This is a genomic window from Rhodoferax sp. GW821-FHT07F03 (genome assembly GCF_059418745.1).
In genome coordinates this window covers 1-52086 of record NZ_JBWKQM010000023.1, presented here as the reverse complement: position 1 = coordinate 52086, position 52086 = coordinate 1, and the positions used below count along the sequence as shown (strand labels likewise).

The 52086-nt window shown below is 62.6% G+C and carries 52 protein-coding genes and 1 pseudogene; 35 read left to right on the top strand and 18 right to left on the bottom strand.

What is annotated here, in order from left to right; all coding sequences use genetic code 11:
- A partial coding sequence (locus tag AC07R0_RS25335) for a transposase (RefSeq protein ID WP_495106971.1) occupies positions 1-771 on the bottom strand: 771 nt, incomplete at its 3' end.
- Between the two features lie 277 nt (positions 772-1048).
- Here AC07R0_RS25335 and AC07R0_RS25330 point away from each other — a divergent pair.
- Entirely contained in the window at positions 1049-1807 is a 759-nt protein-coding gene (locus AC07R0_RS25330) for a PEP-CTERM sorting domain-containing protein (protein WP_495106970.1), read from the top strand.
- Positions 1808-1887: 80 nt separating this feature from the next.
- Here AC07R0_RS25330 and AC07R0_RS25325 read toward each other — a convergent pair whose 3' ends face one another.
- Together AC07R0_RS25325 and AC07R0_RS25320 are read right to left on the bottom strand one after the other, a co-directional pair.
- Positions 1888-2124 carry a hypothetical protein gene (locus tag AC07R0_RS25325; RefSeq protein ID WP_495106969.1) on the bottom strand — a complete coding sequence of 79 codons (237 nt, stop codon included), beginning with the start codon at positions 2122-2124 and terminating at the stop codon, positions 1888-1890.
- A gap of 6 nt (positions 2125-2130) precedes the next feature.
- Entirely contained in the window at positions 2131-2283 is a 153-nt protein-coding gene (locus tag AC07R0_RS25320) for a hypothetical protein (RefSeq protein ID WP_495106968.1), read from the bottom strand.
- Between the two features lie 327 nt (positions 2284-2610).
- Here AC07R0_RS25320 and AC07R0_RS25315 point away from each other — a divergent pair, with 327 nt between their 5' ends.
- Both AC07R0_RS25315 and AC07R0_RS25310 read left to right on the top strand, forming a co-directional pair.
- Complete coding sequence (locus tag AC07R0_RS25315; RefSeq protein ID WP_495098869.1) at positions 2611-2763, top strand: hypothetical protein; 153 nt, start codon at positions 2611-2613, stop codon at positions 2761-2763.
- A complete protein-coding gene (locus AC07R0_RS25310; protein ID WP_495106967.1) occupies positions 2760-2897 on the top strand; it encodes a hypothetical protein in 138 nt (45 codons plus the stop codon). The genes AC07R0_RS25315 and AC07R0_RS25310 overlap by 4 nt, the downstream gene beginning before the upstream one ends.
- Positions 2898-2976: 79 nt before the next feature.
- On the opposite strand, the gene AC07R0_RS25305 is transcribed toward AC07R0_RS25310, so the two are convergent.
- Entirely contained in the window at positions 2977-3129 is a 153-nt protein-coding gene (locus AC07R0_RS25305; RefSeq protein WP_495106966.1) for a hypothetical protein, read from the bottom strand.
- Between the two features lie 248 nt (positions 3130-3377).
- Between AC07R0_RS25305 and AC07R0_RS25300 the strand changes: the two genes are divergently transcribed.
- Genes AC07R0_RS25300 through AC07R0_RS25290 form a run of 3 tightly spaced genes read left to right on the top strand, consistent with a single transcriptional unit; the run spans position 3378 to position 6341 of the window.
- Positions 3378-3959 carry a GbsR/MarR family transcriptional regulator gene (locus AC07R0_RS25300; protein ID WP_495106965.1) on the top strand — a complete coding sequence of 194 codons (582 nt, stop codon included), beginning with the start codon at positions 3378-3380 and terminating at the stop codon, positions 3957-3959.
- Complete coding sequence (locus AC07R0_RS25295) at positions 3959-5317, top strand: cytochrome ubiquinol oxidase subunit I (RefSeq protein WP_495106964.1); 1359 nt, start codon at positions 3959-3961, stop codon at positions 5315-5317. Before AC07R0_RS25300 ends, AC07R0_RS25295 begins: the two co-directional genes overlap by 1 nt.
- Positions 5310-6341 carry a cytochrome d ubiquinol oxidase subunit II gene (locus AC07R0_RS25290; RefSeq protein ID WP_495106963.1) on the top strand — a complete coding sequence of 344 codons (1032 nt, stop codon included), beginning with the start codon at positions 5310-5312 and terminating at the stop codon, positions 6339-6341. The genes AC07R0_RS25295 and AC07R0_RS25290 overlap by 8 nt, the downstream gene beginning before the upstream one ends.
- A gap of 86 nt (positions 6342-6427) precedes the next feature.
- Here the strand turns inward: AC07R0_RS25290 and AC07R0_RS25285 are convergent, their stop codons facing one another.
- Positions 6428-7609: an MFS transporter gene (locus AC07R0_RS25285; RefSeq protein WP_495106962.1), complete on the bottom strand. Its 1182-nt coding sequence runs from the start codon at positions 7607-7609 to the stop codon at positions 6428-6430.
- A gap of 102 nt (positions 7610-7711) precedes the next feature.
- Between AC07R0_RS25285 and AC07R0_RS25280 the strand changes: the two genes are divergently transcribed.
- Complete coding sequence (locus AC07R0_RS25280; RefSeq protein WP_495106961.1) at positions 7712-8635, top strand: LysR family transcriptional regulator; 924 nt, start codon at positions 7712-7714, stop codon at positions 8633-8635.
- 41 nt (positions 8636-8676) lie between these two features.
- Here the strand turns inward: AC07R0_RS25280 and AC07R0_RS25275 are convergent, their stop codons facing one another.
- Positions 8677-9600 carry an SDR family oxidoreductase gene (locus AC07R0_RS25275; RefSeq protein WP_495106960.1) on the bottom strand — a complete coding sequence of 308 codons (924 nt, stop codon included), beginning with the start codon at positions 9598-9600 and terminating at the stop codon, positions 8677-8679.
- Between the two features lie 42 nt (positions 9601-9642).
- Between AC07R0_RS25275 and AC07R0_RS25270 the strand changes: the two genes are divergently transcribed.
- The 12 genes from AC07R0_RS25270 to AC07R0_RS25215 all read left to right on the top strand — a co-directional run bounded on the left by AC07R0_RS25270 (position 9643) and on the right by AC07R0_RS25215 (position 21318).
- Positions 9643-10695 (top strand): CDP-6-deoxy-delta-3,4-glucoseen reductase, encoded by a 1053-nt coding sequence (locus AC07R0_RS25270; RefSeq protein WP_495106959.1) that lies wholly within the window; start codon positions 9643-9645, stop codon positions 10693-10695.
- A gap of 2 nt (positions 10696-10697) precedes the next feature.
- On the top strand, positions 10698-11612 hold the full coding sequence (locus AC07R0_RS25265; RefSeq protein WP_495106958.1) for a LysR family transcriptional regulator: 915 nt from the start codon (positions 10698-10700) through the stop codon (positions 11610-11612).
- A gap of 182 nt (positions 11613-11794) precedes the next feature.
- Positions 11795-12217, top strand: coding sequence for a malonate transporter subunit MadL (gene madL / locus AC07R0_RS25260; RefSeq protein ID WP_495106973.1), 423 nt, complete (start codon positions 11795-11797; stop codon positions 12215-12217).
- Positions 12218-12222: 5 nt separating this feature from the next.
- Entirely contained in the window at positions 12223-12987 is a 765-nt protein-coding gene (gene madM / locus AC07R0_RS25255) for a malonate transporter subunit MadM (protein ID WP_495106957.1), read from the top strand.
- 33 nt (positions 12988-13020) lie between these two features.
- On the top strand, positions 13021-14700 hold the full coding sequence (mdcA, locus tag AC07R0_RS25250) for a malonate decarboxylase subunit alpha (protein ID WP_495106956.1): 1680 nt from the start codon (positions 13021-13023) through the stop codon (positions 14698-14700).
- Positions 14701-14713: 13 nt separating this feature from the next.
- Positions 14714-15055 (top strand): malonate decarboxylase acyl carrier protein, encoded by a 342-nt coding sequence (gene mdcC, locus AC07R0_RS25245; RefSeq protein WP_495106955.1) that lies wholly within the window; start codon positions 14714-14716, stop codon positions 15053-15055.
- Positions 15052-15924: a biotin-independent malonate decarboxylase subunit beta gene (locus AC07R0_RS25240; RefSeq protein WP_495106954.1), complete on the top strand. Its 873-nt coding sequence runs from the start codon at positions 15052-15054 to the stop codon at positions 15922-15924. The genes mdcC and AC07R0_RS25240 overlap by 4 nt, the downstream gene beginning before the upstream one ends.
- Entirely contained in the window at positions 15921-16622 is a 702-nt protein-coding gene (locus tag AC07R0_RS25235; RefSeq protein WP_495106953.1) for a biotin-independent malonate decarboxylase subunit gamma, read from the top strand. The genes AC07R0_RS25240 and AC07R0_RS25235 overlap by 4 nt, the downstream gene beginning before the upstream one ends.
- Entirely contained in the window at positions 16619-17293 is a 675-nt protein-coding gene (gene mdcG / locus AC07R0_RS25230; protein ID WP_495106952.1) for a malonate decarboxylase holo-[acyl-carrier-protein] synthase, read from the top strand. Before AC07R0_RS25235 ends, mdcG begins: the two co-directional genes overlap by 4 nt.
- Positions 17293-18162 carry a triphosphoribosyl-dephospho-CoA synthase MdcB gene (gene mdcB / locus AC07R0_RS25225; RefSeq protein ID WP_495106951.1) on the top strand — a complete coding sequence of 290 codons (870 nt, stop codon included), beginning with the start codon at positions 17293-17295 and terminating at the stop codon, positions 18160-18162. Before mdcG ends, mdcB begins: the two co-directional genes overlap by 1 nt.
- Positions 18159-19067 (top strand): malonate decarboxylase subunit epsilon, encoded by a 909-nt coding sequence (locus AC07R0_RS25220; protein WP_495106950.1) that lies wholly within the window; start codon positions 18159-18161, stop codon positions 19065-19067. The genes mdcB and AC07R0_RS25220 overlap by 4 nt, the downstream gene beginning before the upstream one ends.
- Positions 19068-19464: 397 nt before the next feature.
- A complete protein-coding gene (locus AC07R0_RS25215; RefSeq protein WP_495106949.1) occupies positions 19465-21318 on the top strand; it encodes a diguanylate cyclase domain-containing protein in 1854 nt (617 codons plus the stop codon).
- Positions 21319-21352: 34 nt separating this feature from the next.
- Here the strand turns inward: AC07R0_RS25215 and AC07R0_RS25210 are convergent, their stop codons facing one another.
- Both AC07R0_RS25210 and clpB read right to left on the bottom strand, forming a co-directional pair.
- Entirely contained in the window at positions 21353-21634 is a 282-nt protein-coding gene (locus AC07R0_RS25210) for a hypothetical protein (protein WP_495106948.1), read from the bottom strand.
- Complete coding sequence (clpB, locus tag AC07R0_RS25205; protein WP_495106947.1) at positions 21634-24234, bottom strand: ATP-dependent chaperone ClpB; 2601 nt, start codon at positions 24232-24234, stop codon at positions 21634-21636. The genes AC07R0_RS25210 and clpB overlap by 1 nt, the downstream gene beginning before the upstream one ends.
- A 197-nt stretch (positions 24235-24431) precedes the next feature.
- Here clpB and AC07R0_RS25200 point away from each other — a divergent pair, with 197 nt between their 5' ends.
- Entirely contained in the window at positions 24432-25007 is a 576-nt protein-coding gene (locus AC07R0_RS25200; protein WP_495098847.1) for a hypothetical protein, read from the top strand.
- 224 nt (positions 25008-25231) lie between these two features.
- Positions 25232-26131, top strand: coding sequence for a 4-hydroxy-tetrahydrodipicolinate synthase (dapA, locus tag AC07R0_RS25195; RefSeq protein ID WP_495106946.1), 900 nt, complete (start codon positions 25232-25234; stop codon positions 26129-26131).
- Positions 26132-26135: 4 nt separating this feature from the next.
- Here the strand turns inward: dapA and AC07R0_RS25190 are convergent, their stop codons facing one another.
- Positions 26136-26618: a molybdenum cofactor biosynthesis protein MoaE gene (locus AC07R0_RS25190; RefSeq protein ID WP_495098845.1), complete on the bottom strand. Its 483-nt coding sequence runs from the start codon at positions 26616-26618 to the stop codon at positions 26136-26138.
- Positions 26619-26675: 57 nt separating this feature from the next.
- On the opposite strand from AC07R0_RS25190, the gene AC07R0_RS25185 reads away from it, so the two are divergent.
- Positions 26676-27626, top strand: a complete 951-nt coding sequence (locus tag AC07R0_RS25185) for an isoaspartyl peptidase/L-asparaginase family protein (RefSeq protein WP_495106972.1) — start codon at positions 26676-26678, stop codon at positions 27624-27626.
- 71 nt (positions 27627-27697) lie between these two features.
- On the opposite strand, the gene AC07R0_RS25180 is transcribed toward AC07R0_RS25185, so the two are convergent.
- The 4 genes from AC07R0_RS25180 to AC07R0_RS25165 form a co-directional block, all read right to left on the bottom strand.
- A complete protein-coding gene (locus tag AC07R0_RS25180; RefSeq protein ID WP_495106945.1) occupies positions 27698-28474 on the bottom strand; it encodes a ferredoxin--NADP reductase in 777 nt (258 codons plus the stop codon).
- 173 nt (positions 28475-28647) lie between these two features.
- Entirely contained in the window at positions 28648-30588 is a 1941-nt protein-coding gene (locus tag AC07R0_RS25175; protein ID WP_495106944.1) for an O-antigen ligase family protein, read from the bottom strand.
- Between the two features lie 17 nt (positions 30589-30605).
- A complete protein-coding gene (locus AC07R0_RS25170; protein ID WP_495106943.1) occupies positions 30606-31850 on the bottom strand; it encodes a pyridoxal-dependent decarboxylase, exosortase A system-associated in 1245 nt (414 codons plus the stop codon).
- A 5-nt stretch (positions 31851-31855) separates the two neighbouring features.
- Complete coding sequence (locus AC07R0_RS25165) at positions 31856-33451, bottom strand: acyl-CoA ligase (AMP-forming), exosortase A system-associated (RefSeq protein WP_495106942.1); 1596 nt, start codon at positions 33449-33451, stop codon at positions 31856-31858.
- 134 nt (positions 33452-33585) lie between these two features.
- Between AC07R0_RS25165 and AC07R0_RS25160 the strand changes: the two genes are divergently transcribed.
- Genes AC07R0_RS25160 through AC07R0_RS25130 form a run of 7 tightly spaced genes read left to right on the top strand, consistent with a single transcriptional unit; the run spans position 33586 to position 39588 of the window.
- Positions 33586-33837, top strand: coding sequence for an acyl carrier protein (locus AC07R0_RS25160; protein ID WP_495098839.1), 252 nt, complete (start codon positions 33586-33588; stop codon positions 33835-33837).
- A gap of 15 nt (positions 33838-33852) precedes the next feature.
- A complete protein-coding gene (locus AC07R0_RS25155; RefSeq protein ID WP_495106941.1) occupies positions 33853-34662 on the top strand; it encodes a hydrolase 2, exosortase A system-associated in 810 nt (269 codons plus the stop codon).
- On the top strand, positions 34659-35546 hold the full coding sequence (locus tag AC07R0_RS25150) for a hydrolase 1, exosortase A system-associated (RefSeq protein ID WP_495106940.1): 888 nt from the start codon (positions 34659-34661) through the stop codon (positions 35544-35546). The genes AC07R0_RS25155 and AC07R0_RS25150 overlap by 4 nt, the downstream gene beginning before the upstream one ends.
- Positions 35543-36265 carry an ABC transporter permease gene (locus AC07R0_RS25145; RefSeq protein WP_495106939.1) on the top strand — a complete coding sequence of 241 codons (723 nt, stop codon included), beginning with the start codon at positions 35543-35545 and terminating at the stop codon, positions 36263-36265. The genes AC07R0_RS25150 and AC07R0_RS25145 overlap by 4 nt, the downstream gene beginning before the upstream one ends.
- A 12-nt stretch (positions 36266-36277) precedes the next feature.
- Entirely contained in the window at positions 36278-37480 is a 1203-nt protein-coding gene (locus tag AC07R0_RS25140) for a DegT/DnrJ/EryC1/StrS family aminotransferase (protein WP_495106938.1), read from the top strand.
- 31 nt (positions 37481-37511) lie between these two features.
- Positions 37512-38612: a GNAT family N-acetyltransferase gene (locus tag AC07R0_RS25135; RefSeq protein WP_495106937.1), complete on the top strand. Its 1101-nt coding sequence runs from the start codon at positions 37512-37514 to the stop codon at positions 38610-38612.
- A 7-nt stretch (positions 38613-38619) separates the two neighbouring features.
- Entirely contained in the window at positions 38620-39588 is a 969-nt protein-coding gene (locus AC07R0_RS25130) for a glycosyltransferase family 2 protein (protein ID WP_495106936.1), read from the top strand.
- Here AC07R0_RS25130 and AC07R0_RS25125 read toward each other — a convergent pair.
- Together AC07R0_RS25125 and aroC are read right to left on the bottom strand one after the other, a co-directional pair.
- Positions 39553-40764: an MFS transporter gene (locus AC07R0_RS25125; RefSeq protein ID WP_495106935.1), complete on the bottom strand. Its 1212-nt coding sequence runs from the start codon at positions 40762-40764 to the stop codon at positions 39553-39555. The two genes, AC07R0_RS25130 and AC07R0_RS25125, sit on opposite strands and share 36 nt — an antisense overlap.
- Positions 40764-41861 carry a chorismate synthase gene (aroC, locus tag AC07R0_RS25120; protein ID WP_495106934.1) on the bottom strand — a complete coding sequence of 366 codons (1098 nt, stop codon included), beginning with the start codon at positions 41859-41861 and terminating at the stop codon, positions 40764-40766. The genes AC07R0_RS25125 and aroC overlap by 1 nt, the downstream gene beginning before the upstream one ends.
- Positions 41862-41959: 98 nt before the next feature.
- Between aroC and AC07R0_RS25115 the strand changes: the two genes are divergently transcribed.
- Positions 41960-42382, top strand: a complete 423-nt coding sequence (locus tag AC07R0_RS25115) for a cupin domain-containing protein (RefSeq protein WP_495106933.1) — start codon at positions 41960-41962, stop codon at positions 42380-42382.
- On the opposite strand, the gene AC07R0_RS25110 is transcribed toward AC07R0_RS25115, so the two are convergent.
- Positions 42379-43035 (bottom strand): glutathione S-transferase, encoded by a 657-nt coding sequence (locus AC07R0_RS25110; RefSeq protein ID WP_495098829.1) that lies wholly within the window; start codon positions 43033-43035, stop codon positions 42379-42381. The genes AC07R0_RS25115 and AC07R0_RS25110 overlap by 4 nt on opposite strands.
- 147 nt (positions 43036-43182) lie before the next feature.
- On the opposite strand from AC07R0_RS25110, the gene AC07R0_RS25105 reads away from it, so the two are divergent.
- On the top strand, positions 43183-44403 hold the full coding sequence (locus AC07R0_RS25105; protein WP_495106932.1) for a polyhydroxyalkanoate depolymerase: 1221 nt from the start codon (positions 43183-43185) through the stop codon (positions 44401-44403).
- Between the two features lie 47 nt (positions 44404-44450).
- Here the strand turns inward: AC07R0_RS25105 and AC07R0_RS25100 are convergent, their stop codons facing one another.
- The gene (locus tag AC07R0_RS25100; RefSeq protein ID WP_495098827.1) at positions 44451-44912 is read right to left on the bottom strand and encodes a CBS domain-containing protein; all 462 of its coding nucleotides are present in this window, start codon (positions 44910-44912) and stop codon (positions 44451-44453) included.
- A gap of 269 nt (positions 44913-45181) precedes the next feature.
- Between AC07R0_RS25100 and AC07R0_RS25095 the strand changes: the two genes are divergently transcribed.
- From AC07R0_RS25095 to AC07R0_RS25085, 3 genes are all read left to right on the top strand, one after another.
- Positions 45182-45832: a phosphatase PAP2 family protein gene (locus AC07R0_RS25095; protein WP_495106931.1), complete on the top strand. Its 651-nt coding sequence runs from the start codon at positions 45182-45184 to the stop codon at positions 45830-45832.
- A 63-nt stretch (positions 45833-45895) separates the two neighbouring features.
- The gene (locus tag AC07R0_RS25090) at positions 45896-50950 is read left to right on the top strand and encodes an alpha-2-macroglobulin family protein (RefSeq protein ID WP_495106930.1); all 5055 of its coding nucleotides are present in this window, start codon (positions 45896-45898) and stop codon (positions 50948-50950) included.
- Between the two features lie 92 nt (positions 50951-51042).
- A complete protein-coding gene (locus AC07R0_RS25085; protein ID WP_495106929.1) occupies positions 51043-51231 on the top strand; it encodes a DinB family protein in 189 nt (62 codons plus the stop codon).
- Here the strand turns inward: AC07R0_RS25085 and AC07R0_RS25080 are convergent.
- A pseudogene (locus AC07R0_RS25080) lies at positions 51223-51396 on the bottom strand (IS110 family transposase); the annotation flags it as partial. The gene AC07R0_RS25085 and the pseudogene AC07R0_RS25080 overlap by 9 nt on opposite strands.
- Positions 51397-51536: 140 nt before the next feature.
- Between AC07R0_RS25080 and AC07R0_RS25075 the strand changes: the two are divergent.
- Positions 51537-51944, top strand: coding sequence for a DUF2251 domain-containing protein (locus AC07R0_RS25075; protein ID WP_495106928.1), 408 nt, complete (start codon positions 51537-51539; stop codon positions 51942-51944).
- The last annotated feature ends 142 nt before the right edge of the window (positions 51945-52086 follow it).

Here is a 52086-nt window from a genome sequence, read left to right as displayed (position 1 = left end):
TGCATCCACTGCCGTCTGTATGTTGTAGCCCACCAGGCCTGAGCCTTGAGCGTGGGTGGCCATGGAGCGGGCGTCGGGGTCGGTGAGGGAGATTTGTCCGTCAGGCACATCCTTCAGCTGTCGCTTTACTTCATCGAGTTGCTGCATCTGGGTACGCAACTTCCTGATCTTCTCCTGTAACCGTTCCGTCTTGGCCTCGACTTCGGCGGGCTGGGTGCGGTCGGCCGTTTCCAAGGCATCAAGGTAGCGCTGGATGCTGTGTTCGATCTGTTCCTGGCGCTTAGCAACCTTGCCCACGGTGAAGTTGCGGTCCCGGCTGTTCACGGCCTTGAACTTGCTGCCGTCGATGGCAACGATAGCATGGGTGAACAGCTTCAACTGTCGGCACAGAGCGATGAAGCGTTGGCAGACGTTACGGATACCGGTGCCGTTGTCATGGCGGAAGTCAGCGATGGTTTTGAAGTCGGGCGCCAACCGGCCGGTGAGCCACATCAGTTCCACATTGCGCTGGGCTTCGCGCTCCAGGCGCCGGCTGGACTGGATGCGGTTCAGGTAGCCGTAGATGTACAGCTTGAGCAGGACTGACGGATGGTAAGAGGGGCGTCCCGTGAGAGCAGGTTCGGTGCCCGCAAACCCGAGGGAGGCCAAGTCCAGTGCTTCAACGAAAGCATCGACGATCCGCACCGGATTGTCTTCAGCAACATAATCGTCGAGGCACTCGGGTAGCAAGGTGACTTGCTGGCGGTCTTGGCCTTCGATGAATCGCTTCATGGGCTACCTCGCTGGAAACGGGTTGCCTTATTTTATTTTTGAAGCGGCTAAGCGTGAAGCGTTTTCACACAGCCTCGGCCCAATGCAATCTTACGTTTTGCTAGGAAGCGGGCATACACCCCACCTTCACCGGCGGGGGGATGGGAACCACCTATCGCAGACGAAATGTGCATTAGTAGCGAATATTTCATAAATCTACGGGCGTCCTCGATATTCCGCCCGCTGTACCAGGTGAAAATCTGCGGCGTTACATTCGGCTTACAAATAAGGAATTTCAGTGAGGTCTTTTTTAGCTTGTGCGTCTGTTACCGCTGCCGCGCTGTTGTCGCTTAGCAGCGCTCATGCAGGATATGTGACCTATTTTGGAAAAGATTTAAATGGCAGCTCGACGGTACCGTTGACCTCCATACCGAAATCCTCTGCGGCACAGGCACAGTTTTTGTCCGACTTGATCAACCCTCAATTTGAAACATTTGAAGGAATTGCGGCTGGAACTAAGAATCCGACTCTGAATTTCGGTTCCAGAGTGGCTCAGCTTAGCGGGGGAAACTCGTCGGTGGTAGCGGTAAAGCCTGGCAGTACGGATAACACTGGGCGCTACAGCGTCCCGGCTGGGTCGTCGAAGTTTTATAACGTAGACGCAAGTTCGCGCAATCGGGATTTTTCCGTGACGTTTGGTGACGAGGTTGCGGCCTTTGGTTTTTTTGGGGTTGATATCGGGGATGTTGGTGGATCACTGCTTCTTGATTTTTACAATGATCTAAATCAACTCATTCAGACGATCGTGGTACCGAACAATCCAACCGAAGCAAATGACGGATCGGTTCTTTATTTCGGGGTAATCGCGAGTTCTGCAGACGAGTATTTCAAAACCGTTACGTTCCACAATCTGAACGGAGCTGGTGACGGATTCGGTTTTGATAATTTCACTGTGGCTGATCCGTCGCAAGTTTCCACTGTCCCGGAGCCGGGCACCGTGGCATTGTTTGGGCTCGGACTCGCTGGCCTCATGGCGGTCCGCAAGCGGAAAGCGTGAATCGACAACCCGGCTAATGCAGACCCACTTTGATGTCGGCTGCTGGCCGCCGTATCCTGCCGTAGGAAGGCGCAGTGGACTCAGCCAAAGGACTGCTCGATTGAATCCGGGTGTTTGGGTGCCGTCAGTTCAACCCAGTTCATGGGAATGCCATCCACCACAGTCGGCCGGTGCACCGTAACGGCCACCAGGGGCATGCGTTCCAGCAGCAACCGCAAATGCAGGTCGGTGACGGCGGCATACACATGAGTAATGTCCATGTCCTGGAAGGGCTTGATGCCCACCTGCTCCATCAACCTATAGAAACCTGGCCCCATTAGTATTCAGCCAAAGAAAACGCGGCCAATGCCTCGCGCGAGTTGGTACGCGAACATGGCCATGAAGGTGCCAACCAAAGCCACACTGGTTACGCTTCCGATTGCCAGGCCCAGAAAGCTCAAACCCTCGTAGTGCTCGTCTACATCTTGTTGAACCATACAAATTGCTCCATTTGTGGGTTGAAGAAATCAACGCCACCAATGTAGAGCGGGGCCTGCAGCTCGTCGCGTGACAAACGCACATAAATCAATATTTGATGCGGCTACTAGCCAGAGAGTGCATTCAGGTCGCCCCATCCGAACGGCAAATATTGCAATGGACCGTCTCGCTTTGCCAGGCGAAACTTTCCTGCCCTGACGGAAGCCAGGGTGTATGGCAGTAACATGCATAGCACATAGCGCAAAACTGTCGAATAGTTCCGCAAATTGCATTTTGGAAATTCAACTGTCATTCACATGACGCGGGATGCGATTTAAATTTGAGGCATGAACACACCAAACCATCCCCAATCCACTGCAGCCAAAGAGGTTCCAGCTGAACCAATGAATGGTGCTGCATTTGTTCACACACTGCTGATCCTGGGCGCCCTGGGTATGGCGGTTTACAAGGTGCTCGACGCGGCCCTTCATCTACTTTGACCCTCGCCCCACACAAATCCAATAACTGGAAAAAACTGAAGCTGGTGCTGGCCATCGTCACCTTGGGCGCCGTGGCCATCACGTTTATCAGCGGCACAGCCATCTTCGTATACCAGATGCTGCGCGCCGGATAGCCTCGCACAACTTGAATCAAGCCCGCTAATGCGGGCTTTTTCACGTCTGCGTGGCAGGAATCCACGCCAACGCGGCAGCTCAATGCACGGTGGCGCTACTGGGGGCTGTGAGTTTGAAGTGCTGGACGGCCTGCTGGGGGCTGCACTGCAATTGGCGCTGGAACAGGCGCTGTTCCAGGCACAGCCTCGGGACACGGCGCGGGGTGGTCTTGCTTGGCTGGCGTCTCGGCATTCAATGCTCCTTGTAAGGTTCAGTTGCTGCGGTATCGATAGCGTCTTGCGCAACCAGTGTAGGGCCTGAAATCGACGGTCCCCATTCTTTTTACACCTGTGTTGCGCGCACAACAACACAGTCAAGCGGGCAGCCAGCACGCGACTTACCCCCAACGAGTGGGCCCTGGCTGCTGAAGGTCTTTGTGGCTACAGTTTGTCTGAATTCCTGAATTTTCAGAAAATACTGAAAATTCAGGAATTTAAAACATGAACCTCGCCCCTCTCACCCAGCGTTTTGTTTTGCACTTTGGCGAAATGGGCAGCCGCTGGGGCATCAACCGTACTGCGGGACAAATCTACGCCCTGCTGTTTGTCTCTGCCAAACCACTGAACGCCGATGAAATCGCCGAAGGCCTGGGCTTCTCGCGCTCCAACGTCAGCATGGGGCTGAAAGAACTCTCGTCCTGGAACCTGGTGCGGCTGCACCATTTGCCGAACGACCGGCGCGAATACTTCGAAACGCCCGAAGACGTATGGGCCATCTTCCGTACCCTGGCCGCCGAGCGGCGCAAGCGCGAGATCGATCCCACCTTGTCCATGCTGCGCGACGCGCTGATGGAGCGCCCGGCCCTGGCCGAAGACATCCACGCCCAGTCGCGCATGAAAGAAATGCACGACCTGATCGAGCTGGGCACCTCCTGGCTGGATGAGGTGCAAAGCATGGATTCGGCCTCGCTGGCCAGCATGATGAAGATGGGTACGCAGATGAAAAAGCTGCTGCAGGCGAAAGACCGGGTGAAGCAGGCCCTCAAGCCCAGCAAGGCCGCTGCAAACAAGGGAGATGCGTGATGGACGCAATGGACCCGGTCGCACTGGCCCGCATCCAGTTTGCGGCCAATATGACGTTCCACATTCTGTTCCCCACCATCAGCATCGCCACGGGCTGGGTGTTGTTTTATTTCAAGACCCGCTACACCGCCACGCGGGCCGAACACTGGATGGATGCCTACCAGTTCTGGGTGAAGATATTCGCGCTGACCTTTGCGCTCGGCGTGGTCAGCGGCATCACCATGAGCTTCCAATTCGGCACCAACTGGCCAGGCTTCATGATGAAGGTCGGCAATATCGCCGGGCCACTGCTGGCCTACGAAGTACTGACCGCCTTTTTCCTGGAGGCCACCATGCTGGGCATCATGCTGTTTGGCCGGCATCGGGTGAGCGAGCGCCTGCACACTGTCGCCACGTTCCTGGTGGCGGCCGGCACCACGCTGTCGGCCTTGTGGATACTGGCGCTGAACTCGTGGATGCACACGCCGGCCGGCTTTGTAATGGTCAACGGCCAGGCCCATGTGACCAGCTGGCTGGAAGTGATCTTCAACCCCTCCTTTCCCTACCGGCTGGCCCATATGCTGCTGGCCTCGGGTCTGACGGTGGCCTTTCTGCTTGCCGGCATCAGCGCCTTCCGCTGGCTGAAGAATGACCGCGGGCTCGAAGTGATGGCCAGCCTGCGCACCGGACTGACCGTAGCCGCCCTACTGATCCCTGTGCAGATCGTGGTCGGCGACATGCACGGAATGAACACGCTGGAGCACCAGCCGGCCAAGATCGCCGCCATGGAAGGCATCTGGAAGACCGAACGCGGCGCCTCTGCCGTGCTGTTCGGCCTGCCCGACTCGGCCACGCAAAGCAACAGGTTTGAAGTGGCCATTCCCCAGTTGGCATCGCTATATCTCACGCACAGCTGGGACGGCGAGGTCCAGGGCATAGACGCTTTTGGCGACAAGCACCCGCCCGTGGCGCCGGTGTTCTTCGCCTTCCGCATCATGGTTGGCGTGGGGCTGCTGATGCTGGCGGCCAGCTGGGTTGGCGTGTGGCAGTTGCGCCGCCAAGGTGCGCCACGGCCCTGGCTCGCGCGTCTGCTGGTAGCCATGACTTTCATCGGCTGGGTGGGCCTGATTGCAGGCTGGTATGTGACGGAAATCGGTCGCCAGCCCTGGCTGGTGTACGGCGTGATGACAACCGCCGAAGCCGCGTCCAGCGTACCGCCCACAGCGATTGCGGCCACGCTGCTGATGTACCTGCTGCTGTACGCGGTGTTGATCACCGCCTATGTGTCCGTGGTGTTCTATATGGCCCGCAAAGCCAGTGCATTGGCCAAACCCATCTTCCCCACCATAGACCGCCGCCGGGAGACCCAGCATGCCTGATCTGATCAACAACCTGGGCCAACCGCAAGTCTGGTTGCCCATCGTCTTCGCACTGGTGATGGCATTGGCCATGCTGGCCTACGTGATTCTGGACGGCTACGACCTGGGCGTGGGCATTCTGATGCGCAAGCCCGACAACGCACAGCAAGACGCGATGATTGCCAGCATAGGTCCGTTCTGGGATGCCAACGAAACCTGGCTGGTGCTGGGCGTGGGTGTGCTGCTGGTTGGGTTCCCGATGGCGCATGGCGTGATCCTGGGCGCGCTCTATCTGCCCGTGGCCTTGATGCTGATGGGGCTGATGCTGCGCGGCGTGGCCTTCGACTTCCGGGTCAAGGCCAAAGACGACCACAAGCAGCTGTGGAACATGGCCTTTCACATCGGCTCGCTGCTGGCAGGCTGGGCCCAGGGCTTCATGCTGGGTTCAATGATCACCGGCTTCCGGCACGACCTGGCGGGCATCTTGTTCAGCAGCCTGATCGGCCTGTGCCTGCTGGCAGCCTATGCGCTGCTGGGCGCGGGCTGGCTGATCATCAAGACCGAGGGCGCACTGCAGCTAATGGCGGTAGCCTGGGCGCGCCGCAGCCTGTGGCTGACCGGGCTGGGCGTGCTGGCCATCTCTGTCGCCACGCCCATGGTCAGCCATAGCATCTTTGTGAAATGGTTCAGCTTCCCGAACCTCATCTTGCTGCTGCCGATACCGATAGGCACGCTGGTGCTGTTCGGCGCCATCTGGCGCAGCCTGGGCCGATTACCGGTACGGCTGGAGCAAGGCAACGAATACGGCATAGGCGTGCCCTTCGGCGCCACGGTGGGCATCTTCCTGCTGGCGTTTTACGGCCTGGGCTACAGCATCTTCCCCTGGCTAGTGATCGACAAGATCACCATCTGGGACGCAGCCAGTGCTCCCGAAGCACTGATGGTGATCTTCTACGGCGTGGCCGTGGTGCTGCCGGTGATCATTGGCTACACGGTATTTGCCTACCGGGTGTTCTGGGGCAAATCCACCGCGCTGAAGTACTGAGCAATATTTACAGAAAATAGGCCTCTGGCGCAGATAGTGCCTGCGCCAACAGCTATTTATTCAATAGCAAAACCCATGGCATGCGCTCAGGCCGGAAGCGCTGTCCACCGCGGCAAGCGCCTGGCCAGCAGCAGAACCAACAGCAGGTTCAGTACCGCCAGCCCGCACAGCAGCAGCCATGTGGCCCCCGCTCCCCAAGCATCGATCAGATAGCCGCCCACCAGCGGCGTGGCCGCCTGCCCCAACAGTGCCGGCCTGGCCATGCGCCCCATCAGCACCGGGTAGTCGGCGGCAGCCACCAGGGACAGCGGCAGCGTGCCACGCACAACCGCACGCAAGCCATTGCCCGCACCGTACAACATGACGCCCACCGCCGCTGCGCCGGGCAGCAGCGCGATCAGCAACAGCCCTGCCAGCACCAGTGACACCGAGATACACGTAGTCCACACAGGGTGCCTTTTACGCGCCAGCATGTCCACCACGCGCGATCCCACCTGGCTGGGGCCCAGCAGCGCGCCCACGCTGACAGCCCCCGCCAGCGAATAGCCACGCCCCTCCAGCAAGGCGATCAGGTGCACCGACATGGCCGTCATGACGACGGCGGCCAGGGTAAAGATCGCGGCCAGCAAGGCATACAGCCTGGCGTCCACCTGCCGGCTACCGCTTGCCTGCACGCCAGAACCCGCGCTGGCCAGTCCGGGCGCAGGCAAAGCCTTCGCGTACATAGGCCACACCAGTAGCAACAGCAACACGGCGTAGACGCAGCAGGCCTGGCGCCAACCGCAGTAGGCAATCAGCATGGCCACCGCCGGCCACACCACCGTCGTGGCAAAACCCGAGATGAGCGTGACCCCGGTGATCGCGGAACGGGCGTTCGGCCCATACACATGACCCAGCGTGGCAAACAAGGCGTCGTACAGCCCGGCCGCCATGCCCACGCCCAGAATGGCCCAGCCCAGCAAAAACACCGGCAGACTGCCCGCCATAGCCAGCACCAGCAGGCCCGCTGCGGTGATGATGCCGCTGCTGCACAACAGGACGCGGCCGCCGTAGCGCAGGATCAGCCGCCCGCTGCAGGGCGCCAGCAGACCGGACACCAGGATACCCAGCGACAGCGCGCCATAGACCCATTGGCGTGCCCAGCCGGTCTCGGCAATCACCGGACTGACCAGCACCGCCATCAGAAAAAAAGAGCCGCCCCATACCAGTATCTGCACCAGGCCCAATAAGGCAATGCTGATGATTGGGGGGCGATGGGCTTGGGTCATGGAATCGGCTGCTGTGGTCAAGCTGCTACTTTCGCTTTTCAGCCACTATCTGTAAATTCCGAATCCAGGAACCCATCAATACGATAAACCTATGGATACCACATGATCAACTTCCGGCTTATCCGCCATCTGTGGCTATTCCTGGCAGTAGCCGAAGAGGAGAACTTCAGTCGCGCCGCCAAACGGCTGGGCATGTCGCAGCCGCCGCTCACCGAGCAAATTCAGGTGCTGGAGCAAGCACTGAAGCTGCAGCTGTTCGAACGTTCCCGCAAGGGGGCGCAGCTTACGCCCGTGGGGGCGGCCATCCTACCGGCGGTACGCAAGTTTGCGGAGCAGCTGCAGCGGCTGGAGCTGGCCGTGCAGGAAGCGATCGCCGGGCAAACCGGGCTGCTGACCATTGGCGCCATCAGCTCCGCGCTGCTGGACGTGCTGCCGCCTCTGCTGGAGCGGCTGAAGGCCGAACACCCCCTGCTGACGGTATCGGTACGGGAGATCGACAGCTTTGAGGCCATTCCCCTGCTGAAAAGCGGCGATATCGACCTGGCATTCGCGCGGCTGGAGGGCGCGCTGGGGGACGGCATCGCCTCCACCCCGCTGGCGCAGGATCGTCTGGCGGTCGCCTTGCCCCGGTCACACCCGCTGGCGCTGCAGTCGAAGGTGGCGCTGGCATCGCTGGCACACGAGGAATTCGTGATGTTTGCGCGCCAGATCAGCCCGGTATCTTTCGACGGCCTGGTGGCGTCCTGCCAAGCCTGCGGCTTCTCGCCGCGCGTGCTGCACGAGGTGCGCTCCGCCGCGTCGCAGATCGCCTTCGTAGGCTGCGGCCAGGGCATTGCGCTGGTACCAACCTCGTTGAAAAAACTGGCACCTGCGAATGTGGTGGTAGTCCCGCTGAAAGAAAAGCTGAACGTGGTCACCACCGCGATGGCGTGGAGCACCACGCGCAACAACCCGCTGCTGGCCACCCTGATTCCCAGCTTGCAAAAGCAGCCTGCGACCACACGCGGCCGCCGCCAGAAAACTTAAGAAAAATCAGCCTCTAACGCAGACATTACCTGCGCAAGCAGCTATTTATTCGATAGCAGACCAGCTGCTACCGTGGGGTAGTGCAGCCGCAGCCGCAGCTCGGTCTTCATGCGCGTGTTGTCCAGCCGGCGCGACTCAGACATGAAGCTCAGCAACATCAGCGACAACTGCCCCTGCGCTGCGCTGCGCGGCACGCGGGGCGGACGCGGCAGGCCGTACAGATCGGCGGCCAGGTCGAAGTAGTCGCCCATGCGCATGTCCGTGTCGTCATTCACGTTATAGATGCGCTGCGGGCGGCCACGCCACAGAGCCTGGACACAGGCACGGGCCAGGTCGTTGGCGTGGATATGGTTGGTGTACACATCGTCGGCCGCGTCCAGCACCGGCGTACCTTTGCGCAAGCGCGTCTCGGGTGTGCCCCCCTCGCGGTCGGGCGCATAGATGCCCGGAATGCGCAGAATGCTGCTGCGCACCCGGCTGGCACGGCGGCCCAGCAGGCGTACTGCGGCTTCGGCATCGACCCGGCGCTGGGCCCGGGGCGTGGTCGCGGCCAAGGCACGGGTCTCCCGCACCAGCTCGCCCTGGCAGTCGCCATACACGCCACTGGTCGAGCCGTACACCAGCGCACGGGGTGCGCCGCGCAGCTGCAGCACGCGCAGCAGATTGCGGGTGCGCGGATCGTCGCGGCCCTCGCCGGGCGGCGGCGCCAAATGCAGCACCCGGGTCGCCAGCCCGGCCAGCCGGTACAGCGACGCACGCGCGTCCAGATTACCGCACAGCGCAGTGATGCCCTGGGCTCGCAAAGCCGGCACGCGTTCGGGGCTGGAGGTCAACGCCAGCACCCGTACCGAGCGCGGCAAGCAGGCGGCAGCGCGCAGGCCGACATCGCCACAGCCGACGACCAGTACGCGCTCGCGGCGAAAGCGCGCAGGCAGCGCGCCAAGAGGAAATTGGTTTGAGGGCAAAATCGGTGGCCAAAGATAGAACTGACCGAGCATAACGAAACCATGACCCATCCCGTCCCCACTCCGCAAGCTTTCAGTATCACCGTACAGCCCAGCGGCCGCAGTTTTGCCGCCACGGCCGACGAATCCATCCTGGCGGCCGGCATCCGCCAGGGCATCGGACTGCCCTACGGTTGCAAGGACGGCGCCTGCGGCTCCTGCAAGTGCAAGAAACTCGAAGGCATGGTGTTCCACGGCCCGCACCAGAGCAAGGCGCTGAGCGACGAGGAAGAAGCCGCCGGCCTGGTACTGACCTGCTGCGCCATGCCGCTGACCGACGTGGTGCTGGAGTCGCGCCAGGTGACGGACGAGAGCGCCTTCCCGATCAAGAAGATGCCTTCGCGCGTGACCACGCTGGAGAAGGTCTCTAGCGACGTCATGGTCATCAAACTACAGCTGCCGGCCAACGACACCCTGCGCTACCACCCCGGCCAGTACATCGAATTCATCCTGCGTGATGGCGCGCGACGCAGCTACAGCATGGCGAATGCGCCGCACACCGGCCCTGCGATGGAACTGCACATCCGCCACATGCCCGGAGGCAAGTTCACCGACCATGTGTTCGGCGCGATGAAAGAGAAAGAAATCCAGCGCATTGAAGGCCCGTACGGCAGCTTCTACCTGCGCGAAGACTCCGACAAACCCATCGTGCTGCTGGCCTCGGGCACCGGCTTTGCGCCCATCAAGGCCATCCTGGAACACATGCAGCACAAGGCCATCACCCGCCCGGCCACGCTGTACTGGGGTGGCCGCCGCCCTGGCGATCTGTACCTGAACGATTGGGTGCAGGCCCAGTTGGCAAATATGCCGAACCTGACTTACGTGCCCGTGATCTCCAACGCGCTACCCGAAGACAACTGGACCGGCCGCACCGGCTTCGTGCACCAAGCGGTGCTGCAAGACCTGCCGGATTTGTCCGGCCACGAGGTCTATGCATGCGGTGCGCCCATCGTGGTGGACTCAGCCCAGGCTGACTACATCGCCAAAGCCGGCCTGCCGAGCGACGCCTTCTTCGCCGACTCGTTCACCAGCGAAGCCGATAAAGCCAAGGTCTGAGCATGACATCCCGCGTCGGAGACGAAATCACCTTTCGTCGGCTGGAAATCTTTCTGGCCTTCATGCAGGAAGGCAATCTGACGCGTACTGCCGAGGTGCTGGACACCAGCACGGTCAGCGTGCACCGGGCCTTGCATGCGCTGGAAGAAGGTCTGCGCTGCGCGCTGTTCCGCCACGAAGGCCGCAACCTGATACCCACGCATGCGGCCCAGGTACTGGCCGAGGCCGCAAAAGACGTGCTGCATCTGATGGCCGAGGGTGTGCGCGCTACCCGCCAGGCAGCCGGCTATGCATCCCACCAGATCCGCATCGGCTCGCTGTATTCGCTGACCATCAAGACCGTGCCGACCCTGCTAGTCGACCTGAAGGTGCGCAAGCCCGAGCTGCAACCCGAGCTGGTGCTGGGCTCGAACGCCGTGCTGCTGCAGAAACTGGCCCAGGGCGCCATCGATGCCGCGCTGATGGCCGTGCCCGATGACGCGCCGGATGTCGAATCGCTGCCGCTGTTCGAAGATGACATCTACTTTGCCGCGCCGGTGGGCTCGCGCTACGCCGACATGGCGGCGGTGGACCTGAGCAGTTGCGCCGACGAACGCTTCGTCAGCCTGAGCGAAGGCTTTGCCACCTACAAGGGCTTCCAGGAGGCCTTTCGCATTGCCGAATTCACGCCGAACGTGGTGATGCAGACCGGCGACATCTTTTCGCTGATGAACCTGGTCAGCGGCGGCCTAGGCTGCACGCTGCTGCCGGGCCGGGTGCGCGATGTGTTTCCGCACAAAGTGCAGCTGATTCCGCTGCAGCCCAAATACCTGATGCGCCAGACCATAGGTCTGAGCTTTTTACGCAGCCGCGAACGCGACCCGAATCTGCTGACGCTGCTGTCGGTCTGCCGCATGTCGCAGACCCGCCTGGCCTGAGATACAGCATTGCCCGGGTAAACCCCCGATCGTTTCACCTGCCGTAAACATCCCCTCTTCTGCTTAATTGTTCTGTCGCGGCTGGCTCGGTACATTCCACTCCGAGAAGCCCCGCCGTGCCCCGCCGCTTGGCAAGGCTTCCAAAAAATAGCGCTGACATGCGCCATAACCAGGAGACAGACATGATTATTTACGGCACCGCGCTACTGGCAGCATGCCATTTGCTGGGGATTTTTTTAGGTGACTTGCTCGGGCAGGCCATGGGCGTCAAAACCAATGTTGGCGGCGTCGGCATCGCTATGCTGCTGCTGATTTTTGCGCGCCTAAGTATGCAAAAACGCAACATCCTGCCCAAACTCACCGAGGCGGGTGTGGAGTACTGGGGTGCCATGTACATCCCGGTGGTGGTCGCCATGGCGGCACAACAGGACGTGGTATCGGCACTGCGCGGCGGCCATCTGGCACTGCTGTCGGCAATCGGCGCGGTCGGCCTCTGTGCCGTGGTCATATCCCTGATCAACCGCATGGAACGCATTGAAGAGCCGGCTGCAGCCGTTGATGCCGCAACGCTTCCCAATGCCCAGCCCGCAACCCACCTGAAATGACCACCATGCTAGAAATTCTGCAAAAAGCCGCGGCCGCCAACGGCCTGGTCACCGCCTTCGCCGTGGTGGGCCTGATTGTGATGCTGTCTGGCGTGATCTCACGCAAGCTGACTTTTGGCCGGGTGCACGGCTCGGCCATCGCCATCGTCATCGGCCTGGTGCTGGCCTACTGGGGCGGCACACAAACCGGCGGGCACAAGGGCCTGGCCGATATGTCGCTGTTCGGCGGCATCGGACTGATGGGGGGTGCCATGCTGCGCGACTTCGCCATCGTCGCCACCGCCTTCGAAGTGCAGGCCACCGAAGCCCGCAAGGCCGGTTTGATCGGCGTAGTCGCTCTGCTGCTGGGCACCTTGCTGCCATTCATCGTGGGTGCCAGCGTGGCCTGGAGCTTTGGCTACCGGGATGCAGTGAGCATGACCACCATCGGCGCAGGTGCCGTCACCTATATCGTCGGCCCGGTCACAGGTGCTGCGATTGGCGCCAGCTCAGACGTGATGGCGCTGAGCATTGCCACCGGCCTGATCAAGGCGATCCTGGTGATGGTCGGCACGCCGGTGGCGGCGCGGTTCCTGCGCCTGAAGACGCCGCGCTCGGCGATGGTGTTTGGCGGGCTGGCCGGCACGGTCAGCGGCGTCTCCGCCGGCCTGGCCGCGACCGACCGCAAACTGGTGCCCTATGGCGCGCTGGTGGCGACTTTTCACACCGGCCTGGGCTGCCTGATGGGCCCATCGGTACTGTTTTTTGCCACCAAAGCCCTGGTGGCTTGAGGATCTGAAGATGTGGTTATTGAGGATATGACTATGGACCGTGTGAACTGGAACACCAAGGCAGACAACCGCACCGCCCGGCTGGCACGTGCTGCCCAGGCCCTGGGGCTGCAGCTACGCGGCAAGCATGTGGCAACCGAAGCCATCGCCGCACTGCTGGAAGCGGTGATCGAACCTGGCGACCGGGTCTGCCTGGAGGGCAACAACCAGAAGCAAGCCGACTTCCTGGCGCAGGCGCTGGTACAGGTCGATCCGCACAAAGTCCATGGCCTGCACATGGTGCAATCCGTGCTGGCGCTGCCAGAGCACCTGGACATTTTTGAGAACGGCGTAGCCAGCAAGCTGGACTTCAGCTTCTCCGGCCCGCAGGGCGCACGGCTGGCACGGTTGGTGTCCAGCGGCCGCATCCAGATCGGCGCCATCCATACCTATCTGGAGCTGTTTGCCCGCTACTTTGTCGACCTGACGCCCAAGGTGGCACTGGTGGCGGCGCATGCGGCCGATGCCGAGGGCAATCTCTACACCGGGCCGAACACCGAGGACACGCCGGCCATCGTCGAGGCCACGGCCTTCTCGGGCGGCATCGTCATCGCCCAGGTCAATGAGCTGGTAGACGGCAGCACCAGCCTGCCGCGCATCGACATCCCGGCGGGCTGGATCAGTTTTGTGGTGAAAGCGCCGCGTCCGAACCTGATCGAACCGCTATTCACCCGCGATCCGGCGCAGATCAGCGAAATCCAGGTGCTGATGGCCATGATGGCGATCAAGGGCATCTACGCCGAATACGGCGTCGAGCGTCTGAACCACGGCATCGGTTTCGACACCGCCGCCATCGAGCTGCTGCTGCCCACCTACGCGGAGTCGCTGGGGCTGAAGGGCAAGATCGCCAAGCATTGGGCACTGAACCCGCATCCGGCGCTGATCCCGGCCATCGAAGCGGGCTGGGTCGAATCCATCCACTCCTTCGGCTCCGAGCTGGGCATGGAGGACTACATCCGAGCCCGCTCCGACGTGTTCTTCACCGGCCCGGACGGCAGCCTGCGCAGCAACCGCGCCTTCAGCCAGGCGGCCGGCCACTACGCCTGCGACTTGTTCATAGGCTCGACCCTGCAGATGGATCTGGATGGCAATAGCTCCACCGCCACGCTGGGCCGCATCGCCGGCTTTGGCGGCGCACCCAATATGGGCGCCGATGCGCGCGGCCGCCGCCACGCCAGCCCAGCCTGGCTGAAAGCCGGGCGCGAGGCCCGCGACGGCCGCAGCGGCGCCGCCGGAACACCACGTGGGCAAAAGCTGGTGGTGCAGATGGTGGAGACCTTCCGTGAGCACATGCAGCCCGCCTTTGTGGAGCGGCTGGACGCCTGGACGCTGCAGGAGCAAGCAAATATGGCCTTGCCACCGATCATGGTCTACGGCGACGATGTGACCCACATCCTGACCGAAGAAGGCATTGCCAATCTGCTGCTGTGCCGCAGCGACACCGAGCGCGAGCAGGCGATACGCGGCGTCGCCGGTTACACGGCGGTGGGCCTGGCGCGCGACAAGCGTGCGGTAGAAAACCTGCGCGACCGCGGCATCATCCGGCGCCCGCAAGACCTGGGGATTGACCCGCGCGATGCCACGCGCAACCTGCTGGCTGCACGCAGCATGCGCGACTTGGTGCGCGCCTCCGGCGGGCTGTACCAGCCACCCAAACGTTTCAGAAACTGGTAGGAGTACAAGCAGCATGAGCGACATTCCCGCAGGGCTGGAAACCCTGGATTTTTCTTACAGCGCAGGCCGGCCCGCCGGCAGCTTCGCCCCCATCCTGGTCGGCGTGGTCGGCTCGGGCAACCTGGAAGTGATGCTGGAAGCCGCAGCCGGCACCTGCTGCGCGGTGCGCGTAGAAACCTCGGCACGCGGCTTCGGCCCGATCTGGCAGGCGGTGGTGGACGATTTCCATGCCCGCCACCCGCTTGCCGGCGTACGTATTTCCATCAACGACATGGGCGCGACGCCCGCCGTAGTCAGCCTGCGCCTGGACCAGGCCGTGGCCGAATTGCCCAAAACTCCAGAGGCCTCCACATGATCAGCTATGTCGAATGCACAGCACGCGAACGCCTAGCCCAGGTGCTGGACCCTGGCAGCTTCCATGAATGGCTGCCGCCATCGGCACGCGTCACCAGCCCGCACCTGGCGCAGCTCGGCGTGCCGTCGGCCTTTGACGACGGCGTAGCGATTGGCCGCGCCACCCTGGACGGTCACCCCATTTTTGTGGCGGCCCAAGAAGGCGAATTCATGGGCGGAGGCGTGGGCGAGGTACATGGTGCCAAGCTGGTCGGCCTGCTGCAGCGCGCGCTGCGGGATCGGCCGAAAGCCGTGCTGCTGCTAGCCGAATCTGGCGGGGTCCGGCTGCACGAAGCCAATGCCGGGCTGATTGCGGTGTCCGAAGTGATGCGCGCCGTGTTGGATGCGCGCGCCGCAGGTATTCCGGTGATCGTGCTGATAGGCGGCGCCAATGGCTGCTTTGGCGGCATGGGCATCGTGGCGCGCTGCGCCGACCATATCGTGATGAGCGACGTCGGTCGCCTGGCCATGTCCGGCCCAGAGGTGATCGAAGCTAGCCACGGCGTGGACGAATTTGACTCGCGTGACCGGGCGCTGGTCTGGCGCACCACCGGTGGCAAACACCGCTGGCTCACCGGCGACTGCGATGCGCTGGTGGAAGACGATGTGGCCGCATTCCGCAACGCCGCCATCGCAGCATTACACGCCGCCCGAGCTGTGACCTTGCAGACACTAGAAGCCGAACACGCCCTGCTTACCGCACGCCTACGCCCACTGGACGACAGCGGCGACCAGGCCACGGCCCTCTGGCGGCGCCTGGGCGTTACCGATGCCGCCCGCGTGCCGGACATGGATGTGGCGGAAACACGCACCCTGGGAGTCAACGCATGAACTGGAACAGCCTCGCCACCCAACTCTTCGGCCCCGACCATGGCATCAGCGCCGACGGTGACTTTTTGCAGGGCACAGTCACGTTTGACGGCCAGCCGCTGGCGGTGCTGGGCACCACCCACCACGCCCCCATTGGCATCCAGCTGGCATTGGCCCAGGCTCGGGTGGTGCTGGACACCATCGCCCGCCACCCCGGCCGGCCCATCCTGTTGCTGATCGACACCCAGGGCCAGCAACTGCGCCGGCGTGACGAGCTGCTGGGCATCAACCGCGCGATGACGCATCTGGGCATGGCCATCGACCTGGCGCGGCGCCAGGAACACAGGGTCATCGGCCTGGTGTACGACCAGGCACTGTCGGGCGGCTTCATCACCTCGGGTTTGATTGCCGACGCCTGCTACGCGCTGCCCGAAGCCGAGATCCGCGTGATGCGCATCCCCGCCATGGCCCGCGTCACCAAACTGCCTGAAGAGATGCTGACCGCACTATCGCAGTCCAACCCCGTATTCGCCCCCGGCGTGGGCAACTATGTGGCCATGGGCGGTGTGCAGGCCCTGTGGCAGGGCGATTTGCCAGCGGCTTTGCGTGACGCATTGGCGCACGCGCCAACACAAGACCTGCGCGCCATCATTGGTACCGAACGCGGCGGCCGCAAGATGTCGGCCGCCGTGGTGCAACAGGTACTGGATGCGGCATGACACCGCTGCACCGCCACCAGATCGCCTGGCTGACAGACGCCGGCTGGCAGCAGGTTTTGGAACGGCCATGGGATGCTCTAACAGAGGACTGCATCCGCTACTGGGCCGCCCAGCGCTTGCCGCTGGTGGTCACCCGCCAGACCGCCAGCGAGCTGCCACACACGGTAGCCCTGGGTCTGCCAGCGCCGGCCCGCTGGGACAAGCGGCGCATCACGCTGGCCGTACCGCGCAGCGCCATCCTCTACTTCGACGCATTTCCACGCGCCACCGAGGTGCTGGGCTTGCTGGCCGTCCCCGCACGCGCGCCATGGCGGCAGCTGTGCGAGCAGCTCAACAGCTGCCAGGCCAACGCCCGGGTGTATGGCAGCTATGGTTGGCAGCGGCTCACCGGGCTGGACCACATACACGCCGAATCCGATATCGATCTATGCATCACCGTATCGGATGGACGCCAGGCCGACGCCGTGGTCACGTTGTTGCAAAGCTTTGCGGCTCCACGGCTGCGCCTCGATGGCGAGCTCGTGTTTGACGCCGGTGCGGCTGTCGCCTGGCGCGAATGGGCCGCCTGGCGATCCGGCAAGAGCACAGCCGTGCTGGTTAAGCGCCTGCACGGCGCCACGCTGGAATATGCGCCGTTCTGGCGCACAGCAAGCACAGCGGAGTTGGTGTAATGACCCGTGCGCAGCCACTGCATTGGACGGCACCCACGCCATACTCCACACCGTCCACCATTGGCCGGGCAGCGACACGGGCGCTGTACCACGAGCTGGCCTTGTGCCCCAAGCCCGGCCTGGTCACCCTGTGCGATAGCGGCAGCCACCGCGACATGGACGCGCACACCTTTATGCGCAGCCTGTTTGCGCTACGCAGCTACTTTGTGGCGATTGCTGAGCTGGGGCAGCTGGGCGCAGATTTCCCCGCTCTGGAGCGCTGCGGCATCCAGGCCGAAGCCCGCATGCTGGCAGCCACCGGCGGCATCAACACCCACCGCGGCGCCATTTTCATGCTGGGCTTGTTGTGCGCCGCAGCGGGGGCACTCACACGAACGAATGCCTCCCCCAGCCCGGAGCAGCTGCGTGAGGCCTTGCGCCATGGCTGGGGGCAGGCGCTGGACGCGCGCGCCCTACGCCTGCCCAGCTTGCCGGGGGGCATCGCAGCCCGCAAACATGGCCTGCGCAGCGCCTCGTCAGAAGCGGCACTGGCGTTCCCTGTGTTGTTTGAAACGGCAGTGCCGGCCCTGACGGCCGGCCTGGCACGGGGTTTGACCGTCCAGCAAGCACGGCTGGACACCCTATTCCATGTGATGGCCGTGCTGGACGACAGCAACCTCGCCCACCGCGGCGGCCTGCAAGGCTTGCGCCATGCCCAGCAGTCGGCCCGCCGCTTCCTGGCCGCGGGTGGTGCAAGCAGCCCCGGTGGACCGGAAGCCGCGCACGCTATAGGGCGCGACTTCGTCGCCAGCAATCTCTCCCCCGGCGGGGCGGCCGACACATTGGCTGCCGCCTGCTGGGTGGTCCAGCTCTGCATGCCCAGTCCATGAGTTTTGCGCTGGTGTTTTCGGGTCAGGGCATGCAGCATCCAGCGATGCTGCCCTGGCTGGCCACAGATACATTGGTACAGCGCACTTGTACACAGCTAGGGGTGCTCGACTGGCGCCACCACCTGCAAGACCTAGATTGGGCTGCGCAAAACACAGTAGTCCAATGCCTACTCACAGGCCTGGGCTTGGCTGCCTGGCAACAGCTTGCGCCGGAACTCCCCCCTCCCGCAGCGGTCGCAGGCTATAGCGTGGGTGAATTGGCAGCGTTCAGCGCGGCCGGGGTTTTCAGTGCCGAGACGGCGCTGGACCTTGCTAGCGACAGGGCCGCAGCGATGGACCGCTGCGCCCTGCAAATGCCGGGTGGCCTGCTGGCAGTCAGCGGTCTGGCATCAGCCCCCCTGGACCAGCTGTGCAAGGACACCGGTGTTGCCATCGCCATCCGCAATGGTCACGACAGCGTGGTGCTCGGCGGCCCGCTTACCGCACTGGCGCGGGCAGAAGAAGCCGCAATTCAGCAGGGTGCACACTGCACCCACCTACGCGTCAGCATCGCATCCCACACCCCCTGGATGCGTGCGGCAGCCGACAGCTTTGCCCACACCCTGGCCAAGCTGCCACTGCAACGGCCACGCCACGTGCTGTTCAGCAATGCCAAAGACCGTGTGCTGGATGCCATACAGGCAGGGCAGGCGCTGTCCACGCAAATCGCTCAAACCGTGCGCTGGGATGAATGCATGGACAACCTGCATGCACGGGGCGTGCGCTGTGTGCTGGAGATAGGCCCGGGACAGGCATTGGCACGCATCTGGAACCAACGCTACCCTGACGTGCCGGCACGCGCCTGTGATGACTTCCGTACGGCGCGCGCGATCATTCAGTGGGTGCAAAAACACAGCAACGCTTAAAACATTTTTACGATTTATTTGGAATCAAAAACAGATCGTATACACCTGCTTGGCAAGCCGTTCTCCACATACTTTTCAGCAGAAGAAATCCCTGCAAAACCTGCAGGCGCAAGCTTCAAATTCGGCGAATATGTCCACGAATACGCCACTTTTGCACTTTTTTCACTCGAAATGTATACAAAATAAAAGCTGAAGTGCAATTTTGAAGTAACAGAGTTTTTCAGCCCCTTGTCGCAGGCAGAATCGCAGCACTCCGGTATTTCACATACCTATATTTGTGCAAACTTTTACCCGCCCAGCACTTCTGCCAAGCCACAATAGATGGAGGCATTTGAGCCCTGTTTCCGCAAACCCAACGTTCTTCTATCGCAGGCTGCCCATTCGGATGTTTCCAACCATGCGATTTCCATCCCCCTTTGCGCTGTTGCTCGCGTTGCTAGCATGCTGCGCACTCAGCTTCGGGTATGCCGCCACGCCGCCCATCGCAGAGCAGGACTTCACCGACGCCTACTCCAACCTAACGCCCATGACCTCCGTGCTGGTCGATCCCAGCCGCGAGCTCACGCTGGCGCAGATCCAGCAGCAAGATAACCAGCAACGCTTCAGCCCTCTGGCCAACCAGGGGCGCACCAGCAATTTTGGGCTGACCCGTTCCGCCATCTGGCTACGCATTCAGCTGCCGCTGCAAGACAACGCTCCCAGCCAGTGGATGCTGGAAATCGCGGCACCGATGCTGGACCAGATAGACCTGTTCTATACCAGCCGCGAGAAGGGCACCGAGCACCTCCGATCCGGCGACCAGATGCCGTTTTCACAACGGCCGCTGCCGCACCACAACCATGTGTTTCCGCTGCAACTGACCCCAGGCCAAAGCCAAACCCTGTACCTGCGGGTGACATCTGAGGGTAGCCTGTCCATACCATTGCAGCTTTGGCGCCCTGCAGCCCTGGCCCAGGCTGACCATGCAAGCTATGGCGCGTTCAGCCTGTATTTCGGTCTGCTGCTGGGCTTGGTGATGTACAACTTGCTGCTGTACGTCTCGCTACGCGACAACATTTATCTGAGCTATGTAGGCTTTGCCACCGGCATGGTCTTCGGCCAACTGGGGCTGACCGGCTTTGGTGAAGAATTTATCTGGCCCAACACACCATGGTGGGGCAATATTGCAGCCCAGTTCAGCATGTCGGTAGCTGGTTTTTTTGCTGCCCTGTTTGCGCGCCAGTTTCTGGGCACGGCCATGCGGGCACCGGTGGCGGACAAAATACTGCAAGGCTTGGCCGGATTGATGGCCCTAACCGCCGTCTGCGTACTGACCCTGCCCTACCATCTGTGTGCCTGGCTGATCAATATCGACGGAATCCTGTTTACCTGTGTGCTGGTCGGTGTCAGCATCCACTGCCTGCTGCAAAAACACTTGGGGGCACGCCACTTCAGTTTTGCCTGGGGCACCCTGCTGCTGGGTGTGCTGGTCACCGCCCTGCACAACCTGGGCTTGCTGCCCTCCCACCCCTTCATCACCCATGCCATGCTGATCGGTTCGGCGGTGGAAATGCTGGCGCTGTCCTTCTCGCTGGCCGATCGCATCCACACCAGCCGCCGCGAGGCCTCTGAAGCCCAGGCGCGCGCCTACCAGAGCGAGCTGGCTGTACTGAACAGCCTGCGCGAAAGCGAGCGCAAGATCGAAGGCCGGGTACAGGAACGCACCCGTGAGCTGGAGAAAGCCAACCACGAGTTACGCCTGAACGAAGAGCAACTGGCCTTGCAGGCCCACCACGACCCGTTGACAGGCCTGGCCAACCGCAAGCTGCTAGGCGACCGGCTGAACGTCGCCATGGAGCATGCCAAACGCAACCAGCAAGGCTTCGCCGTGCTGATGCTGGACCTGGATGGATTCAAACCTGTGAACGACCGTTACGGCCATGCAGCCGGCGATACCGTGCTGCAGTCCGTGGCCCTGCGGCTAACCTCCACCGTGCGCGGCGTAGACACGGTGGCACGCGTGGGCGGCGATGAATTTGTGCTGATACTCGATGCCGTGAGCGATGGCAACACCATGATGTCTATCGCCCGCAAGGTCCGCGACGTCTTGAACACCCCCATCACACTGGACACAGGTGAAATGGTGCAGATCGGCACCAGCATAGGCCTGGCGATTTACCCGGTGGACGGCAGCAACGTGGAAGAGCTGCTGACCGCCGCCGACAACGCCATGTACGCCACCAAAAACTCGCGCTACGCCAGCCTGCAGTAAACACAGGTATTTGGCGCGGCTGCGGCCACGCCACTCAGGGTGGCGAAACCTTTTTCACTTCCACGTCCGTAACGTCAGCGACCTCGGGCGTGCCGCTGCTTGCACGCGGACGCTGCGAGAATCGGTCCACCGTGCGCGCCACATCTTTCCAGCCGGCCGAGTACATGCGCATGGGCGCCACGGGCTGCCCCGTCAGACGAGCCCAAAGGCTACGCAGCAACCACAGCAAGGCAATGCCTGACAGCACCAGCAAGGCGCTGGCGATGAAAACCAAGGCCAGCATCCATACAAAAAGCCGCCAGACAAACTGCCCCATCAAGCGGCCACCTTGCCGAAGCTGAATTGACCCGGCGCCTGGATCGGGTCCACGTCCACCGGAATCACATCCTTGGGCGCAAAGCGGCCCTCCAGCAGCAGCTTGGACAGCGGGTTCTCAATGCGCTGCTGGATCGCACGCTTCAGCGGTCGGGCGCCAAACACCGGGTCGAAGCCGACCTTGGCCAGCTCGGCCAGCGCCGCAGGCGAAACCTGCAGTTCCAGGTCCATCTTCGCCAGCCGGGCCTGCAACACCTTGATCTGGATCGCGGCAATGGCTTCGATATTCTTCGCGTCCAGCGCATGGAACACCACGGTCTCGTCGATACGGTTCAGGAATTCGGGGCGGAAGTAGTTCTTCAGCTCGTCCTGCACCGCGTCCTTGATGTCCTCGTAATCCTGACCCACCATGTTCTGGATGATGGGCGAGCCGATATTGCTGGTCATCACGATCACCGTGTTCTTGAAGTCCACGGTACGGCCCTGTCCATCCGTCAGGCGGCCATCGTCCAGCACCTGTAGCAGCACGTTGAACACGTCGGGGTGGGCTTTTTCCACTTCATCCAGCAGCAGCACGCTGTAGGGCTTGCGGCGCACGGCTTCGGTCAGATAGCCGCCCTCCTCGTAGCCCACGTAGCCGGGCGGCGCACCGATCAGCCGGGCGACGGAATGCTTCTCCATGAACTCGCTCATGTCGATGCGCACCAGGTGGTCTTCGGAGTCGAACATGAAGCCGGCCAGCGCCTTGCACAGCTCAGTCTTGCCCACGCCCGTGGGGCCGAGGAACAGGAAGGAGCCGGTAGGCCGGTTCGGGTCAGACAGGCCGGCGCGCGAGCGGCGGATGGCATTCGCCACGGCGGTGATGGCCTCGTCCTGGCCGACCACGCGGTCGTGCAGCTTGACCTCCATCTGCAACAGCTTGTCGCGCTCACCTTGCATCAATTTGCTGACCGGAATACCGGTGGCGCGCGCCACCACTTCGGCAATTTCCTCGGCGCCGACCTGGGTACGCAGCAGGCGCGGCGCGCTGGTCACGCCCTTGCTGGACTCCTTGTCCTGCGCTTCCTTGAGTTGCTTTTCCAGCTCGGGTAGCTTGCCGTATTGCAGCTCGGCCACCTTGTTGAAATCGCCCTTGCGGGTCAGCTCTTCGATCTGGAACTTCAGCTTGTCGATGGCTTCGCGCACATGCGCGCTGCCCTGGGCCTGGGCTTTTTCCGACTGCCAGATTTCATCGTAATCGGCGATTTCCTTTTGCAGCTTGACGATCTCTTCCTCGATCAGGCTAAAGCGCTTGATCGACGAGTCGTCCTTCTCGCGGCGCACGGCTTCGCGCTCGATCTGCAGCTGGATCAGCCGGCGGTCCAGCTTGTCCATGACCTCGGGCTTGGAATCCATTTCGATCTTGATCTTGGCCGCAGCCTCGTCGATCAAATCGATGGCCTTATCGGGCAAGAAGCGGTCGGTGATGTAGCGGTGGCTCAACTCGGCCGCGGCCACAATGGCCGGGTCGGTGATGTCCACGCCATGGTGCACTTCGTACTTTTCTTGCAGGCCGCGCAGGATGGCGATGGTGGCTTCCACCGTCGGTTCGCCGACCAGGATTTTCTGGAAACGGCGTTCCAAGGCCGCGTCTTTTTCGATGTATTTGCGGTACTCGTCCAGGGTGGTTGCACCCACGCAGTGCAGCTCGCCACGCGCCAGCGCGGGCTTGAGCATATTGCCGGCGTCCATCGCGCCCTCGGCCTTGCCGGCGCCGACCATGGTGTGCAGCTCGTCGATGAAAACGATGGTCTGGCCTTCGTCCTTGGCCAGCTCTTTCAGCACGGACTTCAGCCGTTCTTCGAATTCACCGCGGAACTTGGCTCCGGCCAGCAGGGCCGCCATGTCGAGCGACAGCACGCGCTTGCCTTTGAGCGACTCGGGTACCTCGCCGGCCACGATGCGCTGGGCCAGGCCTTCGACGATGGCCGTCTTGCCCACGCCGGGTTCGCCGATCAGCACCGGGTTGTTCTTGGTACGGCGCTGCAGTACCTGGATGGCACGGCGGATTTCGTCGTCGCGGCCAATTACCGGGTCCAGCTTGCCCATGCGGGCGCGCTCGGTCAGGTCCAGGCAGTATTTCTTCAAGGATTCACGCTGGCCTTCGGCGTCGGCGCTGTCTACCTTGTCGCCGCCACGCACCGCGTCCACCGCGGCTTCCAGCGATTTGCGGGTCAGGCCGTTGGCGCGCACCAGCAGGCCAAAGTCGGACTTGCTGTCGGTCAGCGCCAGCAGGAACAATTCGCTGGATACGAACTGGTCGCCGCGTTTGATGGCTTCCTTCTCAGCGCCCTGCAGCAGGCTGATGAAATCGCGGCTGGGTTGCACCTGGTCTTGCCCGTGCACCGTGGGCAGCTTCTTCAACGCACCCTCGGCGGCGGCCAGCAGGTTGGGCACATTCACGCCCGCACGCTGCAGCAGCGCCTGCGGGCCGTCGTCCTGGCGCAGCATGGCGGCCAGCACATGGGCCGGTTCGATATAGCCGTGGTCGGCACCCAGCGCCAGGCTTTGTGCGTCGCCCAGGGCTTCCTGGAATTTGGTGGTGAGTTTGTCTTGTCGCATCGTGATCTCCAATACCGAGCTACGTGAGGAGAATATGGCCGATTTCAAGACCAAACGGCTGCTCCGCGCTGCCGCAACCTCGCCGGTATTTGATAAAAATCAAGCTCTGGCGCAGTAGTTATCTGCGCCAGCAGCTATCAAAAAAATAGCATCACTGTAAAACCAAGGCCCGCGGCCTGCGATTTAAAATTCGCGCCATGAACATCCACCAGCTCTCGGTCCGCTACCTGGAAGCGCAGGACCGGATACTGGTGCGCGTCAATACCCGCGAAGGCACAGAAATGCGCCTGTGGCTGACGCGCCGCCTGACCCTGGTGCTCTGGCCTACATTGAACCGCGCGGTGGTCGAGCACGCAGCCCGCCAGGAGGACCTGGGCAGCATGCAGCGTGACGAGGTCAGCAAAAAGATTCTGGCCGACTTCCGGCGCGAAGCCGTGCTGCAAGAGACCGACTTCGCCACCCCGTACCAGGATGCCGCCCTGCCCACCAGCTGGCCACTGGGCACCGAGCCCTTGCTGGTCACCGAAGTACGCATCACCCCCGAAGCGAATGGCCCGCTGAAAATCGCCTTCAACGAGCAGCTGCCCGAGCAGGACAATCCACGTGGCTTCCAGGTCGAGCTGGCGCCGCCGCTGGTGCACGGCCTGGTGCAATTGCTGGAACGCGCGCTGCACCTGTCCGCCTGGGGCCAGGGCCATGAGCTGGCCGGCAGCGCACAGGCCCAGGCGAGCGACATGCCGGACCCGGAAGAGCGGCCCAAGTACCTGAACTGAATACAATAACGGCATGCCTACCCGCGCACCACTCCGTTCCACACCGCTGCCCTGCAGCCGTGGCGGCGTGTCTGCCGGTGCCGCTAAAAAACCCCAGCTCATCTGACCGGAGCTGCGGTTCCGTCCTCAGATGAGCGATGGAACCGATACCTCCCCTCCCCCTTCGGCCCGCGCTCCTTTGACGATGGTTACCCCATCGGTCTGTTATCAACAAAGGATGCAGTGTGAGCGCTTCGAACGATTTCTCTGGCGATTTTTCTGGTTTATGGATTCCCCTGGTCACCCCGTTCCACCACGGGGCGGTAGACCACCCTGCGCTGGCCCGGCTGGTGAAAAACCTGCGAGGCAGCGGCATTGCAGGCTTCGTCGCCTGCGGCTCTACCGGTGAGGCAGCGGCCCTGGATGCCGATGAACAACAAGCTGTACTGGACACGGTACTGGAGGCAGCCCAAGGCCTGCCCGTAGTGATGGGCCTATCGGGCTACCACCTGCCCAAGATGCGGGGCAGCGTGGCCGCCACCAGCCGACAGGGTGTTGCCGGCCTGCTGCTGGCCGCACCTTGCTATATCCGCCCCTCGCAAGCCGGGCTGCTGCAGTGGTTCACAGCCTTGGCCGAGGCATCCGAAGTGCCGGTAATCATCTACGACATTCCCTACCGCACCGGCGCCACGCTGGAGCTGACCACCCTGCTGCAGCTGGCCCAGCACCCGCGCATCCAGGCCGTCAAGGACTGCGGCGGCGATGCAGCCAAGACGGCGGCCCTGATCGCCAGCGGTGCGCTGCAGGTGCTGGCCGGTGAAGACGCGCAAATCTTCAGCACCCTGGCCCAGGGCGGAGCGGGCGCCATTGCCGCCAGCGCCCATGGGCATACGCAGCGTTTTGTACAAGTCATGCAAGCCATTGCAGCAGGTGATCTGGCGCAGGCCCGCGCGCTGTGGCAGCCGCTGTTGCCCTGGATCAGCGGTCAGTTCGCCGAGCCCAACCCCGGCCCCATCAAGGGCTGGCTGGCCCGCCACGGCCAGATGCAAGCCGAGCTGCGCGCGCCGATGACGCCGGCATCCAGCGCCCTGGTGGACCGGTTGATTGCGCTGGAACAAGGTTTCCCCGCGCTGAGTCCGCTCTAACCGCTCAGGCGTTCTGCGCCTGTATGCCCCAGCGGGCCAGTGCTGCGTCGTCGCTGACCCGCGCATCCACCCAGCGCGCGCCGCTGGGGGTTTGTTCCTTCTTCCAGAACGGTGCCTGGGTTTTCAGATAGTCCATCAGGAACTCGCAGGCCTGGAAGGCCTCACCCCGGTGGGCCGAACTGACGGCCACCCAGACGATCTGGTCCAACGGCTGCAAAAGTCCCACGCGATGGATCACCTGGGCGGCGTAGATGTTGAAGCGGGCCAGGGCCTGGTCCACCATGGCCTCGATAGCACGCTCGGTCATGCCGGGGTAGTGCTCCAGCTCCAGGCTCAGCACCTCGCCAGCGCTGTCCGGGTGGAAGTCGCGCACTACGCCGACAAAGCTGCACACCGCACCCACGCGCCGGTCGTGCTGGCGCAAGGCGGCGATTTCGCTGCTGGGGTCGAAGTCCTGGGTCTGTATGCGTACACGGGGCGGGTTCATCGGGGCATTTTGCCAGCCACCATGGGATACAGTTTCTACCCTACCGACATTGAGGAGATGCGTTTGACCACACCCCGCTACACCCTGGCAGTCCACGGCGGCGCCGGCACCATGGCCCGCGGCGCTACCGACGAAGCGCCTTACCATGCCGGCCTGCATGCCGCGCTGGCGGCCGGCGAGGCCATCCTGGCCCAAGGCGGCAGCGCGCTGGATGCCGTGGTGGCAGCCGTCACCGCGCTGGAAGACGAACCCCTGTTCAACGCCGGGCGCGGCTCGGTCTATACCTCCACCGCCGAACATGAAATGGACGCCGCCGTGATGGATGGGCGCAACCTGGCTGCTGGCGCCGTGGCCACGGTACGCACGCCGCGCAACCCGGTGCAGCTGGCGCGGGCGGTGATGGATTCGCGCTTTGTGCTGCTCAGCGGCGACGGTGCCGAAGCCTTCGCCCGCGAACACGGCTTTGAGGCCATGCCGCCAGAGTACTTCCATACCGCCCACCGCCTGGAGCAATTGCAACGCCTGCAGGCCCAGGACGGCGGCCAGCGCATGCAGATGGACCACACACCTACAGCACCGCTGGACGAAACCCGCAAGTTCGGCACCGTGGGCGCCGTGGCGCTGGACAGTGCGGGCCACCTGGCCAGCGCCGTATCCACCGGCGGCATGACCAACAAGCACCCAGGCCGCATTGGCGATTCGCCCCTGGTGGGCGCTGGCATTTACGCCAATGACCAAAGCTGCGCCGTTTGCGCCACCGGCTCAGGCGAATACTTTATCCGCGCCTGCGTGGGCCACGACATCCACGCGCGCATGGCCTATGCCGGTGCCACGCTCAGCGAGGCCAGCCAGGCAGCGCTGGCACAAGTAGGTCAGTTGGGGGGAGAAGGCGGCGTGATCGCAGTGGACCGCCAGGGCAACATTGCCCTGCCCTTCATCAGCGCCGGCATGTACCGGGGCTGGGTGCGCGCCGGAGAAGCCCCGCAGACGCGCATTTTTGAGGACTGAAACGCCGTAAAAAAAGCAGCTACGCTATTGAAAACGTAGCTGCTTGCGCAGGTAGAACCTACGCCAGAGGCTTATTTTTCAGCGAACGCGCGTTCGACCACGAAATGGCCGGGCGTCGAGGTATTGCCCTCCACAAAGCCACGCTCTTCCAGCATGTGCTTCAGGTCTACCAGCATGCCGGGGCTGCCGCAGAGCATCACACGGTCGATGGCGGGGTCGAACTCTGGCAGCTCCAGGTCTTTGAACAACTTGCCGTTTTGCAGCAACTCGGTGATGCGGCCCATATTGCGGTAGGACTCGCGGGTCACTGTGGGGTAGTAGCGCAGCTTGTCGGTCACCATCTCGCCCAGGAATTCGTGGGCAGGCAAATGTTCGGTCAGCATATCGTGGTAGGCCAGCTCTTCCACCTGGCGCACGCCGTGCACCACGATCACCTGGTCGAAACGTTCATAGGTTTCGGGGTCGCGCACGATGCTCAGGAACGGCGCCAGGCCGGTACCGGTGGACAGCAGATACAGGTGCTTGCCGGGCAGCAGGTAATCGGTCACCAGGGTGCCAGTGGGTTTCTTGCCGACGATGATGGTGTCACCAACCTTGATGTTCTGCAGGCGCGAGGTCAGTGGGCCGTCCGGCACCTTGATGCTCAGAAACTCCAGGTGCTCTTCGTAGTTGGCGCTGGCGATGCTGTAGGCACGCAGCAGCGGCTTGCCGTCTTCCTTGCGCAACCCGATCATGGTGAAGTGGCCGTTGCTGAAGCGCAGCGAGGGATCGCGGGTAGTGGTGAAGGAGAACAGGCGGTCGGTCCAGTGGTGCACGCTCAGGACAGTTTCTTCGTTAAAAGCACTCATAAGGGGTAGCTTGGCTAGGTGGTGAAATTAGCCCCTATTTTCCTACACTGCAGCGGCGTCCCAAGTCCAGAGCGATTCCCCCCGCGGCACCCAAGGTAAAACCAAAAGAAATATACATATGGCGTAGGTAGAATCTGCGCAAGCAGCTATGTTTTCAATAGCAAAATAATTTTTCAAGCCTTGGGCGGGTCGGTACTCCTGGCCATGCACAGTGCAAAAAACGCCAGCAGGTAGGGCAGAAAAGCCACGCGCGGCACGTCCATCACGCTGCTGACCAGCCCCACCAGCGACACACCGATCAAGGACGCTGCCAGATAAGGCGCCAGCGGCTGCTGCCGCGCCCGCCCCAGCAACAAATGCCACAGGGCCCAGCCCACCAACAGCAACCACAGCACCAAGCCCAGTGCCCCGCGCTCGATCAATAGCTCCAGGTACAGGTTATCGATATGCCAGGGCAGAAAGTAAATGCGTTCAGCCGGAAACCAGCGTGCCAGGCCCTGGGCAAAGTCGCCGTTGGCCAGCAGTTCCTTGCCGTTGCGCCCGGCCAGGCCAATGGACTGGAAGTCAGCATGCGTGCCGCCACCAAACACCGAAACCGACAACATGCCCAGCCGCGGCGCATACCAGGGCATGCGTTTGAATTGCGGGCCATGCAGTGGCAGGTCGATCTGCTGCCAAGGTGACTCGGTGGGCGCCAACTGCAGGAATGCGTCCTGGCAACGCCCTGGGTAGAGCAAATGCCGCTCGCACAGCTGCAGGTAGACCTCCACCGGCGCATCCACACGCACCCGCAGCTTGGCCCGGTACGATTCGGTCGGCTCCAGCCGCACCCGCTGGGTCAGGGAAAAATAGGCGTCCAGGTCGGGGTCGGTGTCCGGGCCGTGCAAACGCATGAAAGGCCGCTGCACACCCGGTTCTGCCTGCAATGTGACGTGCCCGGGCCATTCCCCCTCGGGGTAGTTGTGCGCATAGTGGCTGGGCAAGCGGCCCAGGCCTATGCCCAGCCATTGGTCCACCGGGTCGTCGCGCAAATCCAGGCCGCGCTGCCAATGTTCCAGACGGCTGCCGAAGTCGCGCTCGGTATGCGCCAGGCGCTCGGCCATGAAGCTGCCGCCCTGCAACACGCCCACGATCTCGCCCAACAAAGCCAGGGCCAGCAAGCAGGCCGCCGGGGCTCGCCAGCCCGGCCAGCGGCGCTGCCACAGGACGTCCAGCCAGGTGCGCAGGTCCAGCCCGGCACGCTGCAGCCAAAACCATACGCCCAGCAACAACACCGGCGCCGCCATGGACAGGTAGACGCCGCGCGCAAACGTGGTCAAGCCTGCATAGGCAACGGCCAGCGCCAATATGGCCCCGAATCCCCATTGCCAGGGTCGGCGGGCCGAACGCAGAGCCCAAACCGCAAAAGGTGTGCTCAGCGCTAAATAGGCGTCTATGGCCGCCCCGCCCACATGCATCTCCCAAAACCACGCCGTCGTACGGTACTTGCTGGTGAAGTTGAACAGATTGGGAAATGCAGCGCGCTCCGACAACACGGCCAGGGTTACCAGCACCAAGCCCGTCAGCATGCCCCAGGCCAGGGCGCGCTCCACCGCTGCAGGCGCACGCGCCACGGTCTCGCGCAGCAAAGGCAGGCACAGCAGCGCCCACAGCAGGCTTTTGGCCACCCGCAGGCTGTTCAGCGGGTCGGCATAGCCCTGGAACCAAGCCCAGGTCCAACCGCCTGCATCCCAGCCGCCACGCAGCAAGGCCAGCATGCCGGCCGCCGCCAGCAGAGCCGGCAATACCGTTGCCGACGAGCGCCATTGCAACGCAGGTCTGGCCTGTGCAGGGGAAAAGGCCCAACGGCCATAGCCAGCAGCCAGCACTGCCAGCAGCAGCACGTCGAACTCTTCAAAGACCACCCAACCTGTCCAGGGAGAAAAATTCAACCAGGGCAGGCAGGCAGGCACCAGGAACAGCCAGGCACCGGGCAGCCAGAACATCACCATGCACAGGGTGTAGAAGCCCGCCAGCACCAGCATGGGCGTGACGGGATGTGCCAGCGCCAGGCCACAGCCCGCACCGAAACACGCAAGCGCCAGCAGCGCTGAGACGGCGCGGCGCAAAGTCACCCGCTAAACCAGCACCGTCAAACCAGCACTTCCACGCAAGCCGGATGGCCCAGGAAGCCCTGCGGACTGGCACTGGCACCATAAGCGCCCGACTGGAACACCACCACCAGGTCCCCCTCTTGCGCCGTGGGCAAGACCATGCGGTCGCCCAGCAGGTCCAGCGGAGTGCACAAGGGGCCGACCACAGACGCCGGCTCGGTCTCCGTCGCACCCATGCGGTTGCCAATGGCCACCGGGTAGTTCTTGCGTATCACCTGGCCGAAGTTGCCCGAGGCCGACAAATGGTGGTGCAGGCCACCGTCCGTCACCAAAAAGACCTGGCCGCGCGAGATCTTGCGGTCCAGCACACGCGCCACATACACACCGGCCTCGCCCACCAGATAACGGCCGAGTTCGATCACGAATGCGGCTTGCGGCAGCTCGGTCCTGGCGCGCTCGGCCAGGGCGGCCAGGTTGTCGCCAATCGGCTGCAAGTCGATGCGCTGCTCGCCAGGGAAGTAGGGAATGCCGAAGCCCCCGCCCAGGTTCAGAAAGCGCACCGGCAGAGGTGCACTATCGGCCAGGCGCACGGCCAGGGCATAGGATTTTTGCTGGGCTTCGCAAATCGACTCAGGCTTCAGATTCTGCGAGCCGGCGAACAGGTGAAAGCCCTCAAACGCCAGGCCCGCCTGGCCTATGGCAGCCAACAGTTCGGGCATCTGCTCCACGTCCACGCCGAACTGCTTGGGGCCGCCGCCCATCTTCATGCCCGAGCCCTTGAGCTCGAAGTCGGGGTTGACGCGCACGGCCACGCGGGCCGGCAACCCCAGGTCTTGCGAAATTTCTGCCAGCAGGTGCACTTCGCGCATGGATTCCAGGTTCACCAGCACGCCCGAGGCCACGGCCTGGCGCAGCTCGGACTCGCGCTTGCCAGGGCCGGCAAAACTGATCTCCTGCGGGTCGGCACCGGCATCCAGCGCCACCTTGAGCTCGCCTGCGGAGGCCACGTCAATGCCGTCCACCAAACCCGCCATCAGGCCGACAACAGCTGGCATGGGGTTGGCCTTCATGGCGTAGTGCAGCTTGACGCTGGCCGGCAAGGCCGCGCGCAGTTCGGCCACACGTTGGCGCAGCTGCGACCGGTCATAGGCATAGAACGGCGTCTGCCCCACCCGCGCCGCCAGCTGCGACAAAGGCATACCGCCCAGCACCAGCTCGCCGTTCTGAACGGGAAACTGCGACAAAGGGGCGTGGACTGGGATGGTGCGTTCGATAGCGGTCATAAGGCTTAGAGGTTGGACTGGCGCTCGGCCCAGCCGGTAGACAGTAATTTGCGGTCGATCTTGCCATTCGGGTTGCGCGGCAAGGGACCGGCGACCACCTCGACACCCGACGGCACCATATAGGCCGGCATGCGCGCCTTACAGACGCTCAGCAAGGCAGCGGTGTCCAGCGTGGCGCCGTCAGGCGCGGTAGCAATCACCTGGATCGCCTGGCCCCAGGCCGGATGTTCCACGCCAAAGGCCACACATTCGCCCACCAGCTTGGTGGCGTACAGCACCTCTTCCACCTCGGTCGGGCTGACACGGTAGCCGGACGACTTGATCATCTCGTCGCGCCGGCCGATGAAATAGAGGAAGCCTTCAGCATCCATGCGCACGGTGTCACCCGAGAAAACTGCATATTCAGGCAGCTGCAGGCCGGGCTGGCGGCCCGGCGCGTCAGAGGCCAGTAATTTGTAGCGTTCTGCGGTTTTTTCCGCGTCGTTCCAGTAGCCCATGCCGACCAGCGCGCCGCGGTGCACTAACTCACCGGGTTCATCTGGCGCACATGGGCTGCCGTCTTCACGCAGCACCAGGATTTCGGCATTCGGAATGGCCTTGCCGATGGAGTCGGGGCGGCGGTCCACTTCGGCCGGTGGCAAATAGGTGGAACGGAAGGCCTCGGTCAGGCCGTACATCAGAAACGGCAGGCTTTGCGGGACGCGCTGGCGCAGCAAGTCCAGGGTTTCGCGCGGCATGCGGCCACCGGTGTTGGCAAAGTAGCGCAGCTTGGCACCAATCTCGGCTGGCCACTCCAGCTGGGTCAGCTGGATGTACAACGGGGGCACGGCGGTCAGGCCGGTCACACCTTCGCGGGCCATGGCTTTCAGCACATCGCGCGGCATCAGGTAGTTCAGCAGCACCACACGGGCACCCACGTGGAAAGCCGTGGTCAGCTGGCTGAAGCCCGCGTCAAACGACAAAGGCAAGGCAGCCAACAAGGTGTCAGCGCAGGTATTCTCTAGATAGCTTGCTACACTTTTTGCACCAGCCACCATATTCCGGTGCGACAGCACCACGCCCTTGGGCTTACCGGTACTGCCCGAGGTGTAGAGGATGGCGGCCATGTCGGTGTCGATGACCCGGTGGCCGGCACGGGGTGCAGCAGCCAGAAAATCGGGCCAGGCCGTATGCGACAGTGCCGGGGCCGGTTGCGGCACGGCATCGGTCACCACCACATGCCGCAGATCAGGGCAATCGCCCAGCACACCGGCCAGCAGGGCCAGGCGCTCCGGCGAAGTCACCAGCACCCGTACATTGCAGTCCTGCAATATGAAAGCCACTTGCTCGGGCTTGAGCAAGGGGTTCAGTGGCACGAATACCGCGCCAGCCGCCGGTGCGCCAAAGCTGGCCACCACGGTTTCAAAGCGCTTTTCCAGGTAGATCGCCACCCGCTCGCCCCTGCCTATGTCCAGCGCCATCAAGCCGGCAGCAAATTGGGACACGGCGGTCTGCAGCTCGCCGTAGGCCATGGACACCGCGCCATAGGTCAGCGCTTTATCCAGCGGAGCCCGCTGCGCCGCACAGGCTATGAGTTCATGCAAAAGTGTGGATTCACGCATAGGAATGGGGCTGGAGTCGTGGAAACGGGAGTCGCAAAAGTATCTCACAGCGCTTGGGGCACACGCGGCGGCAATCTGCAATTGGCGCCGCCTAAAATGCGCCCTACTTTTAGCCAAACACAACAGGGGTTCCCATGGATGTCACACAGGAGGTCAAGCAAGTTCTGGACGAGATTCTGAGCCTGAATGGCCGCAGCGCCGCTTTTACCCGCGAAACCCATTTGCTCGGAGCGATTCCCGAACTGGACTCCATGGCCGTGGTGTCCTTGATCACCCGCCTGGAAGAACATTTTGGCTTGACGGTGGACGACGACGACATGGATGGCTCCACCTTTGCCACCGTAGGTAGCTTGGCCGACTTCGTCAGCGAAAAACTCGCGGCCTGAGAGCGGCCCGGCCCGATGGACGCTTTCTTCCTGCCCGGATCATCCGGCCAGCGGTTTTGCATTTTTCACCCGGCCCAGGGCGCAACCACACGGGGCTTGGTGGCCTACGTGCATCCCTTCGCCGAGGAGATGAACAAATCCCGCCGCATGGCGGCTTTGCAGGCGCAAACCCTGGCCGCCGCCGGCTACGCCGTGCTGCAACTGGATTTGCGAGGCTGTGGAGATAGCTCCGACGATTTTGGCGATGCCAGCTGGCAGGACTGGGTGGACGATGTGGTCCTGGCATGCCAATGGCTGCGCCGCCAGAACGATGCACCTTTATGGCTGTGGGGCCTGCGCGCCGGTTGCCTGCTGGCCGCGCAAGCCGCACAGCAACTGGATGGCCCCTGCAACTTTCTGTTCTGGGCGCCCACGCCTGCAGGCAAGCCGCTGCTGCAACAGTTCATGCGCCTGAAAGCCGCTGGCGACATGGCCGACGGTAATGCCAAAGCCGCCATGGAGGCCCTGCGCCAACAACTAGCGTCTGGCTCGGCGGTCGAGATTGCCGGCTATACCGTGTCTGCAGCATTGGCATCGGGTCTGGAACAAGCCACGCTGACGCCACCGCCCACCGTGGGCCGGCTGGAGTGGCTGGACCTGTCCACCAAACCAGACGCCACGCTACCGCCTGCCGCCGCCAGGCCCTTACAGGCCTGGCAGTCCGCCGGCTTTGCAGTTCGCAGCCAGGTCGCCATGGGCCCTGCGTTCTGGCAGACCAGCGAAATCGAAGAGGCGCCGGCCTTGCTCAGCGCCACCCTGGCAGCCCTGTCTGCGCCCGCGCCATGAAGCCATCCGAACATGCATTGCTGATTGCCCGCCCGGACAGCACCCTGGTGGGAGTTCTGAGCCTGCCTGCCCAGCCTGCAGCAACCGCCGTGGTGGTGGTGGTGGGCGGCCCCCAGTACCGCGTAGGCAGTCACCGTCAGTTCGTACTGCTGGCCCGCCGGCTGGCAACCGCAGGGTATGCCGTGCTGCGCTTTGACTACCAGGGCATGGGTGACAGCAGCGGCTCCGCAGTAGATTTTCTAGCCGCCACGCCGGATATCGCAACGGCCATCCAGGCGCTGCAAGACCGTGTGCCACAGGCGAAAAATATCGTTTTGTGGGGTTTATGTGACGCAGCTTCGGCGGCGCTCTTGTATGTGCAACAAACCCAGGACCCCCGGGTGACCGGCCTGTGCCTGCTGAACCCCTGGGTGCGTTCCGAAGCCAGCCTGGCACGGACCCAGGTCAAGCACTATTACCTGCAGCGCCTAATGCAGCCCGCGTTCTGGAGCAAATTGCTCAGCGGCAAGGTCGCCCTGGGTGCCCTGAGCGGTTTGGTGCAAAACTTACGCACAGCCTTTTCTGCCGCGGGTCCGGCACAAACCGCCAAGGCTCCGTTTCAACAACGCATGGCCAGTGCCTGGAAGGATTTCTCAGGCCCCATACTTTTGCTGTTGAGCGGAAACGACTTCACCGCCAAGGAGTTCCTAGAATATGCTGGCACTGATACGGCATGGTCAGGCGCGTTCCAGCACCCCCAGCTGCTGCGCCAGGACTTGCCCGACGCAGACCATACTTTCTCCAATGCAGTGGCGCAAACCCAGGTGGAAAACATGACTCTTGACTGGCTTTCCACACACACAAGCGGTCACAAGCAGACCCCACCGGACAGGAGCATGGCATGATGCAATTGATCAAAAAAACGATGCCATTGGTACTGGCACTGTTATGCACACTGGGCACTGAGGTGGCTTTGGCACAGCAGGCCGGTGGCGAGGATTGCGGCGCGCTCACCAATGCCTTTGGGCCTTACGACTACCGGGTGGAACGGGGTAATAACCTGAGCCTGGTAGAGGGCGCCCACTTCACCCCACCCGTGGAAGCGCTCATCAAAGGCAATGCCGGCTACATTGGCGGCGATCTGGATTACACGCTGCGTGCGTTCCCCAACCACCATCGCGCACTGATGTCCGTCATGCGCTACGGGGAGAAAATGAAAAAGCCGCACCCCTCGGACCTGCGGTATTCGGTGGAGTGCTATCTCGAACGCGCCGTACGCTTCCGCCCGGATGACGGAATCGCACGCATGCTGTATTCCATGTTTCTGGCCAAGGGCAACCGCGTGCCAGAAGCGATAAAACAACTGGACATTGCCGCAAGCAATGCCGAGAACCAGGACAACCCCTTCACCCACTACAACCTGGGCCTGAATTACATGGACCTGAAGGAATATGCCAAAGCCGAAGAACAGGCCCATAAGGCATATGGAATGGGCTTTTTACAACCCGAGTTGAAAGATCGCCTCAAAGCCCTGGGGAAATGGACCGACAAGGCGACGGACAACCCCGATAGCAGCGCCTCAGCACCGGCTGAAGCAGCCAGTGCGGCCGCAACGCAACCCTAGAAGGCGCATTTCTTGTATTCCGCCTCCCAACCTGTAGCAGCCCATCGACCGCCGCTGCCACGCGGTCCGGTGCTGGACTGGTCCAGCTTTCAACGCGTGGACGCGCCTGGCGTTCCCAGCATCGAGAGCCTGGCCCACACCGCATTCACCACCAGTGGGCGGGCGGCCATTTACCAGGCGCTGCTGCAACTCAAGCTGCCTGCTGGCAGCACGGTGCTGGTACCCACCTACCACTGTCCGACCATGGTGGCCCCGGTACTGCTGGCCCAACTGGAAGTCGCGTATTTCGGCCTGCAGCCGAATGGTCTGCCTGACCTCGGCGGCATTCCTGCCGAGCTGGCAAACAAAAGCCGGGCCATGCTGGTGTCCCATTATTTCGGTTTGGCCAACTCCTTGGCCGACGTGCGCAAATGGTGTGACATGCACGGTATCGCGCTGATAGAAGATTGCGCGCATTGCTACTTCGGTGAAGCCGGGGACAGAACCGTAGGCGCCTGGGGCGACTTTTCCACGGCAAGCCTATCGAAATTCTTGCCCGTGCCGGAAGCCGGGCTACTGGCCTCGGCACTGCACCCCATCAAGCCCATGGACTTGGCCAAGCCCAATTTGAAGGCCCAAGTCAAAGGCTGGGTAGACGTCATAGAGCTGGCAACACGCTACCAACGCCTGGCAGGCATACGCCCGGTGCTGGCGTCCTTGTTCAAGTTCAAGAATGCACGTAGCCCCCAGGTGCAGGCGCACACGGAAACAACAGCCCCCGCCCCGGCAGCCAATATGATGCGCGACTGCGATATGGACCGCATTGGCCAGACACCGCTGTGGGCCTCCATGGCACTCAAGTCCATGCTGCCACGGGGTCGCATCATTGCCCGGCGCCAGCGCAACTTCAGCCGCTACATTCCGTATTTTGTGGATACCCCGGGTGCACGCCCGCTGTTTGCCGACCTTCCGGCCGCTGCGGAACGTGCCGCTCCCTATGTATTTCCGCTCTGGGTGGACAAGCCTGAAGCGGTTTACCAGGCACTGCGCCGCATGGAATTGCCGGTATTCCGCTGGGACCGCATCTGGCCGGGTACTCCGACCATTGCAGGCGACGTGGGTCTGTTATGGAGCCACCACGTGCTGCAGTTGCTGTGCCACCAGGATCTGGATGACGCAGATATCGACCGCACAGCGCAGGCCATTCTGCAGCTGCTGCGAAACAGCAGCGTCTGAACGCGTCCGCTTACCCATTACCCCCTATTCCATGCAATCCTCTCCCCTCCAATGGCAAAACCTGCCCGCCAGCGACCTGCAGAAAACCGTCAGCCTGCGCGCCGAGTGGGACCGCCTGAACCAGGAGCGCAGCAACCTGCCCTTCATGACGGCCGATGCCATCCAGCTAGCCATCCAGATATTCGGCGCCGGCAACGAACGGCTGCTGGTCGCCCGGCAGGCCAACAGCCTGGTTGCCATGCTGATCGTGGTGCCAGCGGGACGTTTCCAATGGAGAACCTTTCAGCCATCCCAACTACCGCTGGGTGCCTGGGTGGCATCCAACAGTCTTACGGCTTCGAAGCTGGCGCGCAGCGTGTGCTGCGGCCCGCTGGGCCTGTGCCTGGGCTTTTCGCTGACGCAAGTCGATCCTTTGCTGGCACCACGCGAAGCCGAGCTGTCCGACACTAAACCCATGGACTACATCGATACCGGCTGGATCGATATCGCTGGTAGCTATGAAGACTACTGGGCGGCACGCGGCAAAAACCTGCGGCAGAACATGCGCAAGCAACGCAACAAGCTGGCCGCCGAAGGCGTGGTCACCGCAATGCGCAGCTTCACCGCCCCAGAGGACATGCCAGACGCCATTGCCCGCTATGGTGCATTGGAAAGCGCAGGCTGGAAAGCCGGCAAGGGTACGGCCATCCACCCCGAAAACGACCAAGGGCGCTTCTACATCCAGTTGCTGCAAACCGCAGCACGTCAAGGTGGGGCCGTGGTGTTCGAGTACCTGTTCAACGGGAAAACCGTGGCCTTGAACCTGTGCCTGCAACGCGCAGGCATGCTGGTGATTCTGAAAACCACCTACGACGAAAGCATACAGGCCTACTCCCCGGCATTTTTGCTCAGCCAGGACGTGCTGGAAAAGCTGTTCGCCGAGGGCCAGATCCACCGGCTGGAATACTACGGCCGCATGATGGAATGGCATACCCGCTGGACCGAAAACCAGCGCGGCCTCTACCACCTCACCAGCTACCGCTGGCCCTGGTTGAAGAGCCTGGCTGAACGCCGGCGCCAAATGCAGGCTAGCGCTGCAGTACCGGCGCCTGCCGCAGAGAACCCCGCCAAGGCTACCGCAACGGCAGAGTAGGAGCACCATGATCACGGTCATCATCCCTTACTACCAGCGAGAGGCCGGCATTCTCGCTAAGGCCCTGGCCAGCGTTGCCGCGCAGCAGCCTGCGGGCATGCCCATCCAGGTATTGGTGGTGGACGATGCCTCGCCGACACCTGCAGAACCCGAGGTTGAAGCCATCGGAGCGTTCAGCAGCCAAGTGAGAATCATCAAGCAGCCCAATGGCGGCCCAGGTGCGGCGCGCAACACAGGCATAGACCACGCCCCCGTGGGGACCCGCTACATCGCATTTCTGGATTCGGACGACATCTGGTCCAACGACCATCTGGCACGCGCCACCGCGGCGCTAGGCTCGGGTTACAACTTTTATTTCGCCGACCATTTCCAGCTGGGGGCCACCGTAGGCGCATTTGCCCGCGCCGGCCGCATCCAACCAGACAAGCACCCGCAGCTACCCGATACCTTCCCCGGCTTGCATGCCTACCAGGGCGATTTGCTGGACCAGATCATCCGCGGCAATGTGATCGGCACCTCCACCGTCGTGTACGACCTGCAAAAGTTTCCAGACAAGCGCTTCAAAGTCGAATTTACCAACGCCGGTGAAGACTATCTTTTCTGGATGGACATCGCCCATAGCGGCGCCAAAGTGGCTTTCTCCAGCACCTGCGAGGCGCATTACGGACGCGGAGTGAACATCTTTGCCGGCACCGGTTGGGGGACTGAAAAGCACCTGCTGCGCCTGCACAACGAAATCAAGTACCAAAAGCTGACCTGCCAGCTATTCCCGGTCACGCCGGTCCAGCGCGCCCACATCAACGCCAGCCTGTCCAGGCTGCGCAAAGCCTTTGCCAGTGATCTACTGCACCGGGTGGCGCACCGCAAAAAGATCCCCATGGGACTGCTGTGGCGGCATCTGCAACTGGACCCGTTGAGCTTCTTGCTGATGCCGTTGTCGCTAGCGAGCGGGCTGCTCCAACGCGGCAAGAGTTGAGTGCGACTGGAACTTGAGTGCGCATATCGTCGCTATCAAACTCGTAGCTAGTCCCGCCCAATATACCTGTGCCAAGCCGTATTTTGAGCTGATATATCCCCCCATCAAAGCACCCAGCACGCCAGGGCAACCATAGCCCAGCACGGTGTACAAAGCCTGGCCACGTCCTCGCAGACGGCCCGGAAAATAGTGTGACAGCAGCGCAATGCAGGCGCCATGGTGGGCCGCGAACGTCAGGGCATGCAGGGTCTGGGCCAGCACCAATACCCACAGCACATGGGCGCTGCTGGCCGTCAAAACCATGCGCACGGCCATGGCCAGCGCCGCAAACATCAGCCAGCGCGGCAGGCCAACGCGGGGCAACCACCGACTTTGGGTAAAAAACCAGGCCACCTCGGCCACCACCGACACCGCCCACAGCAAGCCTATGGTGGTCTTGCTATAGCCCAACGCATCCAGGTACAGCGAGAAAAACACATTGATGCCTGTATGCGACAGCACTTGGAAAAAGCAGCTGACGAACATCCAGCGTACCGCCCGCTGGCGCAGGATAGGCCAGATCGGCGGCCGTGGCTGCTGGGTGTGTACGGCCTCCTTGGTGTTTGGCATCCAGGCGCTGCTGGCCAGCAGCACCAGCAGACTCAACCAGGTCACACCCGGAAAACCCTGCATGCCAAACCGATCAAACCACATGCCACACAGCAAGACCGACAGCATGAAACCCAGCGAACCCCACAGGCGCACACGCCCATAGCGCTGGGCGTTGAAGCCACCGTCGCGGCTGACCAGCTCAGCCATGGCGGCTTCGCTCATCGGGGTCATAGAGCTGGTATGGGTGTACAGCAGCAACAACACGGCACCCAGCCAGACCAGGCCCCAGTCCAGCGCCAGCCCCAAAGAAACCACCAGTGCCGCCAAGGCGCAATAGCGCAGCAACGCCACCCGTTCGCCGGTATGGTCGCTCAACGCACCCCAGCCATAAGGTGCAAACAACCGGGTCGCGGCCTGGATGGAGGTCAGCATCGAGATCGTGACCAAACCCAGGCCCTGGCTCTTCAGCCAGAGCGGCAGGTAGGAAGTAAAAAACCCGGCATGCGCAAAATAGCAGGCCGAAAACACGGCAAACGGCGCCAGCTGGCGGCGACCCACCAGCCCTGCGGGTGCCGTGGCGGGCATCAGCCGGCCGACGATGCTATCGGGCCTACCGCCTGCACCACATCTGCATTCTGGGCGCGCTGGCGCAGGGCATGCTCCATCACCACCAAGGCCAGCAAAGCCTCCACGATAGGTGTGGCACGGATACCTACGCAGGGGTCGTGCCGCCCCTTGGTCACCACCTCGGTAGACACCCCTTGCGTGTCGATGGACTCGCGCGGCGTGATGATGGAGCTAGTGGGCTTGATGGCGATAGACACTTCCAGATCCTGTCCGGTGCTGATACCGCCCAGAATGCCGCCTGCGTTATTGCTACGGAAACCCTGTGGCGACAGCGAATCGCCGTGCATGCTGCCACGCTGGGCCACACTGGCAAAACCGGCACCAATTTCCACACCCTTGACGGCATTCAGCCCCATCATGGCGAAGGCGATATCTGCGTCCAGCTTGTCGTACAGCGGTTCGCCCAGACCCACTGGCACGCCCGAGGCCGTAACACGGATGCGTGCGCCGCAGGAGTCGCCGGCCTTGCGCAACGCGTCCATATAGTCTTCCAGAGCCGATACATCGGCCACCGGGGCGAAAAACGGGTTGTTCGGCACATGCTCCCAGCTGTCGAAGGGAATGGCCAAGTCGCCCACCTGGGTCATGCAGCCGCGAAACACCACGCCGTATTTCTCGGCCAGCCATTTTTTGGCGACCGCACCCGCAGCCACCGTAGGTGCCGTCAGGCGGGCCGACGAGCGGCCACCGCCACGCGGATCGCGGATGCCAAACTTGTGCCAGTAGGTGTAATCGGCGTGGCCGGGGCGAAAGCTCTGCGCGATGTTTTGATAGTCCTTGCTGCGCTGGTCGGCATTGCGGATCAGCAGCGCAATCGGCGTGCCGGTGGTCTTGCCTTCATATACGCCGCTGAGGATTTCTACCGCGTCCGGCTCGTTGCGCTGGGTCACGTGTCGGCTGGTGCCGGGGCGCCGGCGGTCCAGATCCGTCTGAATATCGGCCTCGGTCAAGGCCATGCCCGGGGGGCAGCCGTCGATCACGCAGCCAATGGCTGGGCCGTGGGATTCACCAAAATTGGTGACTGCGAATAAGTTTCCAAAGGTATTGCCGCTCATGGCACAGGATTATCCCCGACTACGGAGGTGGGAACAGTTCATGCTTAGTTGGCCGCACACCCGTGCCGGTGTCCGTGCAACTTTTCAAGGAGAGGCCGATGCTGCAACCCACCCCGACCGATTTCTCACATGTCAAACCCGGTGACACCGACTATGTGCAAGGCGGCTTGCGCGATTTCTTTTTGTACCGCGATCTGGGCATTGCCGAGGCCACGCACGGAAAGGTGATTGCGCACCTGGTCAAGGCGAATATGGCTCCAGAAAAGGGCACTGGCTGGCACCGACATGAAGCGGATTTTCAGATCGTCATCATGGTCAAAGGCTGGGCCCGCTTCATGTACGAAGACAAGGAAACCCTGGTGCAGGCCGGCGACTGCGTGCACCAACGCCCCGGCATAAGGCACTACCTGTTCGACTATTCACCGGACATGGAATACCTGGAGATCGTCTCGCCCGCCAACTTCAAGTCGATTGACGTCGAACCGGTATGCGATATACCTGATCCAACGCCCTGGAATTAAAACTCCGCATCCAGCTCGTCGATATCCTCGGGCTCCTCCAGCGCAGCGGCTATCCACTCCTGCATGGCCGGCAAGGCCATGATGCGCTGGCAATAAGCACTGCACACCGGGTCCAGCGCCACGCTGTAGGTTAGAAAACGCGTCACCACCGGCGCGTACATGGCATCCGCCAGCGTGACCTGGGCTCCAAAAAGGTAGGGGCCGCCATAGTTGGCCAAGCACTCTTTCCAGATCTCCACGATACGGTCTATGTCGCTCTGGGCGCGGGACCAAATCTTGAAATCTGCAAAATGGGCTTTCAAATTCATGGGCAGAGCTGTGCGCAGGGACGCAAAGCCCGAGTGCATTTCTCCGCAAATCGCCCGGCAATGCGCCCGGGCCGCAGCATCCGCAGGCAGCAGCCCGGCTTTGGGCTTGATCTCGTTCAGGTATTCGCCAATCGCCAGCGTGTCCCACACCTTGATCTTGTTGTGCACCAGCGACGGCACCAGCATGGAGGAAGACATCAGCAGCATCTCGGCCTTCATGGCCGGATCATCGGGCGAAACCACCTGCTCTTCAAAATCCAGACCCGCGAATTTGGCCATCAACCAACCACGTAAAGCCCAGGCGCCGTAGTTTTTACTGCTGATGGTCAACTCGGCTTTGCGCATGGATGCTCCTTGTGTGGTGGGCTATTTGAGCAAGGGCTGTGCCAGAGAACAGGCTGATTTTTACCAAACGTAACAAGCACATAGACCCCATATGGCCCATAACTTGCCTGCGTAAGTTGGGTCCATCCGCCCCACCGAAAACAAACCATGCTGTACCAGGCCTACCAACTCCAGTCCGATTGGATGTCGCCGCTGCGGCTCATGGCCCAAAGCGCCGCTGCAGCCCTGTGGTTCAACGATACCGAGGGCAGTCCGGTACGCCGTATTGCGGCCGCATGCGACGTCTTTTCACGCATACGGCTGACCCATACCCGCCCCAGCTATGACATCCACACGGTGCAGATGGCCGGGCGCGACGTGGACATCGCCGAAGAAACCGTGCTCAGCCTGCCCTTTGGCAGCCTCTTGCATTTCAAGAAAATCGGTGCCGAGCTGCAGACCCCACAGCCACCCGTGTTGCTGGTGGCGCCGCTGTCCGGCCACTTTGCCACGCTGTTGCGCGAAACCCTGCGCACCCTGCTGCAGGACCACGACGTCTACATCACCGACTGGCACAACGCCCGCGACGTCGCGCTGAGCCACGGGGCATTCACGCTGGACGACTACACCGCGCACATGATCCGGTTCATTGAAACCATAGGTCCGGGCTCCCACGTGATTGCAGTCTGCCAACCCTGCGTGGCCGCCCTGGCCGCTACCGCCGTAATGGCCGAAGACGATAACCCCTGCCAGCCCCGCAGCCTGACCCTGATGGCCGGGCCGGTGGACTGCCGCATCAACCCCACCGGCGTCAACGCCCTGGCCACCAGCAAGCCGATTGAGTGGTTCGAACAAAACCTGATTACCCACGTACCCCTGCCGCACAAGGGCTTTATGCGCCGGGTCTACCCTGGTTTCATACAGCTCAGCGCGTTTTTAAGCATGAATCTGGAGCGCCACAAGCAGCAGTACAAAGACATGTACAAATACCTGCTGGACGGCGAACTGGACAAGGCCGACACCATACGCAAGTTCTACGACGAATACCTGGCGGTGAACGACCTACCAGCCGAGTTCTACCTGGAAACCGTGGAAAAGGTATTCCAGACCTATGACCTGCCACGCGGCGTGCTGACTTTCCAGGGCCGTACCGTAAAGCCAGCGGCCATTCGTCGCACCGCCCTGATGACCGTGGAAGGCGAGCGTGACGACATCTGCTCAGTCGGCCAGACCATGGCCGCACAAGACCTGTGCACCAGCATCCGCCCCAGCAAGCGGGTCCACCACATCCAGACGGGTGTGGGCCACTACGGCGTGTTCAGTGGCAAAAAGTGGAACCAGCAGATCTACCCGCGCGTGCGCGACATGATCTACGCCAACCAGCTCTGAACGCAAAAAAGCCCGGCTAGCCGGGCTTTTGAATGGAGCGACTGAATTTATTTGGCGTCCGTCTCTTCGTCATCGCCTGCGGGCCAATCACGGATATAGGCCTTGAGCATCTTGTTTTCGAAGTTCTGGCTGTCCACCACGGCCTTGGCCACGTCGTAGAAGCTGATGACCCCCATCAGCATCTTCTGGTTCATCACTGGCATGTAGCGGGCATGGCGATCCAACATCATGCGGCGCACTTCGTCCAGCTCGGTTTCGGGCGTGCAGGTCAGGGGGTGATCGTCCATGGCGGTACGCACCAGGGTGCTGCCGATGGAGCCGCCGTTTTTCACCAGTTGCTGAATGACCTCACGGAAGGTCAGCATGCCGACCAAATCGCCATGGGACATCACCACCAGAGAGCCCATATCCTTCTCGGCCATCACGTTCAAGGCAGCAGACAAAAGCTCATCAGGATTGGCCGTGTAGAGCGTATTGCCTTTCACACGCAGGATATCGCTAACTTTCATGGTGTTCTCCTCGTAACTCGGTGGGGTTGGATAGTTGCAATATAGCCCACAATGGCCCAGCAGAATGCATGGAATACGTTTAAACAGCGCGCCCACAGCAGCTATTTTCCAGACACAACACACTGCACCCACCCGCCGCGGGCTCATTGGGGAATCACAGGGTTCGCTACAACTTCTTACACTTTAGTGGCCAGCTGGTGATGCTCCAAGGTCAAGGGCATACAGCACAGAGAAATGCTGCGGCGCAGCACGGCCCGTAAAATCAGCGGATGTCTTATTACCTGGCCAAAGCCCCCTACTGGATCACCCGTTTTGGTGAAATGGGCATCGTGCTGCCCATGGCAGCCGTACTGGCCGTGTGGATGGTGGCGTCCACCCGCTCGCTGCGTCCGGTATTGGGCTGGCTGGTGCCGCTGGGTCTGGTCATTGCAGTCACCACGGCGTCCAAGATCGCCTTCATAGGTTGGGGCCTGGGGATTGCGGCGCTGGACTTCACCGGCTTCTCGGGCCATGCCATGTTCTCCGCCGCCATCTACCCGGTGCTGGCCTATACCCTGACGGCGCACGCGCGCAACGCACGCACAGTACGCCTGGCGGTCATGGGCGGCTACGCACTGGCCCTGCTGGTTGCCTGGAGCCGGGTATACATCCAGGTGCATTCCTGGTCCGAAGTGGTGGCCGGTTTTGTGCTGGGCACCACCGCCAGCGCCTGGACCATCTGGCGCAGCCAGTACACCCACCACGGCATGCCCGGACGCTGGGCGCTGCTGCCCGTGGTCGGCTGGCTCAGCATCATGCCCCTGCAGGCTGCACCGTCACGCTCGCACGATATGGTGACCCGGCTGGCACTGGAACTGGCCGCGCACGACACGCCTTACCGCCGTGCAGACATGCACAAAGCAGAGGAAAAAGCCCCGTAAACACATAACTTTACGCGGCTAAACTGGCCGTCCCTTTTGTCGTCACATGACGGGACTGCCTCCATGAAAATTCGCTCCTGGCGCCTCCTCGCCGCCGTGCTTGCCATCGTTGCCGCAGTGGCCGCAGGCATTGGCTGGTATCTGTCACAGTCGTCCACGCCCAGCCGCGTGGATGTGGGCAGCGCCGAGCCCTTCGCCTGGGTGGACTGCAAGGCACGCCTACTAGACGGCTCCCCTGCCCTGGCGGTCATGTTCACCCAGCCGCTGGCGCGCTCGCAAGACTGGGCCAAGCTGGTCAAGGCCACCGAGGGCGACAAACCCGAAAGCGCCCGCCCGGTGGATGCGCGCTGGGTGCTAGGCGACAACCCGCGTGTGCTCTACCTGCCGTTTGCCACGCCTGACCGCACCTACAACATCGCGCTCAGCGAAGGCCTGACGGCCGCGGCCGGCGGCACCCTGGGCGCGGCGCACAGCTGCAGCGTGAAGAGCGAGGCCATGCCCGAATCCTTCTACTTCGCCAGCAAAGGCATCGTGCTGCCCGCCGGCCAGAACGGCGGCCTGCCAGTGGTCACCATCAACACCCCCGAGGTGGACGTGCAGTTCCTGCATGTCAACGCCGAGTCGCTGCCGGCCTTCCTGGAGCAAGTCGGTGGCCGCCAAGACCGCCGCAACCACACGGACGACGAAGATGAAGGCGACTACGACAACAGCTACCAGGACCCCGGCAGCAAGCTCAAGGGTACGGTAGGCGGCTACCAGTTGGACAAACTGCGAGAGATGTCCAGCAGCGTCTACATGTCGCGCTTCACCACCGATGCACGGCCGAATCGGCGCAACGTCAGCTTCCTGCCGGTCGAGAAGATCAAGGAACTGCAGGAGCCCGGCGTCTACGTGGCGGTGATGAACACGCCCGGCCGCTTTGGCTGGGACTTCCAAGTCACCTACTTCTATGTGACCGATATCGGCCTGCACGTGCGCCGCCATGCCGAGCAAACCGATGTATTCACCACCTCACTCAAAAGCGGCGAAGCCCTGCGCGGCATCGAGCTGACCCTGATCGATGAAAACGGCAAAAACCTGGCCCAGGTCAACACCGACGGTGAAGGCCACGCCGTGCTGGACGGCCGCACCGACAAGGGCCGCGCCATCGTCGCCCGCAAGGGCAAGGAAATGTCGGTCATCGCGCTGCGCGACCCGGCGCTGGACCTGTCGGAATACGACGTAGGCGGCTACCCCTCGCGCAACCAGAAGCTCTTCGTCTACGCTGGGCGCGACCTGTACCGCCCGGGCGAGCAATTCACCGTGTCCGTGCTGGCCCGTGATGCCGACGGCAAACCTCTGCCCGCACCACAGGCCGGCGGTGCCCTGCCCATCACCCTGGTACTGAAGCGGCCCGACGGCGAAAGCGTCTCCACGCAGATCGTGCGCCCCTCCACCAGCGGCACGGCCTACTACCAGCAGGCGCTAAACCTGCCCGCCGACGCGCCCACCGGCCGCTGGCTGCTGGAGGCCCGCGTGGACCCCGGTGCCAAACGGCCCGACGCCGCCTGGAGCTTCCAGGTCGAAGAATTTCTGCCCGAGCGCATGAAGCTGGACCTGAAAGCCCCCGATGCCGTGCTGCAAGACAAGGCCGCGCTGACGGTGCAGGTCGAAGGCAACTACCTCTACGGCGCCCCTGCTGCCGGCAACCGCCTGCTGGCCAGCCTGGCGGTGGAGCGCCTGCGCGTGGCCCTGCCGCAAACCTGGCCCGGCTTCATCTTTGGCGATATCGCCGATGACAGCGCCAAGAAGCGCCAAGACCTGGGCGAGAACGCCCTGGACGACGCCGGCAAGGCCGAGGTCGATGTACCACTGGAGTTGAGCGAGCGCAGCTCGCCCATGCAGGTGCGCGCCAGCTTCAGCCTGCTGGAATCGGGTGGCCGCCCGGTGGTGCGCTCCATCGAACGCGCCTGGTGGCCCGCTGCCGAGCTGGTCGGCATACGCCCCTTGTTCGACCGCGACATCGCGGCCGAAGGCGGCCTGGCCGAGTTTGAACTGGCCCGCGTCAACACCCAGGGCAAGTTCGTACCCGCCAAGGGCCTGCAAATCCGCCTGCTGCGCGAGGAACGCCAGTGGTACTGGCGCTACGACGACAACCGCGGCTGGAACAGCGGCTACCACGAGGAAGAAGAACTCATAGAGGCCCGCAGCATCAACTTGGCCGCCCGTAGCAAGATCGCCCTGCCCGTCAAATACGGCCGCTACCGGCTGGAGATCAACGACCCCACCACCGGCCAGACCGCGCGCTACCGCTTCTACGCCGGCTGGGGCGCACAAGACGCCGACGACATGGGCAACCGCCCAGACCGCGTGGGCCTGAAGCTGGAAGGCGCACCGTTCAAGGCCGGCGACCGCGCCAAGCTGACCATCACCCCGCCGCACGACGGCGAAGCCCTGGTCACCGTGGAAGGCGATCGCGTGCTGTACCAAAAGCGCGTCAGCGTCAGCGCCAGCGGCACCTCCATCGAGATTCCGGTAGACCCAAGCTGGAACCGGCATGACCTGTACATAGGCGTGGTGGCCTTCCGCCCTGGCAGCCAGGGCGACCGCATCACCCCGGCGCGTGCGCTGGGCCTGGTACACCTACCGCTGAACCGCGATGCACGCAAGCTCAAGCTGGCCATCACGGCACCGGCCAAGACCGTGCCCGAGCAGAAAGTGCCCGTGAAGCTCAAGCTGACCGACGCCGCTGGCAAGCCCCTCAAGGCCGGCCAGGCCATGGTCACCCTGTCTGCCGTGGACGTGGGCATTCTCAACATCACCCGCTATGCCACGCCCAACCCGGTGGACTTCTTCTTCGGCAAGCACCGCTATGACGCCGACCTGCTGGACATCTACGGCAAGCTGATCGAGAAGATGGACGGCAACCAGGCCAAGCAACGCTTCGGCGGTGACGCCGGCAAGCGCGACACCCAAAGCATGCCCCGCAAGGTGCGCCTGGTGGACCTGTTCAGCGGCCCTGTGCAGTTGGACGCGAATGGCGAGGCCACCATCCCGCTGGACCTGCCCGACTTCAACGGCACGCTGCGCCTGATGGCCGTGGCCAGCACCCCCGACAGCTACGCCAGCGCCGACGCTGAAATGGTGGTCGCCGCCCCGCTGGTGGCCGAGCTGTCCATGCCCCGCTTCATCGCCCCCGGTGACGTTGCCACCATCGCGCTGGACGTGACCAACCTCTCCGGCAGCCCGCAAGAGGTCAAGGTGCAGATCGAGGCCAGCAGCCCGCTGAAGATCACCGGCGCCCAGTCGCCGGTGAAGCTGGCCGACAAACAGCGCAGCATCCTGCGCTACACGGCCGAGGCCACCGACGCCTACGGCCTGGCGCCCATCAAGCTCACCGTTACCTCTGGCAAGCTGAAGGTGGTGCGCGAAGCCGCGCTGCAGGTGCAGCCCGCCACGCCGCTGGTGCGTGAGCTGCGCCGCGTGCGCGTGGAGCCGGACGGCAGCTACAAGGTCGACCCCGCGCTGGCCGACGCTTTCTGGGCTGGCTCGGCCCGCGTCAGCCTCAGCCTGTCGAACAAGCCGCCCATCGACGTGCGCGCCGCCGTACAAGGGCTGCTGATGTACCCCTACGGCTGCCTAGAGCAAACCACCAGCAGCGCCTACCCGCTGGTCTTCATCGACGAAGCCGGCGCCACCGCCTACGGCATGAAGCCGCTGTCGCGCGAAGAGCGCGCCAAGCGCCTGGACGTGGCCTTTGGCCGCCTCGCCGGCATGCAGCAGCCGCAAGGTGGCTTCGGCCTGTGGGCCGCCAGCAGCCCTTACGAGGCCTGGCTCAGCGCCTACGTCACCGGCTTTCTGCAAGACGCGCACGACGCCGGCTTTGCCGTGCCTGAGACCATGCAGACCCGCGCCCTGAACTCGCTGCTGGAGCAGTTCCAGAAAGCCCCCGGCCTGCAGACCAAGCCGCCCAAGGACATCCACCGCGACGCCCAGGGCCGCGTGGCCGACTACCGCGAGGTGGAAGCCCTGCGCATGGCGCACCAGCGCCTGTCCGAAGCCGCACACGCCGGCTACATCCTGGCGCGCGCACAAAAAGCCCCGCTGGCCACGCTGCGCACCCTGTTTGACGACTACCGCAGCAACGCCCGCTCGCCCCTGGTGCTGGTGCACCTGGGCCTGGCCCTGCAGCTGATGGGCGACGAGACCCGCGCCAAAACCGCCTTCGACGAAGCCCTGAAGCTGGACTACGGCATCAACCCCACCAACAACGGCTACTACTGGGGCGAATGGCTGGGCGACTACGGCTCGCGCGTGCGCGACAAGGCCATGGCCTACGCCCTGCTGCTGCGCCACAAAGTCGCCCACCCGCAGCGTGAAAACCTGCTGCTGGACCTGGCCGCTGACTTCGACAAACGCCAGTACTACTCCACCCAAGAGAAGCTGGCCCTGTTCCTGGCGGCCCGCGCTGCGGGTGGCGCTGGTGACCAGGCCTGGACGGCCAGCCTGCAAACCGGCGCTACCAGCGAGAACCTCAGCAGCAAGACCACCGAGCTGCGCAGCTTCGACGTGGCAGCGCTCAAACGCGGCATCAGCCTGACCAGCAAGAACAGCGAACCCCTGTTCGTCGAAGTCGCCGCCGAGGGCTACCCCGTCAAGCCCCTGCCACCGCAGGACGACCGCATCAGCCTGGAGCGCAGCTGGTGGTCCACCGCCGGCACCAAGCTCGACACCCGCCAGTTCAAGACCGGCGACATGGTGGTGGTGCGTCTGCGCGTGCAGGCCAAGCAGCGCGTCAAGGACGCGATGGTGATAGACCGCATCCCCGCCGGCATGGAGGTAGAAAACCTCAACCTCAGCCAGGGCGTGCAGGCCAGCGAGTTCGCCGTGGAAGGTGTGAACGTGGGCCAGGCGCTGCAAAACGAGCGCATCAAGCACAGCGAATACCGCGACGACCGCTTCGTGGTGGCCGCCGAGCTGGACGGCAGCAAGCTCGACCTGTTCTACCTGCTGCGCGTGGTCACCCCCGGCAAGTTCGTGGTGCCCGCCCCGTTTGCCGAGGACATGTACCGCCCCGACATCCGCGGCGTGGGCAAGCCCGAGGCCGACGTGGTGGTAACGGACCCGCGCGCCAAGTAGCCGGCCATGCTATCAAAGGAGTAGCTGCTAGCGCAGGTAATATCTGCGCTAGCGGCCAATTTGATTGATAACTTTCAGTTCAAAACCCACCCATGCTGAACAACGCCCTCCGCTACAAACAATGGGCCGACCGCCGCACGCTGGACGCCGTGGCCCAGATCGACGCACAGCGCTTCCCATCGTCCATGGCCTTCGCCCGCCAGCAGCTGAACCATATAGTGCGGGTGGAAGAACTGGACCGCAGACTGTCCGCATCCAACGCCTGGCTGCTGTGCGCCTGAGCAGGCTTCCATGCCGATGAGACACGGCGGTAGTTTGGCAATGATCTCCAGCAGCTTACCGCTGGGAGCACTGGGGCGAACCAATGCGGGTTTGCCCGTCTCGTCTACACCATGCACTGCAAACACGTTCTTTGCCAGATCGATTCCTACGGTTACGATGGTCATGATTTCCCCTCTCAAAACAAGTTGATGAAAAGATTCGCCTCTCCATCGTGGCACTTAGTTGCCGTAAACCACAACCCTGACGGAACGTGGCTTGCTTGGGACGGGGAAGTCCCTTTCATTCGTTAGAGCGCACAAAAGCCATGCCCATCCACGTCACCGCAGAGCGCGAGTTTTCGGTCGGAGCCGTCACGACCGTCGAGGGAGCAGCTCCCCATGGACATTTCGTCGCCGTATTCGAGGATGATGAAAGCACGGGGTACTTCTATGCACTGGACTCTTCGGGTGACGGCAACCCGATTCAAAACGCGCTACACATCTACAACGTCGCGAACGTTACGGATCGCAGTAAGCCGTCTGTCGTCAAGATTGGCTGGTCAAATGACTCAAAGAAGATTGTCCTTCTGATCAATGGTTACCCACATGCTGTCTTCGATTTCGAGGCGAAACAGGGCTACTGTCGAACAGGCTTCCCACCGTCAGTCATTTCCGGTGGTTGGTCTGCTCAGGGACATCAATGGAACGAAGCCGCAATTCAGCTCTTCGCCTAGTGTGCCCTAACCCCTCAGTCAAGGGGACGTCTTGCGCCAAGGCGCAAGACGTCCCTTACCTCGAACGTTGAAGCTGTAAAAAAACTCCTGGCACGACGTTTGCGATCCATCCGACCAAGGAGATCGCGACCATGGCCCGCTA

Coding starts and splice junctions, on each gene's coding strand:
- AC07R0_RS25325 (WP_495106969.1), bottom strand. CDS start 2,124: ATGGGGCCAGGTTTCTATAGGTTGATGGAGCAGGTGGGCATCAAGCCC.
- AC07R0_RS25320 (WP_495106968.1), bottom strand. CDS start 2,283: ATGGTTCAACAAGATGTAGACGAGCACTACGAGGGTTTGAGCTTTCTG.
- AC07R0_RS25315 (WP_495098869.1), top strand. CDS start 2,611: ATGAACACACCAAACCATCCCCAATCCACTGCAGCCAAAGAGGTTCCA.
- AC07R0_RS25305 (WP_495106966.1), bottom strand. CDS start 3,129: ATGCCGAGACGCCAGCCAAGCAAGACCACCCCGCGCCGTGTCCCGAGG.
- AC07R0_RS25300 (WP_495106965.1), top strand. CDS start 3,378: ATGAACCTCGCCCCTCTCACCCAGCGTTTTGTTTTGCACTTTGGCGAA.
- AC07R0_RS25295 (WP_495106964.1), top strand. CDS start 3,959: ATGGACGCAATGGACCCGGTCGCACTGGCCCGCATCCAGTTTGCGGCC.
- AC07R0_RS25290 (WP_495106963.1), top strand. CDS start 5,310: ATGCCTGATCTGATCAACAACCTGGGCCAACCGCAAGTCTGGTTGCCC.
- AC07R0_RS25285 (WP_495106962.1), bottom strand. CDS start 7,609: ATGACCCAAGCCCATCGCCCCCCAATCATCAGCATTGCCTTATTGGGC.
- AC07R0_RS25280 (WP_495106961.1), top strand. CDS start 7,712: ATGATCAACTTCCGGCTTATCCGCCATCTGTGGCTATTCCTGGCAGTA.
- AC07R0_RS25270 (WP_495106959.1), top strand. CDS start 9,643: ATGACCCATCCCGTCCCCACTCCGCAAGCTTTCAGTATCACCGTACAG.
- AC07R0_RS25265 (WP_495106958.1), top strand. CDS start 10,698: ATGACATCCCGCGTCGGAGACGAAATCACCTTTCGTCGGCTGGAAATC.
- madL (WP_495106973.1), top strand. CDS start 11,795: ATGATTATTTACGGCACCGCGCTACTGGCAGCATGCCATTTGCTGGGG.
- madM (WP_495106957.1), top strand. CDS start 12,223: ATGCTAGAAATTCTGCAAAAAGCCGCGGCCGCCAACGGCCTGGTCACC.
- mdcA (WP_495106956.1), top strand. CDS start 13,021: ATGGACCGTGTGAACTGGAACACCAAGGCAGACAACCGCACCGCCCGG.
- mdcC (WP_495106955.1), top strand. CDS start 14,714: ATGAGCGACATTCCCGCAGGGCTGGAAACCCTGGATTTTTCTTACAGC.
- AC07R0_RS25240 (WP_495106954.1), top strand. CDS start 15,052: ATGATCAGCTATGTCGAATGCACAGCACGCGAACGCCTAGCCCAGGTG.
- AC07R0_RS25235 (WP_495106953.1), top strand. CDS start 15,921: ATGAACTGGAACAGCCTCGCCACCCAACTCTTCGGCCCCGACCATGGC.
- mdcG (WP_495106952.1), top strand. CDS start 16,619: ATGACACCGCTGCACCGCCACCAGATCGCCTGGCTGACAGACGCCGGC.
- mdcB (WP_495106951.1), top strand. CDS start 17,293: ATGACCCGTGCGCAGCCACTGCATTGGACGGCACCCACGCCATACTCC.
- AC07R0_RS25220 (WP_495106950.1), top strand. CDS start 18,159: ATGAGTTTTGCGCTGGTGTTTTCGGGTCAGGGCATGCAGCATCCAGCG.
- AC07R0_RS25215 (WP_495106949.1), top strand. CDS start 19,465: ATGCGATTTCCATCCCCCTTTGCGCTGTTGCTCGCGTTGCTAGCATGC.
- AC07R0_RS25210 (WP_495106948.1), bottom strand. CDS start 21,634: ATGGGGCAGTTTGTCTGGCGGCTTTTTGTATGGATGCTGGCCTTGGTT.
- clpB (WP_495106947.1), bottom strand. CDS start 24,234: ATGCGACAAGACAAACTCACCACCAAATTCCAGGAAGCCCTGGGCGAC.
- AC07R0_RS25200 (WP_495098847.1), top strand. CDS start 24,432: ATGAACATCCACCAGCTCTCGGTCCGCTACCTGGAAGCGCAGGACCGG.
- AC07R0_RS25190 (WP_495098845.1), bottom strand. CDS start 26,618: ATGAACCCGCCCCGTGTACGCATACAGACCCAGGACTTCGACCCCAGC.
- AC07R0_RS25185 (WP_495106972.1), top strand. CDS start 26,676: ATGCGTTTGACCACACCCCGCTACACCCTGGCAGTCCACGGCGGCGCC.
- AC07R0_RS25180 (WP_495106945.1), bottom strand. CDS start 28,474: ATGAGTGCTTTTAACGAAGAAACTGTCCTGAGCGTGCACCACTGGACC.
- AC07R0_RS25170 (WP_495106943.1), bottom strand. CDS start 31,850: ATGACCGCTATCGAACGCACCATCCCAGTCCACGCCCCTTTGTCGCAG.
- AC07R0_RS25165 (WP_495106942.1), bottom strand. CDS start 33,451: ATGCGTGAATCCACACTTTTGCATGAACTCATAGCCTGTGCGGCGCAG.
- AC07R0_RS25160 (WP_495098839.1), top strand. CDS start 33,586: ATGGATGTCACACAGGAGGTCAAGCAAGTTCTGGACGAGATTCTGAGC.
- AC07R0_RS25155 (WP_495106941.1), top strand. CDS start 33,853: ATGGACGCTTTCTTCCTGCCCGGATCATCCGGCCAGCGGTTTTGCATT.
- AC07R0_RS25150 (WP_495106940.1), top strand. CDS start 34,659: ATGAAGCCATCCGAACATGCATTGCTGATTGCCCGCCCGGACAGCACC.
- AC07R0_RS25145 (WP_495106939.1), top strand. CDS start 35,543: ATGATGCAATTGATCAAAAAAACGATGCCATTGGTACTGGCACTGTTA.
- AC07R0_RS25135 (WP_495106937.1), top strand. CDS start 37,512: ATGCAATCCTCTCCCCTCCAATGGCAAAACCTGCCCGCCAGCGACCTG.
- AC07R0_RS25130 (WP_495106936.1), top strand. CDS start 38,620: ATGATCACGGTCATCATCCCTTACTACCAGCGAGAGGCCGGCATTCTC.
- AC07R0_RS25125 (WP_495106935.1), bottom strand. CDS start 40,764: ATGCCCGCCACGGCACCCGCAGGGCTGGTGGGTCGCCGCCAGCTGGCG.
- aroC (WP_495106934.1), bottom strand. CDS start 41,861: ATGAGCGGCAATACCTTTGGAAACTTATTCGCAGTCACCAATTTTGGT.
- AC07R0_RS25115 (WP_495106933.1), top strand. CDS start 41,960: ATGCTGCAACCCACCCCGACCGATTTCTCACATGTCAAACCCGGTGAC.
- AC07R0_RS25110 (WP_495098829.1), bottom strand. CDS start 43,035: ATGCGCAAAGCCGAGTTGACCATCAGCAGTAAAAACTACGGCGCCTGG.
- AC07R0_RS25105 (WP_495106932.1), top strand. CDS start 43,183: ATGCTGTACCAGGCCTACCAACTCCAGTCCGATTGGATGTCGCCGCTG.
- AC07R0_RS25100 (WP_495098827.1), bottom strand. CDS start 44,912: ATGAAAGTTAGCGATATCCTGCGTGTGAAAGGCAATACGCTCTACACG.
- AC07R0_RS25095 (WP_495106931.1), top strand. CDS start 45,182: ATGTCTTATTACCTGGCCAAAGCCCCCTACTGGATCACCCGTTTTGGT.
- AC07R0_RS25090 (WP_495106930.1), top strand. CDS start 45,896: ATGAAAATTCGCTCCTGGCGCCTCCTCGCCGCCGTGCTTGCCATCGTT.
- AC07R0_RS25085 (WP_495106929.1), top strand. CDS start 51,043: ATGCTGAACAACGCCCTCCGCTACAAACAATGGGCCGACCGCCGCACG.
- AC07R0_RS25075 (WP_495106928.1), top strand. CDS start 51,537: ATGCCCATCCACGTCACCGCAGAGCGCGAGTTTTCGGTCGGAGCCGTC.